General features: G+C 69.8%; 57 protein-coding genes and 1 pseudogene (1 of these 58 cut by a window edge). 28 read left to right on the forward strand and 30 right to left on the reverse strand.

What is annotated here, in order from left to right; translation table 11 throughout:
- Positions 1-195: 195 nt before the first annotated feature.
- The 5 genes from ACFLIT_RS10435 to ACFLIT_RS10455 are packed head-to-tail and all read right to left on the reverse strand — an operon-like array spanning position 196 to position 6,200.
- Positions 196-3,096, reverse strand: coding sequence for a tetratricopeptide repeat protein (locus ACFLIT_RS10435; RefSeq protein ID WP_479911169.1), 2,901 nt, complete (start codon positions 3,094-3,096; stop codon positions 196-198).
- Between the two features lie 3 nt (positions 3,097-3,099).
- On the reverse strand, positions 3,100-3,996 hold the full coding sequence (locus tag ACFLIT_RS10440) for a MotE family protein (RefSeq protein ID WP_479911170.1): 897 nt from the start codon (positions 3,994-3,996) through the stop codon (positions 3,100-3,102).
- Complete coding sequence (locus tag ACFLIT_RS10445) at positions 3,993-4,451, reverse strand: DUF6468 domain-containing protein (protein ID WP_479911171.1); 459 nt, start codon at positions 4,449-4,451, stop codon at positions 3,993-3,995. The genes ACFLIT_RS10440 and ACFLIT_RS10445 overlap by 4 nt, the downstream gene beginning before the upstream one ends.
- The gene (gene fliM / locus ACFLIT_RS10450; RefSeq protein ID WP_479911172.1) at positions 4,451-5,539 is read right to left on the reverse strand and encodes a flagellar motor switch protein FliM; all 1,089 of its coding nucleotides are present in this window, start codon (positions 5,537-5,539) and stop codon (positions 4,451-4,453) included. The genes ACFLIT_RS10445 and fliM overlap by 1 nt, the downstream gene beginning before the upstream one ends.
- A 1-nt stretch (position 5,540) precedes the next feature.
- Positions 5,541-6,200 carry a flagellar basal body-associated FliL family protein gene (locus ACFLIT_RS10455; RefSeq protein ID WP_479911173.1) on the reverse strand — a complete coding sequence of 220 codons (660 nt, stop codon included), beginning with the start codon at positions 6,198-6,200 and terminating at the stop codon, positions 5,541-5,543.
- 223 nt (positions 6,201-6,423) lie between these two features.
- On the opposite strand from ACFLIT_RS10455, the gene flgF reads away from it, so the two are divergent.
- From flgF to ACFLIT_RS10485, 6 genes are all read left to right on the forward strand, one after another.
- Positions 6,424-7,179 carry a flagellar basal-body rod protein FlgF gene (flgF, locus tag ACFLIT_RS10460; RefSeq protein WP_479911174.1) on the forward strand — a complete coding sequence of 252 codons (756 nt, stop codon included), beginning with the start codon at positions 6,424-6,426 and terminating at the stop codon, positions 7,177-7,179.
- A 12-nt stretch (positions 7,180-7,191) separates the two neighbouring features.
- Complete coding sequence (flgG, locus tag ACFLIT_RS10465) at positions 7,192-7,980, forward strand: flagellar basal-body rod protein FlgG (RefSeq protein ID WP_479911175.1); 789 nt, start codon at positions 7,192-7,194, stop codon at positions 7,978-7,980.
- A gap of 4 nt (positions 7,981-7,984) precedes the next feature.
- On the forward strand, positions 7,985-8,728 hold the full coding sequence (gene flgA, locus ACFLIT_RS10470; protein ID WP_479911176.1) for a flagellar basal body P-ring formation chaperone FlgA: 744 nt from the start codon (positions 7,985-7,987) through the stop codon (positions 8,726-8,728).
- Positions 8,729-8,740: 12 nt separating this feature from the next.
- Complete coding sequence (gene flgH, locus ACFLIT_RS10475; protein ID WP_479911177.1) at positions 8,741-9,475, forward strand: flagellar basal body L-ring protein FlgH; 735 nt, start codon at positions 8,741-8,743, stop codon at positions 9,473-9,475.
- Between the two features lie 68 nt (positions 9,476-9,543).
- A complete protein-coding gene (locus ACFLIT_RS10480) occupies positions 9,544-10,023 on the forward strand; it encodes a hypothetical protein (RefSeq protein ID WP_479911178.1) in 480 nt (159 codons plus the stop codon).
- 10 nt (positions 10,024-10,033) lie between these two features.
- Positions 10,034-11,152: an aldo/keto reductase gene (locus ACFLIT_RS10485; protein WP_479911179.1), complete on the forward strand. Its 1,119-nt coding sequence runs from the start codon at positions 10,034-10,036 to the stop codon at positions 11,150-11,152.
- A gap of 142 nt (positions 11,153-11,294) precedes the next feature.
- Here ACFLIT_RS10485 and dxs read toward each other — a convergent pair whose 3' ends face one another.
- From dxs to ACFLIT_RS10510, 5 genes are all read right to left on the reverse strand, one after another.
- On the reverse strand, positions 11,295-13,214 hold the full coding sequence (gene dxs / locus ACFLIT_RS10490) for a 1-deoxy-D-xylulose-5-phosphate synthase (RefSeq protein WP_479911180.1): 1,920 nt from the start codon (positions 13,212-13,214) through the stop codon (positions 11,295-11,297).
- 20 nt (positions 13,215-13,234) lie between these two features.
- The gene (locus ACFLIT_RS10495) at positions 13,235-14,128 is read right to left on the reverse strand and encodes a polyprenyl synthetase family protein (RefSeq protein ID WP_479911181.1); all 894 of its coding nucleotides are present in this window, start codon (positions 14,126-14,128) and stop codon (positions 13,235-13,237) included.
- The gene (locus tag ACFLIT_RS10500; RefSeq protein ID WP_479911182.1) at positions 14,128-14,370 is read right to left on the reverse strand and encodes an exodeoxyribonuclease VII small subunit; all 243 of its coding nucleotides are present in this window, start codon (positions 14,368-14,370) and stop codon (positions 14,128-14,130) included. The genes ACFLIT_RS10495 and ACFLIT_RS10500 overlap by 1 nt, the downstream gene beginning before the upstream one ends.
- A 154-nt stretch (positions 14,371-14,524) precedes the next feature.
- The gene (locus ACFLIT_RS10505; protein ID WP_479911183.1) at positions 14,525-15,142 is read right to left on the reverse strand and encodes a histidine phosphatase family protein; all 618 of its coding nucleotides are present in this window, start codon (positions 15,140-15,142) and stop codon (positions 14,525-14,527) included.
- Positions 15,142-16,062, reverse strand: coding sequence for a histone deacetylase family protein (locus ACFLIT_RS10510; protein ID WP_479911184.1), 921 nt, complete (start codon positions 16,060-16,062; stop codon positions 15,142-15,144). The genes ACFLIT_RS10505 and ACFLIT_RS10510 overlap by 1 nt, the downstream gene beginning before the upstream one ends.
- Between ACFLIT_RS10510 and ACFLIT_RS10515 the strand changes: the two genes are divergently transcribed.
- Entirely contained in the window at positions 16,061-16,621 is a 561-nt protein-coding gene (locus ACFLIT_RS10515; RefSeq protein ID WP_479911185.1) for an N-acetyltransferase family protein, read from the forward strand. The two genes, ACFLIT_RS10510 and ACFLIT_RS10515, sit on opposite strands and share 2 nt — an antisense overlap.
- A complete protein-coding gene (locus ACFLIT_RS10520) occupies positions 16,618-17,103 on the forward strand; it encodes a DUF4262 domain-containing protein (RefSeq protein WP_479911186.1) in 486 nt (161 codons plus the stop codon). Before ACFLIT_RS10515 ends, ACFLIT_RS10520 begins: the two co-directional genes overlap by 4 nt.
- Here ACFLIT_RS10520 and ACFLIT_RS10525 read toward each other — a convergent pair.
- The 3 genes from ACFLIT_RS10525 to ACFLIT_RS10535 all read right to left on the reverse strand — a co-directional run bounded on the left by ACFLIT_RS10525 (position 17,100) and on the right by ACFLIT_RS10535 (position 20,327).
- Entirely contained in the window at positions 17,100-18,617 is a 1,518-nt protein-coding gene (locus ACFLIT_RS10525) for a UdgX family uracil-DNA binding protein (RefSeq protein WP_479911187.1), read from the reverse strand. The genes ACFLIT_RS10520 and ACFLIT_RS10525 overlap by 4 nt on opposite strands.
- On the reverse strand, positions 18,617-19,852 hold the full coding sequence (locus ACFLIT_RS10530; RefSeq protein WP_479911188.1) for a putative DNA modification/repair radical SAM protein: 1,236 nt from the start codon (positions 19,850-19,852) through the stop codon (positions 18,617-18,619). The genes ACFLIT_RS10525 and ACFLIT_RS10530 overlap by 1 nt, the downstream gene beginning before the upstream one ends.
- A 109-nt stretch (positions 19,853-19,961) precedes the next feature.
- Complete coding sequence (locus ACFLIT_RS10535) at positions 19,962-20,327, reverse strand: DUF983 domain-containing protein (protein WP_479911189.1); 366 nt, start codon at positions 20,325-20,327, stop codon at positions 19,962-19,964.
- 287 nt (positions 20,328-20,614) lie between these two features.
- Here ACFLIT_RS10535 and ACFLIT_RS10540 point away from each other — a divergent pair, with 287 nt between their 5' ends.
- Positions 20,615-20,866: a helix-turn-helix domain-containing protein gene (locus tag ACFLIT_RS10540; RefSeq protein WP_479911190.1), complete on the forward strand. Its 252-nt coding sequence runs from the start codon at positions 20,615-20,617 to the stop codon at positions 20,864-20,866.
- Positions 20,867-20,892: 26 nt separating this feature from the next.
- On the opposite strand, the gene ACFLIT_RS10545 is transcribed toward ACFLIT_RS10540, so the two are convergent.
- Positions 20,893-22,119 carry a SulP family inorganic anion transporter gene (locus ACFLIT_RS10545; protein ID WP_479911191.1) on the reverse strand — a complete coding sequence of 409 codons (1,227 nt, stop codon included), beginning with the start codon at positions 22,117-22,119 and terminating at the stop codon, positions 20,893-20,895.
- Between the two features lie 240 nt (positions 22,120-22,359).
- Here ACFLIT_RS10545 and ACFLIT_RS10550 point away from each other — a divergent pair, with 240 nt between their 5' ends.
- The 3 genes from ACFLIT_RS10550 to ACFLIT_RS10560 are packed head-to-tail and all read left to right on the forward strand — an operon-like array spanning position 22,360 to position 23,833.
- Positions 22,360-22,698: a DUF167 domain-containing protein gene (locus ACFLIT_RS10550; RefSeq protein WP_479911192.1), complete on the forward strand. Its 339-nt coding sequence runs from the start codon at positions 22,360-22,362 to the stop codon at positions 22,696-22,698.
- Positions 22,699-22,757: 59 nt separating this feature from the next.
- On the forward strand, positions 22,758-23,654 hold the full coding sequence (locus ACFLIT_RS10555) for a transglutaminase family protein (RefSeq protein ID WP_479911193.1): 897 nt from the start codon (positions 22,758-22,760) through the stop codon (positions 23,652-23,654).
- A gap of 29 nt (positions 23,655-23,683) precedes the next feature.
- Positions 23,684-23,833 (forward strand): hypothetical protein, encoded by a 150-nt coding sequence (locus tag ACFLIT_RS10560; protein ID WP_479911194.1) that lies wholly within the window; start codon positions 23,684-23,686, stop codon positions 23,831-23,833.
- Positions 23,834-23,847: 14 nt separating this feature from the next.
- Here the strand turns inward: ACFLIT_RS10560 and ACFLIT_RS10565 are convergent, their stop codons facing one another.
- Positions 23,848-24,090, reverse strand: a complete 243-nt coding sequence (locus ACFLIT_RS10565) for a hypothetical protein (protein ID WP_479911195.1) — start codon at positions 24,088-24,090, stop codon at positions 23,848-23,850.
- 228 nt (positions 24,091-24,318) lie between these two features.
- Here ACFLIT_RS10565 and ACFLIT_RS10570 point away from each other — a divergent pair, with 228 nt between their 5' ends.
- The 3 genes from ACFLIT_RS10570 to ACFLIT_RS10580 all read left to right on the forward strand — a co-directional run bounded on the left by ACFLIT_RS10570 (position 24,319) and on the right by ACFLIT_RS10580 (position 28,050).
- Positions 24,319-24,867 carry a hemerythrin domain-containing protein gene (locus ACFLIT_RS10570; protein WP_479911196.1) on the forward strand — a complete coding sequence of 183 codons (549 nt, stop codon included), beginning with the start codon at positions 24,319-24,321 and terminating at the stop codon, positions 24,865-24,867.
- Between the two features lie 43 nt (positions 24,868-24,910).
- Positions 24,911-27,064, forward strand: coding sequence for a catalase (locus tag ACFLIT_RS10575; protein ID WP_479911197.1), 2,154 nt, complete (start codon positions 24,911-24,913; stop codon positions 27,062-27,064).
- Between the two features lie 65 nt (positions 27,065-27,129).
- A complete protein-coding gene (locus tag ACFLIT_RS10580) occupies positions 27,130-28,050 on the forward strand; it encodes a DMT family transporter (RefSeq protein ID WP_479911198.1) in 921 nt (306 codons plus the stop codon).
- An 84-nt stretch (positions 28,051-28,134) separates the two neighbouring features.
- Here ACFLIT_RS10580 and ACFLIT_RS10585 read toward each other — a convergent pair whose 3' ends face one another.
- Positions 28,135-28,806, reverse strand: a complete 672-nt coding sequence (locus ACFLIT_RS10585) for a carbonic anhydrase (protein ID WP_479911199.1) — start codon at positions 28,804-28,806, stop codon at positions 28,135-28,137.
- 152 nt (positions 28,807-28,958) lie between these two features.
- Positions 28,959-29,771, reverse strand: a complete 813-nt coding sequence (locus tag ACFLIT_RS10590; RefSeq protein ID WP_479911200.1) for a hypothetical protein — start codon at positions 29,769-29,771, stop codon at positions 28,959-28,961.
- A 93-nt stretch (positions 29,772-29,864) separates the two neighbouring features.
- Between ACFLIT_RS10590 and ACFLIT_RS10595 the strand changes: the two genes are divergently transcribed.
- Positions 29,865-31,202 (forward strand): SLC13 family permease, encoded by a 1,338-nt coding sequence (locus tag ACFLIT_RS10595; protein ID WP_479911201.1) that lies wholly within the window; start codon positions 29,865-29,867, stop codon positions 31,200-31,202.
- Between the two features lie 3 nt (positions 31,203-31,205).
- Here the strand turns inward: ACFLIT_RS10595 and ACFLIT_RS10600 are convergent, their stop codons facing one another.
- The 3 genes from ACFLIT_RS10600 to ACFLIT_RS10610 form a co-directional block, all read right to left on the reverse strand.
- Complete coding sequence (locus ACFLIT_RS10600) at positions 31,206-32,204, reverse strand: alpha/beta fold hydrolase (protein ID WP_479911202.1); 999 nt, start codon at positions 32,202-32,204, stop codon at positions 31,206-31,208.
- Positions 32,201-32,836 (reverse strand): uracil-DNA glycosylase family protein, encoded by a 636-nt coding sequence (locus tag ACFLIT_RS10605; RefSeq protein ID WP_479911203.1) that lies wholly within the window; start codon positions 32,834-32,836, stop codon positions 32,201-32,203. Before ACFLIT_RS10605 ends, ACFLIT_RS10600 begins: the two co-directional genes overlap by 4 nt.
- A 106-nt stretch (positions 32,837-32,942) precedes the next feature.
- Positions 32,943-33,233 carry a DUF3253 domain-containing protein gene (locus tag ACFLIT_RS10610; protein WP_479911204.1) on the reverse strand — a complete coding sequence of 97 codons (291 nt, stop codon included), beginning with the start codon at positions 33,231-33,233 and terminating at the stop codon, positions 32,943-32,945.
- Positions 33,234-33,318: 85 nt separating this feature from the next.
- On the opposite strand from ACFLIT_RS10610, the gene wrbA reads away from it, so the two are divergent.
- Positions 33,319-33,921, forward strand: a complete 603-nt coding sequence (gene wrbA / locus ACFLIT_RS10615) for an NAD(P)H:quinone oxidoreductase (protein WP_479911205.1) — start codon at positions 33,319-33,321, stop codon at positions 33,919-33,921.
- A 128-nt stretch (positions 33,922-34,049) separates the two neighbouring features.
- Here the strand turns inward: wrbA and arsC are convergent, their stop codons facing one another.
- The 5 genes and pseudogenes from arsC to ACFLIT_RS10640 all read right to left on the reverse strand — a co-directional run.
- On the reverse strand, positions 34,050-34,463 hold the full coding sequence (gene arsC, locus ACFLIT_RS10620; RefSeq protein ID WP_479911206.1) for an arsenate reductase (glutaredoxin): 414 nt from the start codon (positions 34,461-34,463) through the stop codon (positions 34,050-34,052).
- Positions 34,460-35,119: an aquaporin gene (locus ACFLIT_RS10625; protein WP_479911207.1), complete on the reverse strand. Its 660-nt coding sequence runs from the start codon at positions 35,117-35,119 to the stop codon at positions 34,460-34,462. Before ACFLIT_RS10625 ends, arsC begins: the two co-directional genes overlap by 4 nt.
- The gene (locus ACFLIT_RS10630; RefSeq protein ID WP_479911208.1) at positions 35,119-35,448 is read right to left on the reverse strand and encodes an ArsR/SmtB family transcription factor; all 330 of its coding nucleotides are present in this window, start codon (positions 35,446-35,448) and stop codon (positions 35,119-35,121) included. The genes ACFLIT_RS10625 and ACFLIT_RS10630 overlap by 1 nt, the downstream gene beginning before the upstream one ends.
- Positions 35,449-35,492: 44 nt before the next feature.
- Positions 35,493-35,984: an oxidoreductase gene (locus ACFLIT_RS10635; protein WP_479911516.1), complete on the reverse strand. Its 492-nt coding sequence runs from the start codon at positions 35,982-35,984 to the stop codon at positions 35,493-35,495.
- A 79-nt stretch (positions 35,985-36,063) separates the two neighbouring features.
- Positions 36,064-36,600 (reverse strand): annotated as a pseudogene (locus ACFLIT_RS10640) (SDR family NAD(P)-dependent oxidoreductase); the annotation flags it as partial.
- Positions 36,601-36,717: 117 nt separating this feature from the next.
- Between ACFLIT_RS10640 and ACFLIT_RS10645 the strand changes: the two are divergent.
- On the forward strand, positions 36,718-37,026 hold the full coding sequence (locus ACFLIT_RS10645; protein ID WP_479911209.1) for a winged helix-turn-helix transcriptional regulator: 309 nt from the start codon (positions 36,718-36,720) through the stop codon (positions 37,024-37,026).
- Positions 37,027-37,031: 5 nt separating this feature from the next.
- On the opposite strand, the gene ACFLIT_RS10650 is transcribed toward ACFLIT_RS10645, so the two are convergent.
- Positions 37,032-37,163, reverse strand: coding sequence for a hypothetical protein (locus tag ACFLIT_RS10650; RefSeq protein WP_479911210.1), 132 nt, complete (start codon positions 37,161-37,163; stop codon positions 37,032-37,034).
- Positions 37,164-37,342: 179 nt separating this feature from the next.
- Here ACFLIT_RS10650 and ACFLIT_RS10655 point away from each other — a divergent pair, with 179 nt between their 5' ends.
- From ACFLIT_RS10655 to ACFLIT_RS10670, 4 genes are all read left to right on the forward strand, one after another.
- Complete coding sequence (locus ACFLIT_RS10655) at positions 37,343-39,415, forward strand: TonB-dependent siderophore receptor (protein WP_479911211.1); 2,073 nt, start codon at positions 37,343-37,345, stop codon at positions 39,413-39,415.
- A 16-nt stretch (positions 39,416-39,431) separates the two neighbouring features.
- Positions 39,432-40,004: a hypothetical protein gene (locus ACFLIT_RS10660; protein WP_479911212.1), complete on the forward strand. Its 573-nt coding sequence runs from the start codon at positions 39,432-39,434 to the stop codon at positions 40,002-40,004.
- Positions 40,004-41,536, forward strand: coding sequence for a PepSY-associated TM helix domain-containing protein (locus ACFLIT_RS10665; RefSeq protein ID WP_479911213.1), 1,533 nt, complete (start codon positions 40,004-40,006; stop codon positions 41,534-41,536). Before ACFLIT_RS10660 ends, ACFLIT_RS10665 begins: the two co-directional genes overlap by 1 nt.
- A 151-nt stretch (positions 41,537-41,687) precedes the next feature.
- Positions 41,688-42,590 carry an orotidine 5'-phosphate decarboxylase / HUMPS family protein gene (locus tag ACFLIT_RS10670; RefSeq protein ID WP_479911214.1) on the forward strand — a complete coding sequence of 301 codons (903 nt, stop codon included), beginning with the start codon at positions 41,688-41,690 and terminating at the stop codon, positions 42,588-42,590.
- A 155-nt stretch (positions 42,591-42,745) separates the two neighbouring features.
- On the opposite strand, the gene ACFLIT_RS10675 is transcribed toward ACFLIT_RS10670, so the two are convergent.
- Together ACFLIT_RS10675 and ACFLIT_RS10680 are read right to left on the reverse strand one after the other, a co-directional pair.
- Entirely contained in the window at positions 42,746-43,513 is a 768-nt protein-coding gene (locus tag ACFLIT_RS10675; RefSeq protein WP_479911215.1) for an SDR family NAD(P)-dependent oxidoreductase, read from the reverse strand.
- Positions 43,510-44,241, reverse strand: coding sequence for a TetR/AcrR family transcriptional regulator (locus ACFLIT_RS10680; protein WP_479911216.1), 732 nt, complete (start codon positions 44,239-44,241; stop codon positions 43,510-43,512). The genes ACFLIT_RS10675 and ACFLIT_RS10680 overlap by 4 nt, the downstream gene beginning before the upstream one ends.
- Before the next feature lie 52 nt (positions 44,242-44,293).
- Between ACFLIT_RS10680 and ACFLIT_RS10685 the strand changes: the two genes are divergently transcribed.
- The 4 genes from ACFLIT_RS10685 to ACFLIT_RS10700 are packed head-to-tail and all read left to right on the forward strand — an operon-like array spanning position 44,294 to position 48,810.
- Positions 44,294-45,763: an efflux transporter outer membrane subunit gene (locus ACFLIT_RS10685; RefSeq protein ID WP_479911217.1), complete on the forward strand. Its 1,470-nt coding sequence runs from the start codon at positions 44,294-44,296 to the stop codon at positions 45,761-45,763.
- Entirely contained in the window at positions 45,747-46,754 is a 1,008-nt protein-coding gene (locus ACFLIT_RS10690) for an HlyD family secretion protein (RefSeq protein ID WP_479911218.1), read from the forward strand. Before ACFLIT_RS10685 ends, ACFLIT_RS10690 begins: the two co-directional genes overlap by 17 nt.
- Positions 46,751-47,674 (forward strand): ABC transporter ATP-binding protein, encoded by a 924-nt coding sequence (locus ACFLIT_RS10695; protein WP_479911219.1) that lies wholly within the window; start codon positions 46,751-46,753, stop codon positions 47,672-47,674. Before ACFLIT_RS10690 ends, ACFLIT_RS10695 begins: the two co-directional genes overlap by 4 nt.
- On the forward strand, positions 47,671-48,810 hold the full coding sequence (locus ACFLIT_RS10700; RefSeq protein ID WP_479911220.1) for an ABC transporter permease: 1,140 nt from the start codon (positions 47,671-47,673) through the stop codon (positions 48,808-48,810). The genes ACFLIT_RS10695 and ACFLIT_RS10700 overlap by 4 nt, the downstream gene beginning before the upstream one ends.
- Before the next feature lie 15 nt (positions 48,811-48,825).
- On the opposite strand, the gene ACFLIT_RS10705 is transcribed toward ACFLIT_RS10700, so the two are convergent.
- Positions 48,826-49,653, reverse strand: coding sequence for an IclR family transcriptional regulator (locus tag ACFLIT_RS10705; protein WP_479911221.1), 828 nt, complete (start codon positions 49,651-49,653; stop codon positions 48,826-48,828).
- Between the two features lie 219 nt (positions 49,654-49,872).
- Here ACFLIT_RS10705 and ACFLIT_RS10710 point away from each other — a divergent pair, with 219 nt between their 5' ends.
- Both ACFLIT_RS10710 and ACFLIT_RS10715 read left to right on the forward strand, forming a co-directional pair.
- The gene (locus ACFLIT_RS10710) at positions 49,873-50,796 is read left to right on the forward strand and encodes a cupin domain-containing protein (protein ID WP_479911222.1); all 924 of its coding nucleotides are present in this window, start codon (positions 49,873-49,875) and stop codon (positions 50,794-50,796) included.
- Positions 50,797-50,829: 33 nt separating this feature from the next.
- Positions 50,830-52,701, forward strand: coding sequence for an outer membrane protein assembly factor BamB family protein (locus tag ACFLIT_RS10715; protein ID WP_479911223.1), 1,872 nt, complete (start codon positions 50,830-50,832; stop codon positions 52,699-52,701).
- Between the two features lie 45 nt (positions 52,702-52,746).
- Here ACFLIT_RS10715 and ACFLIT_RS10720 read toward each other — a convergent pair whose 3' ends face one another.
- Positions 52,747-53,776 carry the 3' portion of an MFS transporter gene (locus ACFLIT_RS10720; protein ID WP_479911224.1) on the reverse strand. The gene runs 257 nt beyond the window's last position, so the window shows 1,030 of its 1,287 coding nt (coding positions 258-1,287); the start codon falls outside the window, past its right edge — the gene reads right to left on this strand; its stop codon occupies positions 52,747-52,749.

Below are 53,776 nucleotides of genomic sequence, written 5' to 3' on the forward strand. Positions count from 1 at the left end.
CACGGTCGCAAGACCCACCCATGATCGAGGGACCGCCAGCGTCACCCTCCTCTCGGAGGTCGGCTCAACATGCAACCCATGCGTGGTGAGTCGGCAGAGGCGCAAGCGCGCCCGCAAGAACGGTGTTCCTGGATGGCCGGCACAAGGCCGGCCATGACGAAGATAAAGTAGACGAGCGGGCTCGTCCCGGCGCCCCTACCCCCTGTTCGACCCGGCCGGGGCGTTGCTGGCCTGCTGCGCGCTGGAGGCGTTCTGGCGGAAGCGCTGCTTCATGCGGCCCACCCAGCCGGCGAAGGCTTCGTTGTCGGTGGTGATGCGGGTGAAGTCGCCGGCGGCGGCGACGCCGCTCAGGGCCACGCGCAGGCCTTCCGGATTGCGGGCCGCCTCGATGAAGCCGCTGTAGCGGCTGCGCAACCGGGCCAGCGCCGCGTCGTCGTCAGCCAGGCTGAAGGCGATGCCGGCCCGCATCAGCTTGGCCTCTTCGTCGGCCGTTAGCAGGGTCGGGGTCTTCCAGCGATCGCCGAGGGCGCCTTCGTAGAGCGCGCCCGCGCCCGCCCAGGCGCGGCCCTTCCAGGCGATCTCGGCCTTCACGTCCTGGGCTTCGCGCGTCTTGTCCTGCTCGACCATCTCCTCGGCGGCGTCGAGGCGGCCGAGGCCGATCAGGGCGCGGGCGGTGACCACCCGGCGCTCCGCGTTGAGCGAATTGGTCAGCAGCGTCGTGCGGCTCTGGTTGATGGCGTCCAGCGCGCTCTCGGGCTTGCGGTCCATCAGGTAGATCAGCGCCAGATCGGTCGCCACCTGCGCCTTGGCCGCCCCGTCCAGCCGGTTATCGACTTGATATTTCAGCAGCTCGGCCGCCTGCGGCAGCAGGTCCACGTCGACCAGCCGGCGCACGAGGTTGCGGACCATCTGGTCGCCGTCGGCCCCGATCGGGGTCAGCTCCTTGAAGTCGTAGAACAGCGCCAGGGCCTGGATCGGCTGCAGGCCGTCGGCCTGGCCTTCGAGGAACAGGGCGCGGAAGGCCGACGACAGGTCGTTCTGCAGGGCCACGGCCTGCGGCAGGTCGGGCAGCCGCTGGCCGGCCGAACGCATCGCCTCCAGCGCCTCGCGATAGCGGCCCTGACGCAGATAGAGGTCGCCCAGCGCCCGGATGGTGTCCAGTTCCACACCGTCGCCGCGCCAGCGATAGCGCAGGCTGTCGTAGGTCTCGGCCACCTGGGTGGGGCTCATCTGGCCGCGGTCGAGGCGGATCTGGGTGGCGTGCAGCAGCGCCGGCGCCGCCACCTCCTGCATGGCGGCGCGCGAAAGCGCGTCGAACACGTTCAGCGCCCGGCCCGTATCACCCATCGCCTGCATCAGGCGCGCCTGCACCAGGCGGGTCTGCAGCTGTTCTTCTGGAACGGTGTCCTGGTTCAGCGCCTCGGCGATCGCCGCCCCGGCGGCCGGGAAGTCGCCGAGTTCGAGCGCGGCCTCGGCGTCGGCGCGGGCGAACCGCGCGCGCCACACCGGCGTGTTCAGGGCCAGGGCCGAGTGACCCTGCGCGAACTTCTGGCGGGCGTCGGCCCACTGTCCGGCCTGGGCCGAGATGTAGCCGCGCCACAGCGCCGTCGACGGATCGTCGGCCAGGATCGCGGTCGAGAAATCGGTCTCGGCCTCCTTCACCCGCCCGGCTAGGGTGCGGGCGATGCCGCGCAGCGCCCGGAACTCGCCGTCGCCCTGCAGGCTCTCACGCGCCTTGGCCGCGCCGTTCAGCACGCCAATGGCCTCGTAGGCCAGGCCCTCGCCGATCAGGAAGCGGGCCAGGGCCATGCGGGCGGTCACCGTGCGCCCCTCGCCCTCGCCGCTCTCGACGGCGGCCGCGTCCATCAGGCCGTTGTAGCGTCGCAGGAAGCCGCCCGGCGCGGTCTTGCCCCAGTCGGGATCGATCAGGCCGGGCATGGCGGCCGGCTGCGGCGCGCCGAGTTCGGCCTCCAGCCGGGCGTTGGTCGCCGCCGCCGGCGACAGGGCCAGCCCCTTCGGCCGGCCGATATGCACGAGGTCGCCCGAGGCCTGGACGGTCAGGTCGTCGGCGTAGCTCTCCAGCGCCAGCCCCTGCAGGGTGCCGAGCATGGCCAGGTCGACGTAGTCGCGCCGCATCGGCATGCCCTTCGACGGGCCGAGCGCGGTCACCACCGCCAGCTTGTCGCCCACCGCCGGGTCCTGCACCCAGACGGTGCGGGTCGCGCCGGCCACCACGGCCGCCAGGCCCGCGGTCGGGGCCTCCATGTCGCGTTGCACGTTGATCAGGCTGGGGCCGGAGCCGGGCGCGGGCATGCCGCCCACCGTCAGGATCCAGTTCGAGCCCTCCGACCGGGCGTTCACCGCGACGCTGGCCGGCACTTGCATGCGCAGGGCGGAATAGTCGGCGCCGCGCAGCGCCTCGACCTTCGCATAGAGCGAACCGTCCTTCGGCATGGCGGAAGGATCGATGCGGGCCGGGGCGTCGAACACCAGCCACAGGGCGTCGCCGCGACGGAAGATGGCGGCCCCGGCCGGCGCGGCCCAGGGGAAGGTGAGCTGGACGCCCTTGCCGGCCTTGGCGACGGCGACGCGCACCACGCCGCCGCGCGGCGTCGGGTCGGGCCGGGTCGGCGCGGGCGAGGCCTCGGCGTGCGCCTCGACCGGCGCGGCCGCCTTGGCTTCGGTGGCCGCCTTGGCGAACAGGTTGACGAAGGTCGCCCCATCCGCCTGACCGATCTTGGCGTCGGCGTCGTCGGCCAGGGTCAGGGCGACTTCCAGCGCGCCGCCGACATGCTTGGTCGCCACGCCCTTCAGCCACTTGGGCGGCAGCACCTTCAGCTCGGCGAGGTTCGGCTGGGCGTCGCGGCTGAACCGCAGGGTCAGCACCTGGCCCTCGCGGCGGCTGGCGACGCGGGCGCCGCCCTGCCAGTGGAACTCGATGCGCGAGAAGTCGGGCCCCTGCCCGGTGCGCACCTCCAGGACCCCGCGCGCGGGCGCCTTCACCGGCGCGGGCGCGGCGGCCCAGCCGGCCGGCGCGGCGGTCGCCACGATGCAGGCGGCGGCGACCCCGGAGCGAAGGACGGTGCGCAGGCCCATGGATTACCCGGCGGGCGGCGGCGTGGCCGGAGCGGCGGGCGTCGTCGCCGGCGCGGCGGCGGGCTTGGCGGCGGGAGCCGCCGCCCTGCGGGCCGGAGCCGGCTTCGGCGTATTCTGGGCGGTCTTCACCGGCTTATCGGCGGCCGGCGCATCGATGGAGGCCGCCTTGGCTTCCGCCGCCGCCTTGGCCACGGCGAACCGCTGGGCCAGCTTCTCGGTCAGGGCCTTGGCCTCCACCGGCGACATGTTGGCCAGGATCATCGAGAGCGTGCGCTCCTTCAGCTTGGCCGCGATGGGCAGGCGCACGCTGTCGTCCAGCACGCTGAAGCGGGCGGCCGCGTCCTTGGCCTTCATCGCCGAATAGACGGTGACCATGCGGTCCACCTCGGCCTGCTGCTGCTGATCGACCTGGCCGAGCAGGCCCGAGATGTCGCCCTTCAGGCCGTTCAGGGTCTTCAGCTTGGCGTCGAGCTTGGCTTCGGCGGCGGCCAGCAGCTGCAGTTGCACGTCGGTGTCGCTGGCGCGCTGGTCGAGTTCGGTGCGGCGCGCCTGCAGGCTCTGCAGGATGCGCAGCTCGGCGGGCGAGAGGCCCGCCTGCTTGGCCAGATCGGCGGCCGAGGGCGCGCAGGCCAGCGGCGGCTTCGGCGCGGCGGCCTTGGCGAGCGCGCCGGCTTCCGGCGGCAGTTCGGCGGTTTCCTTCGGCGCGCCGTCGGGGCCGAGTTCGGCCTTCTCGGCCCCATTCGTCTTGCCCGGGGCGACCTTGGCGGCGGTTTCCTCGGCGAAGGCCTTGGCGCCGTTCATCATGTCCGGCAGCGACTTGGCGCCCGACAGGGCATTAACGGCAAGGACGCCGCCCACGGCGACGCCCACCAGCGGCAGGATGCGGGGGATAGTCTTCATCGGCGGCCTCCGGCCAGCGCCTTGAGGGTCACGCCCTCGAACAGATCGTCGTCGACGCTCGCGCGCGAGCGGGTGGTCTCCACCGGCGCCAGCCGGGCCACGGCCGCGCTGCGTTCGACCGGGGAATTGACGCGGGCCTCCAGGGCCGCGCGACGGGCGTCGAGTTCGGTGGGAACCGGGCGGGCCAGCCGCTCGTCCAGCTTGGACGCCAGGGCGCGGGCGCGATCGATCCGCTCGCCCAGCACCTCGGCCGCCTCGTCGGTGGCGGCGCGCAGGTCCGCCAGGCCCTGCTCGGCGCGCATCGCGGCGGCGTCGAGGTCGGCCACCGCCCGGGTGAAGCCCTCGTGGCTGTCGCGCAGCGTCTTCAGCCGCTTGTTCAGGCGGGCGCCCATCATCAGGGCCGCGACCAGCAGGCCGGCGAGAACAAGGTTCAGAGTAAGGGCGATCAGGCTCATCAGATCTTCTGCACGGCTTGTTTGGCTTGCGGGGTCAGCGGCGCTTCGCAGCGCACGGCGATGTGTTGGTTGCGGCGGCCCATGCGGCCGCGGGTCAGCGAGATCGGGCCGGCGCGCAGCTCGACCAGGCTTTCCGGCGTGGCGTTGAGCATCAGGGTGTCGCCCACCTTCAGCTCCAGCACCTTCTTCAGTCCCATCTGCTGCTCATCGAGCACGACGCGCACCTCGGTCTGGGTCGTCCAGAGCTCGGTGGCCAGGTGGCCTTCCCAGATGTTGTCGCGGCCGAACTTCTCGCCCATGAACTGCTGCAGCAGCATCTTTCGGATGGGCTCGAGCGTGGCGTAGGGCAGCAACAGCTCGATGCGGCCGCCGCGATCTTCCATGTCGATGCGCAGCTTCACCAGGATCGCCGCGTTGGCCGGGCGCGCGATGGCGGCGAAGCGCGGATTGGTCTCCAGCCGGTCGAGGGTGAAGTTCACCGGCGTCAGCGGCTCGAAGGCGGCGCGCGCGTCGGCCAGCACCACCTCGACCATCTTCTCCACCAGCACCCGCTCGATGGTGGTGTAGGGGCGGCCCTCGATGCGCATGGCCGCCGTGCCGCGACGGCCGCCCAGCAGCACGTCGACGATCGAATAGATCAGGTTGGAGTCGACCGTCAGCATGCCGAAGTTGTCGAGTTCTTCGGCGCGGAACACCGCCAGGATGGCCGGCAGCGGGATCGAGTTCAGGTAGTCGCCGAAGCGGATCGACGAGATATTGTCGAGGCTGACCTCGACGTTGTCGCTGGTGAAGTTCCGCAAGGACGTCGTCATCAGCCGCACCAGGCGGTCGAAGACGATCTCCAGCATCGGCAGGCGCTCGTAGGAGACCAGCGCCGAATTGATGATCGCGCGGATGCCCGTGCGGTCGGCGTCGCCGTCGCCCGAAAGGTCGAAACCCAGCAGGCTGTCGATCTCTTCCTGATTCAGAATCCGCTCGGAACCCGGCGCCGCGTCGTCGCCCCACGCGAGGGCCTCCCCGCCCTCCTCCGGGGGGTTCTCCGCGGCCCACTGGGCCATCGCCGATTGATCTTCGACTTCGTCGGCCATGTCAGTTGACCAGCATCTCCTCGATCAGCACCGCATTCACCTTCTGCGGCGCCGCCACGAGGTTCACGCGACGCAGAATCTCCTGGCGCAGCTGATAGCTGCCCTGGCTGCCGGCCAGGTCCTCGGGGCGCAGCTCGCGCAGGAAGGTCTGGAACATGTCCTGCAGCCTGGGCATGTTCGGGGTCAGGTTTTCGGCCACATCTTCTTCCGGCAGCTCCAGCGTCAGCTTCAGCTTCAGGAAGGTCGGCCGGCCCGTCGCCGTCTGCATGTTCACGATGATGTCGGGCATGGTGTAGAAGTAGACGCCGTCGGGCCCTTCCTTGATCGTCGGCGCGCCGGCTTCGGCCGTGGCCCCGCCTTCACCGCCGCCGTGGCCGCCCCCTTCCTTCTTGGCTTCCTTCTTCTTTTCCTTGCCGTGCTCGGCCGCCTTCTCGCCGTGCTCGCCGCCGGCTTCGGCGTGCTCCGCGGGCTTGGGCTTCAGGAACATGAAATAAGCCGCCGCGCCGCCGCCGCCGAGCACCACCAGGGCGCCGACGCCGGCCGCGATCAGGATCATCAGGGGCGGCTTCTTCTTGCCGGACGCGGCTTCGCCGTCGGCGCCTTCCGCGCCCTCGGCGACCTCCGCCTCGGCAGGCGGAGCCTTCTTCTCTTTCTTCGCCACGCGCGCTGCCCCGAGTCACCAGGGGACTCCTGGCCTCTTTTCTTCTCAGACCCTGGTTAACGATCGGTTTTAGAAGACTGCAGAACTTGCCCGGAAAGAACCGCCGAGCGGCGCGCGTTAACTTTCTTTCCCGCTGTTTTCATTGGTATTTCAGGTTGGCCCAGACCTTGCAGTCCATAGCGTGACGGATCGGCCGTCGAATTGTCGCACCCGGGACAGGTAAATGGACAACACGCTCTTCGTCGGCCTGTCCCGCCAGATGACGCTTCGGCGTGAACTGGACCTGATCGCCAACAACCTCGCCAACGCCGACACCCAGGGCTTCAAGGTCGAGTCGATGATGCTCGAGACCGACCCGGCGCGGCCGCCGGGCTCGATGAAGAGCAGCGACAATCGTCCGATCGCCTTCGTGCTCGACACCGGCGTCGCCCGCGACTTCAGCCAGGGCGCCATGACCCAGACCGGCGCGCCGTTCGACCTCGCCATCGACGGCCAGGCCTTCTTCAAGATCCGGACGCCGGGCGGCGAACGCTACACCCGCGACGGCCGCTTCACCCTCGACCCCACCGGCAAGCTGACCACCCAGGACGGCCACCCCGTGCTCGACGACGGCGGCGGCGAGATCACCGTCGACACGACCCAGGGCCCGGTGTCCATCGGCAAGGACGGGACCATGACCCAGAGCGTACAGGCCAACGTCACCCGCATCGGCAAGGTCGGCCTCGCCCGCTTCGACGACCTGGCCTCGCTCGCCAAGGACGGCGACAACGCCTACCGCAACACCTCCAACCAGACCGCCCAGGCCGCGCCCGATGCGACCATCATGCAGGGCATGCTGGAAGGCTCGAACGTCAAGCCGGTGCTCGAAATCACGCGGATGATCCAGGTCACCCGCGCCTACGAGAGCATCGCCCGCACCATGGACAACGCCGCGGACCTGTCGAAGCGCTCGATCGAGCGCCTCGGCCGGCTGAACTGAGGACAGTAACCGATGCAAGCGCTCCGCACCGCCGCCACGGGCATGGCCGCCCAGCAGCTGAACGTCGAGGTCATCTCGAACAACATCGCCAACATGAACACGGTGGGCTTCAAGAAGCAGCGCGCCGAGTTCCAGGACCTGCTCTACAACACCATCGAACGGGCCGGGGCCCAGTCCTCCGACCAGGGCACCATCGTGCCCACGGGCGTGCAGGTGGGCGGCGGCGTCAAGGCCGGGTCGGTCTACCGCATCACCGAGCAGGGCTCGATGACCCGCACCGACAACCAGTACGACCTGGGCATCCAGGGCCGGGGCTACTTCCAGGTGCTGATGCCCTCGGGCGAGCTGGCCTACACCCGCGCCGGCAATTTCGCGGTCAGCGACCAGGGCAACCTCGTCACCGAGGACGGCTATCTGGTTCAGCCGGCCGTCACCATCCCCATCGACGCCACCTCGGTGTCGGTCTCCAAGAGCGGCCAGGTGCAGGTCACCCAGGCGGGCGCCACCGCCCCCACGGTCGTCGGCCAACTGGAGCTGGCCACCTTCGTCAACGAAGCGGGCCTCGACGCCATCGGCGACAATCTGTTCCTCGAAAGCGCCGCCTCCGGCCCCGCCACCACCGGCATCCCCGGCGTGACCGGCGTCGGCACCCTGCTGCAAGGCTATACCGAAGCCTCCAACGTCGACGCGGTGAGCGAGATCACCGCCCTGATCGTCGCCCAGCGTTCCTACGAGATGAACTCCAAGGTCATCACCTCGGCGGACGACATGCTGCAGGCGACCGCCCAGTTGAAGGCGTAAGCTCATGCGTACTCTCGCCCTCGCCCTGGCGCTCGCCGCCATCGCCGCCCCGGCCATGGCCGCCACCGTCACCCTGCGCTCCGACACCACCGACGCCGACGGCCGCGTCACCCTCGGCGAGCTGTTCGACGGGGCCGGCGCCGCCGCCGACATCGTCATCGCCGCCCGCTCGGGGCCCACCGCGGTGCTGGACGCCGGCGCCGTGCAGGCCGCCGCCCGTCGCGCGGGCCTGGAGTGGACCAACGCCCAGGGCATCCGCCGCATCGTCGTGCGCGCCGGGGCCGAGACCGCGCCGGCGTCGGCCGTCAGAACCGCCGTCAGCGGCAATGTCGAGGTCCTCACCTGGACCCGCAGCCTTTCGACGGGCGAGATCGTCCAGCCCTCCGACCTGGTGTGGTCGAAGGCCGCCGCCGCCCCGGCCGACGCGCCGCGCGACGCCGACGCCGTCATCGGCCTGGCCGCCAAGCGCCCGCTGCGCGCCGGGGCCGTCGCCTCGGCCCGCGACGTCTCGGCCCCGCAGGTCATCAAGACCGGCGACATGATCACCGTCACCTACGCCGACGGCGGCATTACCCTGACGCTGCAGGCCAAGGCCCTCACGGCCGCCGCCGCCGGCGACCTGTTCAACGTCCAGAACCTCACCTCGAAGAAGACGATCCAGGCCGTCGCCACCGGCCCGGGCGCCGCGATGGTCGGCCCCGAAGCCCAGTCCCAGCGCGGCCCCGCCCGCGCCTACGCCGCCCGTTAGAGGTCCAGTCCGATGCGCACCCTCGCCGTTCTCGCCCTGATCGCCCCCCTCTGCGGACTGGCCGCCTGCGGCTCGGTGCGCGAGGTCGTGGCCGGCCCCTCGCTCACGCCGATGGGCTATCCCGCCGCCCTCACCCCGCAGACGCCGCAGGTTCTGAGCCAGGCCCGCGACATGCCCGCTCCCGCCAGCGCCAACTCGCTGTGGCGGGCCGGGGCGCGCACCTTCTTCAATGACCAGCGCGCCATGCGCGTCGGCGACATCCTCACCGTCCAGATCGCCATCGACGACCGGGCCGAGACCGCCAACACCTCGACCAGCAGCCGCACCAACACCATGAGCGGCGGCATCACCAACCTGCTCGGCCTGGAAAGCAGCCTGGGCCGCGCCTTGCCGGGCGGCTTCGATCCCGCCAACGCCATCAACACCAACGCCACGACCGACCACAGCGGCGCCGGCTCGATCAGCCGTTCGGAGCGCATCAACCTGACCGTGGCGGCCGTCGTCACGCAGATCCTGCCCAACGGCAACATGGTCATCCAGGGCAGCCAGGAAGTGCGCACCAACGCCGAGCTGCGCAGCCTGACGGTCAGCGGCATCGTCCGCCCCGAGGACATCTCCTCGACCAACACCATCCGCCACACCCAGATCGCCGAAGCCCGCATCAACTATGGCGGCCGCGGCGACATCACCCGCGTCCAAAAGACGCCGGCCGGCCAGGCCCTGGTGGAGAAGTTCAGCCCGTTCTAGCGGGCGTTCGTCCGACCGATCGGGCAACTCTTGCCGGGTCGGGGCGTTTGTCTGAGCGGAGGGTCGTCATGAAGCGCCGCGCCATCATCGGACTGGGTCTAGCCATCGGGGTCTGCGCCTGCGCGACCCAGATGACCCCTTTCGCGGCTTCGGCGAACATGGCCTGGGCCTTCAACCAGAGTCCCGCCGAGGGCGCCAAGCTCGCCTACGGGGCTCCGGCCAGCGACAACGTCGTGCTGATGATGACCTGCAGCCCCGGCTCCAGCCGGGTCGCCTTGTCGGCCATGACCACCGAGAAGGCTCCCATCGGCGTCACCCTGGCCAGCGGCGCGGCCAAGACCCAGTTCCGCGGCGCCGCCACCACCGGCTTCGAGGGCGCCGTCTCCCTCGTCGAGGCCTCCGCCCCCATGGCCGCCGCACCTCTGAAGGGGTTCCAGCGCACCGGCGACCTCGCCCTCATCGACGGCCGCCGCAAGGTCAAGATCGCCGCCGGCGCCAAGGACAAGCCCGCCGTCGACCGGTTCTTCAAGGCCTGCGCGACGGCCTGACGAAGTCCGCTTGACGCCTTCCGCCGCGCGCCGCTACCACCCCGGCGCGCGCGGTCCCGCGCGCACCTCCCACATCATGGATTTCGTCATGCGCTATTCCGAACTCGGCCGCACGGGCCAGAGCGTGTCCCGCGTCGGTCTCGGCACCATGATGTACGGCAGCCAGGTTGTGCCGGCCGATGCCTTCTCGCAGATGGATTTCGCGCTCGAACGCGGGATCAACCTGTTCGACACCGCCGAGGTCTACGCCGTGCCGCCGACGCGCGAGACGCAAGGCGCGACGGAAACGATCATCGGCGATTGGTTCAAGGCCACCGGCGCCCGCGACAAGGTCTTCCTGGCCAGCAAGGTCGTGGGCAACAGCGGCATGGACTGGATGCGCCCGAACGGCGGCCCCAACCGTATCGTCCGCGAGCAGGTCGACTATGCGGTCGAAAACTCCCTGCGCCGCCTGAAGACCGACGTCATCGACCTCTACCAGATCCACTGGCCGGACCGGGACGTCAACAAGTGGGGGACCCTGGTCCACCCCGACTATCCGGAAGACTACCAGTCCTTCGAGGCCCAGCTCGAAACCCTGGCCCGCCACGTCGAGGCCGGCCGCATCCGCTACGTCGGCGTCTCCAACGAGACCCCGTGGGGCGTCATGAAGTTCCTGGCCGCGGCCGACAGGTTCGGCCTGCCGCGCATCGCCTCGATCCAGAACGCCTACAGCCTGGTCAATCGCACCTTCGAACTCGGCCTGTCGGAAATCGCCCTGCAGGAAAACGTCGGCCTCTTGGCCTACTCCTCGCTGGGCCAGGGCTACCTGACCGGCAAGTACCAGGGCGGCGCCCTGCCCGCCGGCGCCCGCAAGACCCTGTTCCAGCGCCTCGGTCGCTACGAAAAGGTCCAAGCCGACGGGGCCATCCAGTCCTACCTCGACCTCGCCGCGTCCCTCGGCGTCGATCCGGCCGCCCTCGCCTACCGCTTCGTGGACTCCAAGCCCTTCGTCACCTCGACCCTGATCGGCGCCTCGACGATGGAGCAGCTGCAGGCGGACCTCGCCGCCTTCGATCTCGACTGGACGCCGGAAATGGACGCGGCGGTGGACGCCCTGCACAACAGGCAGCCGAACCCTTGTCCATAGGAAAATACATGATCCCTCTCCCTTGATGGGAGGGGGGCAGGGGTGAGGGTGACAGCGGCACCGCCGCTCGCGCCATGGCTTCAAACTCAGCAGTCACCCCCATCCCTACCCTTCCCCCATCAAGGGGGAAGGAACGAGGAGATCAGGCCCGCCGCCCCGCCACGCCCATGTTGTCCATGCCGAGCGCCCGCAGCGCCCCGCGCATGATGCCCTCGGCGTCGAGGCCGGCCTCGGCGTACATCACGTCCGGCTTGTCCTGGTCCTGGAACACGTCGGGCAGCACCAAGGTCCGGACCTTGAGACCGCGATCCAGCGCGCCGTGGTCGGCCAGGGCCTGCAGCACGAAGGCGCCGAAGCCGCCCATGGCGCCTTCCTCGACGGTGATCAGCGCCTCGTGCTCGCGCGCCAGCCGCAGGATCAGGTCGATGTCGAGCGGCTTGGCGAAGCGGGCGTCGGCGACGGTGGCGGAAAGCCCGCGCGCGGCCAGCAGGTCTGCGGCCTTCAGGCTCTCGCCCAGCCGCGTGCCGAACGACAGGATGGCGACGCTGGTCCCCTCGCGCACGATCCGGCCCTTGCCGACTTCCAGCGCTTCCAGCGTTTCCGGCATCTGCAGCCCCAGACCCTCCCCGCGCGGATAGCGGAAGGCGCTCGGGCGATCGTCGATCTGGGCGGCGGTGGCCACCATGCGGGCCAGTTCCACCTCGTCGGCGGCGGCCATCAGCACCATGTCGGGCAAGGCGCCCATGAAGCCGATGTCGAAGCTGCCGGCGTGGGTCGGGCCATCGGCGCCGACGAGCCCGGCGCGGTCCATGGCGAAGCGCACCGGCAGGCGCTGGATCGCCACGTCGTGCACCACCTGGTCGTAGCCGCGCTGCAGGAAGGTCGAGTAGAGGGCGCAGAACGGCTTCATGCCGTCGGCGGCCAGGCCCGCCGCGAAGGTCACTGCGTGCTGCTCGGCGATGCCCACGTCGAAGGTGCGCTCCGGGAAGCGCTGGCCAAAGATGTCGAGTCCGGTGCCCGACGGCATGGCCGCGGTGATGGCGAGGATGCGCGCGTCATTCTCGGCCTCCCGCACCAGGGCCTCGGCGAACACCTTGGTGTAGCTGGGCGGGCCGGCCGAGGCCTTGGCCTGCACCCCGGTCACCACGTCGAACTTGGCCACGCCGTGATATTTGTCGGCGGCGTTCTCGGCGGGGCCGTAGCCCTTGCCCTTCTGCGTGACCACGTGCACCAGCACCGGCCGGTCGACGTTGTCGCGCACGTTCTCCAGCAGCGGCACGAGCACGTCGAGGTCATGCCCGTCGACGGGACCGACGTAGTAGAAGCCCAGTTCTTCGAAGAAGGTGCCGCCGGTCAGCATGCCGCGGCCGTATTCCTCGGCCTTGCGGGCCATTTCCTTCAGCGGCTTGGGCAGCACCCGCGCCGCGCTCTTGCCCAGCTTGCGCAGCGACTGGTAGCCGCCGCCCGACACCAGCCGCGCCATGTAGGCGCTCATGCCGCCCACCGGCGGGGCGATCGACATGTCGTTGTCGTTGAGGATGACGATCAGCTGCTTGGTGGTCTCGCAGGCGTTGTTCATGGCCTCATAGGCCATGCCGGCGCTCATCGAGCCGTCGCCGATCACGGCGATCACCTTGTTGTCTTCCCCCTTGGCGTCGCGCGCGGCGCAGAAGCCCAGGGCGGCGCTGATCGAGGTGGCCGCGTGGGCCGCGCCGAACGGGTCGTATTCGCTCTCGGCCCGTTTGGTGAAGCCGGAAAGGCCGCCGCCCTGGCGCAGGGTGGTCATCCGGTCTCTGCGGCCGGTCAGGATCTTGTGCGGATAGGCCTGGTGGCCCACGTCCCAGATCAGGATGTCCTTCGGCGTCTCGAACACGTGGTGCAGGGCCACGGTCAGTTCGACCACGCCGAGGCCCGCGCCCAGGTGCCCGCCGGTGACGGAGACGGCGTCGATCATCGTGGTGCGCACGTCGTCCGCCAGCTGAGTCAGCTCGGGCAGCGAAAGGCCGCGCGTGTCGGCCGGGGACGCGACCTTGTCGAGGATGGGGGTGGGCTTTGAGGACATTACGCTTCGGAAAACGCGCTTCAACGTCTGCGGTCTAGCACGAAATCGACCGACGCCCGCAAAATGTCGGCCCTCGCGCCAAACGGGTCGAGGTGGGCCTTGGTCTGGGCGGCCAGCAGCGTCAGTCGCTCGCGCGCCGCCTGTGCGCCCAGCAGGGTGACGTAGTTGGCCTTGCCCTTGTCGGCGTCCTTGCCGGCCGCCTTGCCCAGCAGGTCGGCCTCGCCCTCGGCGTCGAGCAGGTCGTCGACGATCTGATAGGCCAGGCCCAGGTCCTGGGCGAAGGCGCACAGGGCGTGCCGCTCGCCCTCCCCCGCCCTGGCGAGGATCAGCGGAATCTCGAAGGCGAAGGCGATCAGCGCCCCGGTCTTCATCCGCTGCATGCGGGCCACGGCGCCGAGGTCGTCGCGCACGCCCAAGAGGTCGATCATCTGGCCGCCCGCCATGCCCCGCGCGCCCGACGCGACCGCCAGGCGGCGCACCAGCTCGGCCCGCATCGCCCCATCCTTGGCCGTCGCCTCGTCGGCCATGATCTCGAAGGCGATGGTCAAGAGGGCGTCGCCGGCCAGCACGGCGGTGGCCTCGTCATAGGCCCTGTGCACCGTCGGCCGCCCACGGCGCATGTCGTCGTCGTCCATGCACGGCAGGTCGTCGTGCACCAGGCTGTAGGCGTGCACGCACTCCAGGGCGCAGGCCGCCCGCAACACCGGCTGCTCGGGCAGGTCGAACATCTTGCCGGCCTCGAGCGCGAAATAGGGCCGCAGCCGCTTGCCGGGCGCCAGCACGGCGTAGCGCATGGCGTGCGTCAGCCGCTGCTCGGGCCCCTCGGCCTCGGCCACCAGCACGTCGAGCAGGTCGGACGTCAGCGTCGCCGCCTCGGCGAGGCGTCGTTCGACCTCGGCGAGGGAGGCGGCCATCAGGCGAACTCGGCGGGTTCGACTCCCGAAGCCCCGCCGGCGCCGAGCACGATCTTCTCCACCCGCAGCCGCGCCGCCTCCAGGCGCTGCTCGCACACCGCCTTCAGGGCCGCGCCGCGCTCATAGATCTCGATCGAGCGCTCCAGCGGCGCCTGGCCGCTCTCCAGCTCGGCGACGATCTTTTCCAGCTCGGCCAGGGCCTGCTCGAAGCTGAGGCCGGCGATGTCGGGGGACGTGGTCATGGGAGCTATTTAGGCCGGAGCCGTCGCAAAGGCTACTCGCTGGCGGGGTGAAATCCTCGTCCTTCGACAAGCTCAGGATGAGGATTTCATTGGGCGTCGGGTCTACAATCGCCTCATCCTGAGCCTGTCGAAGGACGAGGCGACGCACCGCGGATCACCCCCGCTCGAACCGGCGCATCGCCCAGTAGCCGTAGCCCTGGTTCTCGGTCAGGTTCCAGCCGCGCGACTGCAGGCTGCGGCCGATCATGGTGTTGAAGAAGCCGTGCGCCATCACCAGCACGTCCTGGCCCTCGGCGGCCAAGGCCTCCAGCACGTCGGCGGCCTGTTCGGCCCGCGCCTCGGCCGCCTTGCGGCTCTCCTGGCCGCGATGGTTGTTGAAGAACCACCACCAGAACCGCGAGAGAAAGCCCCAGACCTTCGGCGAGGCCTTCACCCATCCGGGAAACGGCGGCGGCGGCAGCGGCGCCTCGATGAACAGCGGATCGATGGCGAACACGCGCTCTCCGACCACGGCGCGGGCCGTCTCGATGGAGCGCGGACGGATCGAGGCGACCAGGGCGCCGGCCCCACGGCCGTAGTCGACCAGGTCCGCCGGCGGGCTCTGGCCGGGCCGCAGGCCCTTGGTTTCGTAGACGCCCCACCATTCGCCATAGGCCTTGGCGCTGAAGCGGACCTTGCGCGACAGGTCCGGCTCGCCGTGGCGCGCCAGCACGATCGCGCCGCTGCGCGTGACGGCGCCTGCCTGCGCAGGCGGAGTCGCGGCCGTCCCCATCAGCCCTCCTGCAGCGCCCTCACATGGGCCAGGGCCGAGCGGCCCAGAGCCTCAAGGTCGTAGCCGCCCTCCAGGGACGAGACAACCCGCCCGCCGCACCGCGCCCGCGCCACGGCCGCGATGGCGCGCGTCGCCCAGGCGAAGTCCTCGGCCTCCAGCGACTGCGCCGCCAGGGGATCGCGCGCATGGGCGTCGAACCCGGCCGAGATCAGGACGATGTCCGGCGCGAAGGCGTCCAGCGGCGCCATCAGGCTTTCGAACGCCGCCCGCCAGCGCTCGCGCGGCGCATGCGGCGGGGCGATGGCGTTGACGATGTTGCCCACCCCGCGCTCGGAGGGATCGCCCGTCCCCGGATACAGCGGCGACTGGTGCACCGAGGCGAGGAACAGGCTCGGGTCGCGCTCGAACGCCGCCTGGGTGCCGTTGCCGTGGTGGACGTCGAAATCCACCACCGCCACCCGCGCCAGCCCCGCGTCCTGCGCCGCCCGCGCGGCCACGGCGACATTGGAGAAGACGCAGAACCCCATGGAGGTCTCGGGCTCGGCGTGATGCCCCGGCGGCCGCACGGCGCAGAACGCCCGGTCGATGTCGCCCCTCGCCACGTCGCGCACCGCCTGCACCACGGCCCCGGCCGCCCGCCGCGCGGCGACGATGCTGCCGGGCGAAAGCATTGTGTCGGGATCGAGCGCCGCCCGTCCGGAATGCGGCGCGGCGGCCAGGGCGCGCTTCACGAAGGCGGCCGGATGCACCCTTTCCAGGTCGGCCGTGTCGACGACCGGCGCTTCGCGCGCCTCGAAGTCCAGGGTCGCGTCGTCCTGCAACGCATCGACCACCGCGCCCAGCCGCTCCGGGCGCTCGGGGTGCCCCTCGCCGGGACGATGGTCGAACATGTCCGGGTGGGTGTAGAGGGCGAAGGCCATGACCGACAGCCTACCCCAGACCGGTGAAATCGCCATCCGCCGCGCGACGGCCGACGACGCCGAACCCCTGGCCGCCCTCTCGGCCGAACTGTTCCTCGACACCTTCGTGCGCGGCTTCGGCATTCCCTATTCCGACGCCGACATCACAGCCTTCATCGCCAAGAGCCACTCGCCCGCCGCCTACGCCGAATGGCTGGTCGATCCCGAGCTGGCGATCTGGATGGCGGAGGACGCAGCGGGCCGGCCGGTCGGCTATTGCCTCGCCGGCCCCAGCGAGTTGCCTGTCGACGGACTTGAGCCCGACGCCGTCGAACTTCACCGCCTGTATGTCGCCCGGTCCGCCCAGGGCGCCGGCCTCGCCCCGCGCCTGATGCGAGAAGCCCTCGCCTGGCTCGCCGCCGACCGCCGCCCCGTCTGGCTCGGCGTCTGGTCCCTCAACCACCGGGCCCAACGCTTCTACGCCCGCTACGGCTTCGAGAAGATGGGCGAATTCGACTACCCGGTGGGCGAGACGATTGATCGGGAGTTCGCGATGCGGCGGGAAGCGGGAGCACTATGAGAACGGAACTCGACACGCCGGACCACCTACTCGACGACGGCGAACGCAGCTTCCTCGACAAGGTGCGCAAGTTCGGTTGGGCCGCCACTACGGTCGAGGATGACGACGAAGGGCCGGGGTTTGCCTACAGCACGGGGTTCTGGCTAAGGCACGGTCGTCCGGAGGTTTTCACCTTCCTACCTGGCAAGGTGGGACATCAGGTGTTGTGCAATATTGACCGCCTCCTATCGGAAAGCGGGTGGTTGCCCACCGACAGGATCATTTTGGACGTATTGGAAGGCTATCCGGTCATCCTGAAACCGATGGCCAAAAGCTACTACGGCGACTTCATCGGCTGGACCCAATGGTTCTACGGGTCGCTGGAAGTCCCCTGCCTCCAACTCTTCTGGCCGGACCGTCGGGGACGCTTCTCGTGGGAGCTTCCGCCGGACGATAGTTTTCATCTGACGCAACCTGACCTGACGGCGCGTCGAACTTCCTAACCCACCAACCCCGCCGCGAACCGCAGGTCCTCCACGAACGCCGCGTACGCCTTCTTCTTCGCAGCCTCGTCCGGCAGGCGCAGCAGGAAGCTCGGGTGGTAGGTCACCACACCCTTCGCCCCCTCGCTCAGCGGCAGCACCACTCCGCGATTGGCCGCGATCGGAGTCTGCTTGCCGGTCACCGCATAGGCCGCCGTTGCGCCCAGCATCACGATCACCCGCGGCCGCACGATCGCCCGTTCGGCGTTCAGCCACCAGCGACAGGCCTGCACCTCGCCCCGGTCCGGTGTCTTGTGAATGCGGCGCTTGCCGCGCAGCTCGTGCTTGAAGTGCTTCACCGCGTTGGTGACCAGCGCCCGCGCGCGGTCGACGCCGGCCTCGGCGCAGGCGCGGTCGAACACCTGCCCCGCCGGCCCCACGAACGGCCGCCCGGCCAGATCCTCCTGGTCCCCCGGCTGCTCGCCGACGAACATCAGCCGCGCCGACTTCGGCCCCTCCCCCGGCACGCCCTGGGTCGCGTCCTTGTACAGGGGGCAACGCTCGCAGAGCTGGACGCCCGCCGCCACGCCCTCCAGCGTGTCCGGCGACAGGTCGTCATAGGTCGCGTCGCGTTGGCGGCGCAGCTGCGCCTTCAGGGCGCGGGTCGAGGGTTGGACGTGCGGGGCGGCCACCATGAGGTCGGTTCGCCTTTCAGCCTGGGCGATCAGCTCCGGAATGAGTTTCGCTTCCGGAAGGTTGCTCCAGTACCGCTTGGGCATCTCCTTCTGCATCATCTTCGGCTTCAGCCGCGCCGGATTGAAGATCGAGGCGTAGTAGGTCGTCCACGCCGCCTCCAGCGCGTCCTCGCCCGGCGCGTCGGCTGGGTCGGCCCCCGGTGTGAAGGTCAGCAGCGTCTGGTCCCAGTGGGCGCAGGCGTCCGGCGTCAGGATCGACCAGGCCATGTTGGCGAACCGCCGCGCGAAAAACGGCGCGGTCAGTTCCACCACCCGGTGCGGCGGCTCGAACCAGGCGGCGTAGGCTTCCGGGTCCGTCCCCTCGATCAACCGGAAGCGCACGAACGCCTTCATCTTGTGGCTGGCCCGCGAGACGGCCCGCGCCATCTCGCCCAGCTTGGCGACCTCGGGATCGGACGCCACCTCCATCAGATGCGGCTCCCGCTGCAGCCGCCAGAGCAGGCTGTAGAGCCGCGCGAACCTGTCCGGCGAGCGGTGCAGGATGGCGAGGCCGGCGAGGTCGACGAAGGTGCGGGGCACGGAAAACGATTTCCCTCTCCCTTGATGGGAGAGGGGCAGGGGTGAGGGTGACTGCTGAGCTTCAGCCACACCCGAAAGTTCAAGCTGATCCGCCGAGGTCACCCCCACCCCTGCCCCTCCCCCATCAAGGGGGAGGGAGAACTGTGAGGCATCCACGCTCCACAGCACCTCCTCCGGCCCCACGCCCTCCTGGCGCAGCCCGCGCGCCGCCGCGCGCCAGCCGTCGAAGTCGATCTCGGACGCCAGCCGCACCAGCCGCATCAGAACAGACTCAGCTGCTCGGCCGGCTCCGCCCGCCGCACCGCCGCGTCCAGCCCGCCGCTGTCGGTCAGCGCGCGCGGCGACCAACCCTCGGCCACGACGAAGGCCTTCGAACGCGCGACGTTGCCGCAGATCCGCGCCACATCGTCCAGCGTCAGCCGCTTGTGCCGCCGCGCGGCCAGCAGCTTGTCGACGCCCCGGGTCCCCAGCCCCGGCGTGCGCAGCAGCCGCTCGCGGTCGGCGGTGTTCACGTCCACCGGAAAGTCGCCCCGGTTCTTCAGCGCCCAGGCGGTCTTCGGATCGACCGTCAGATCGAGGTTCTCGCCCGGATCGGCGATCTCGGCCCGGGTGAAGCCGTAGAACCGCATCAGCCAGTCGGCCTGGTACAGCCGATGCTCGCGCATCAGCGGCGGCCGCTTCAGCGGCAGGTTCGACGACGACTGCGGGATGGGGCTGAAGGCGGAATAATAGACCCGCCGCAGCTGATAGGCCCCGTACAGCGTCTCGCTGCGCGCCAGGATGTCGCCGTCGGCGGCGCTGTCGGCCCCCACGATCAGCTGCGTCGACTGCCCGGCTGGGGCGAACTTCGGCGGCTTGGCCCGCGTGGCTTTAGTCTCGGTCGTGTCCTCGATGGCCAGCCGCACCCGCCCCATCGCCCGCTTGATGTCGCCGGCCTGCTTCTCGGGCGCCAGCGCCTGCAGGCTCTCGTCCTTCGGCAGCTCGATGTTGATCGACACCCGGTCGGCGTAGAGCCCGGCCTCCAGGGCCAGAGCCGGCGAGGCTTCGGGGATCAGCTTCAGGTGGATGTAGCCGCGGAAGTCATGGTCCAGCCGCAGCGACTTCGCCACCCGGACTAGCGCCTCCATCGTATAGTCGGCGTTGCGGATGATGCCGGACGAGAGGAACAGCCCCTCGATGTAGTTCCGCTTGTAGAAGTTCAGCGTCAGGTCGACGACCTCCTGCACGCTGAACCGCGCCCGCGGCGTGTTCGAAGACACCCGGTTGATGCAATAGGCGCAGTCGTAGACGCAGAAGTTGGTCAGCAGGATTTTCAGCAGGCTGATGCACCGCCCGTCCGGCGCATAGGCGTGGCAGATGCCCATGCCCTCGGTCGAACCGATCCCCCGCCCGCCCATCGAGTCGCGCTTGGCCGCCCCCGACGAGGCGCAGGAGGCGTCGTACTTCGCGGCGTCGGAGAGGATGGCGAGCTTGCGCTTGAGGTCCAACAGGGCCATGACGGGACCCTATTGTTCTTCATTTGTTCCGTCGAGCGAAATCTCGCTAAGGCTAAGTTTCCATAGCCCTTTTGCGCCCGTCCGGTCTCACCGCCCCGACTTCGGAGTCTCAGGGCCGTTCATCGCCGCGACCGGCCTCCGACGCCCGGTTGTGAAACTGCAGAGCGATCAGCACGGCCTTGAACGGCCGTATCGCGGCCAGGGTCATCACGGCCATCACGGGTAGCCAGATCGCCAGTTCGATCCAGACCGGCAGGCGCAAGGCCACCTCGGTGAAAAGCAGCCCGAAACAGCCGATGCCGCCGACGATCAGCAAGATGAAGACCACCGGCCCGTCCCCGGAGTCGGCCTGCGTGAGGTCCGCCCCGCAGCTCACGCAGCGCTCGCGGACCTTGAGGAAGCCGCGAAACAGGGGCCCTTCTCCGCAATTCGGGCAGCGGCATCGCAGGCCGGCGACCAGCGGATGGACGGCCATGGGCGGATCTCCTTCGGCTCGGCGCCAAAGACCGGATCGACCCGGCAGGCGCGCCCCTCAAGCGCCGGTCGTGGCGGGATCGCCCGCGGATGACGCTTCGACGGGTCCTTGTCCGATCCGGCCTCCTGATGTGTCAACCATCAATACAACCGGCCTTGAAATCATTCTTGAGATGTAGCCCGGCGCTGGGCCGCCTCCCGGCGTTTGCGGCGCGCCCTCGGGCCATCGGGAAAGCCGCCGTCGGCAAGGGGCTTGTAGAGGCGCGGCGCATCACGATAGATCGGCGAATGATCACCGGCGCGCAGATGAAGGCGGCCCGAGCGCTGCTCGGCATCGACCAGAAGGAATTGGCCCGGCGCGCGGGGATTTCGCTCCCCACCGTCCAGCGCATGGAATCGTCGGAAGGATCGGTGCGCGCGGTGGTCGACAGCCTGGAGAAGGTGGTCGGCGCCCTTAACGCCGGCGGCGTCGAACTGATCGGCCCCGGCGCCCGCAGCGCCGGCGAGGGACGCGGCGTGCGGCTGATCGAAAAGGGCTGACATCGGGCGCGGCGACCGCCTGGGCGTCACGCCCCTTCTTCGGGAACCGGTCGGCGCAGCAAGGCCAGCAGCGCGGCCAGCACGCAGCCGGCGACGATCCCGCTGGTCAGGTCGTGCAGCAGGGTGACCGCAAAGGTCGTGAGCACCACCACGGCCGTTCGCCAGGACTTCAGCAGTCTGGCGAACTCCGCCTTCTCGGCCATGGTCCAGCAGACCACCAGCAACACTCCGGCCAGGGCCGATAACGGGATGTAGGCGGCCAGCGGCGCGGCGACCACCATGAAGGCCAGCAGGAAGAGCGCGTGCAGGATGCCCGACACCGGGCTGTGCGCCCCGGCCCGCACGTTGGTCGCCGTTCGCGCGATGGTGCCGGTGACGCAAATGCCGCCGAACACGGCCGAGCCGACGTTGGCCACGCCCTGAGCCACCAGCTCCATGTTCGAGCGATGCCGGCGTCCGGTCATGCTGTCGGCGACCTTGGCGGACAGCAGGCTCTCGACCGCGCCCAGGAGGGTGAAGGAAATCGCGGCGGGCAGAGCCCGCAGGACCGTGGCCGTGTCCAGGGGCGGAAGGGCCGGCGCGGTCAGGCCGCGCGGTATGCCGCCAAAACGACTGCCGATGGTTTCCACCGGCAGGCCCAAGGCCCAGGCGGCGGCCGACGCCGCGACGACGGCGATCAGCATACCCGGCCAGCCTGGCCTCAGCCTGCGCAGGCCGAGGATGATCGCCACGACGCCGAATCCCGATCCAAGAGCCCACGGGTTGATGCTCGACGCCGCCCTGGCCAGGGCTTCCAGCTTCGGGAAGAACTCCCCGGGCTCCGGCCCCGACAGGCGCAGGCCGCCGAAATCCTTCAGCTGGCTGGCGGCGATGACCGCGGCGATGGCGCAGGTGAAGCTCACCGTCACGGCGTGTGGCATATGCCGCACCAGCGAGCCGAGACGGAGAAACCCCAGCAGGGCCAGCATCGCTCCGGACAGGAGGACGGCGGTCAGCAGGCCGGGCAGACCCAGGCTCGCAGCCGTCGAGGCCACCAGCACGATGAACGCCCCGGCCGGCCCTCCGATCTGCACCCGGCTGCCGCCGAGCGCCGAGACCAGCGCCCCGCCGACGATGGCGGCGTAGAGTCCGCGCTCGGGCGTGACCCCCGAGGCGACCGCGATCGCCATAGATAGCGGCAAGGCGACGACGGCGACCGTGAGCCCGGCGGCGATGTCGGCGCGCAGGTCGCCGGCGCCGTATCCTTCGCGCAATATCGTCGCGAGTTTCGGCCGATAGAGGTGCGCGGTTGACGAGCCGTCAGGCATGGCCGAGCAGCGCCCAGGCGGCGCGCAACAGGGTGGATGGAAGCATCAAGGTGATGTACAAAACATCTATTTATAGGTCAATAAATTGCCTGTAGACATAAAAAGATGCTCCCCGCTTTGGGATCGGCTGCGTCGCCGGTGGAGGTTTTGCATGGTTCGGCGGCATCCCGGCGCGATGGAGGCGGCTTGACCGGGCGGAACGCCAAGGGCCGCTCGCCGACCGGCGCCGACGGCCCTTTCCATTGGTGGGAAGGCGACACGCTGGTGGTCAACATCCTCGGGACGCCGAGCGCCAGCCGCGACGCGATCGGCAAGCCCAAGGGCGCGCAGCTTAAGGTCAGCGTCACCGCGAGCCCCGAGATGGGACGCGCGACGGATCACATGGTCCGCTTCCTGGCACGGCAGTTCGATGTCTCTCCCTCGGCGATCGAGGTGGTTTTCGGCCGCACGAGCATCCACAAGCAGCTGAGGATCACCGCGCCCAAGACCTTGCCCGCCGTCTTCCGACAGACCTCGCTGCTTTAGTCGAACCGACGCTTCGCGCCTTCGGAACCCTCCTCGCCCCATGACGTTCGGCGGTCACTGTGACGCGCCTCTCCATCCTGCACGAAACCCGTTACGATTACGGGCGACCGGTCGGCTTTGGCCCGCACCGCCTATTGTTGCGCCCGCGCGACAGCCACGCCATCCGCATCGTCAGCGCCTCGCTGGAGCTTTCTCCAGGCGGTCAGACTCGCTGGGTCTACGACGCCCTCGGGAACTGCGTCTGCTGGCTGCAGCCCATGGGGCAGGCCTCCAGCCTGGTGGTGACGAGCCGCCTGCTGATCGAGCGCTTCCCCGCCCCGCTGGCCCCGCTCACCCTCGACGATCCGCGATCCGTCCTGCCCATCGTCTACGACCGCGCCGACCGCCTCGTCCTCGAGCCCTTCATGGCCCCGGCGGAGGATGACCCCCACGACGCCGTCCTGCGCTGGGCGCGCGGCAAGCTGCGCCCGGAAGACACCGCCCTCGACTTCGTCATGCGGCTGAACTCCGACATCCACGCCCAGTTCGGCTACAACGCCCGCACGGCCGAAGGCACGCAGTCGCCCGGCGACACGCTCGCCCAGCGCAGCGGAACCTGCCGCGATTTCGCCTGGCTGATGGTCGAGTCCCTGCGCCGCCTGGGCTTCGCCGCGCGCTTCGTCACCGGTTATCTCTACAGCGCCAGGCTCGACCCCGGCCGCGACGCCGAGACCGCCGCGCGCGGCGCCGGCGCCACCCACGCCTGGTGCGAGGTCTTCCTGCCCGACCTCGGCTGGACCGAATTCGACCCCACCAACGGCTTGGCGGAATCGCCGAATCTGATCCCCGTGGCCGTCACCCGCACCCCCGACCAGGCCGCCCCGATCAGCGGCGCCATCGTCGGCGACCCGGAAGGCTCGACCCTCACCGTCAAGGTGACCGTCCACGCCGAAAACGATTTGCAGGCGGCGGCATGACGACCGCCCCGAACCTAGGGAGAAGCGTGATGACCAGCGGGTTCCAACAGCAGCTTCCGATGCAGAACGCCTTCACGCGTTCCGCCCCCGAGCCGCAGAACGGCAAGAAAGCCGACCAGACGGCGCTGAAAGCCAAGGAAGTCCGCTCGTTCGCCGTCCCGAGACCGCCGGCGCACTGAACGGCCCGCGCCGCTCACAGGCGCCGGACCTCGTGCGCCCTCAGGAGTATCTGCTTCTGCTGCATCACGACTTCGAGCTGGGCTCGCAGGTCGCGCCACCAGGCGGCGTCGAGGTTCGGCGTCATCACCTCGATGATCAGGATGTCATCGTGCTCTTGGCGTTCGCCCTTCCTCCAGCGCCCCTTCGCCGGTGCGCGGGTGAAGGCCGTCACCCCGCCGAACCTGACCGTCAAACCGCGTTGCAGCAGGTCGAACATGGCGACGGGATAGGGTCGTCCTCGCGGGTTCGCGATTGGGAGGAATATTTCGACCAGCCAAGCCAACTCGGAGCGCCGCTCGTGTTGAGAAAATCCACGTCGATGCAAACCCCTGGGGCGCGGCCGGTTCCACTGGCGCCTCGAGAGAAAAAACTGTCGGAGAGATGACTCAGGAACGGCCTGCTCGCTGTCGGGTTGTGAAGCGCGACACAGCACAGCGAGGGGCTCATGGCCGTCACCAGCAAGACCAAAGCCACGCGCAAGGCCGCGCGCGCCGCAAAACCGAAATCCGCATCCAAGCCCGCCGCTGCGCCCGACGCGCTCGCCCTGCTCGAAGCCGACCACCGCGAAGTCGAAGCCTGGTTCGAGCAGTACGACGACCTGACCGAAGACGCGGACAAGAAGGCCTTGGCCGACAAGATCTGCCTGGCCCTGAAGGTGCACGCCCAGATCGAGGAAGAGCTGTTCTACCCGCCGGCTCGCGAGAAGACCGGCGACTTCGACCTGCTGGACGAAGCCACCGTCGAACACATGGGCGCGAAGAACCTGGTCGCCCAGATCGAGGCCATGGCTCCCGGCCAGCCGCTGTACGACGCCAAGGTCAAGGTGCTGGGCGAACAGGTCCGTCACCACGTCGAGGAGGAGGAGGGCGAACTCTTCCCGGAGGTGCGCGCCACCGATCTCGACCTCGTCGATCTCGGCCAGAAGCTCGCCGCCCGCAAGGCCGAGCTGATGGCGATGCTCGCTCCGCCGCCCGCGCTCGCCCCTCTCGCCTAACTCGCTTCCCTTCAGTCAGGCGCACAGCGCCGCGAGGATCATCATGGCCAAGACCACCAAGCCCCAGCCGGCCGACCCCAAGGCCGCGCGCCAAGCCACCGCCGGCGAGCCGCCCGCCACCACGCCCCCAACCGCTCTCGGCGCCGGGGCCGAACTGCATCAGCAGGCCGACGGCGTCGACACCTTGCTGACCACCAACCAGGGCGTCCCGATCAGCGACAATCAGAACTCGCTGAAGGCCGGCCCGCGCGGCCCGGTGCTGCTGCAGGACTTCATCCTGCGCGAAAAGATCATGCACTTCGACCACGAGCGTATTCCCGAGCGCGTGGTCCATGCCCGGGGCTCGGCGGCGCACGGCTTCTTCGAATGCCTGGACGACTGCTCGGACATCACCCGCGCCGCCTTCCTCGGCGAGGTCGGCAAGCGCACGCCGGTGTTCACCCGCTTCTCCACCGTCGCCGGCAACAAGGGCTCGTTCGATCTGGCGCGGGACGTTCGCGGCTTCGCGGTGAAGTTCTACACCGACGAGGGAAACTTCGATCTCGTCGGCAACAACATCCCGGTTTTCTTCATCCAGGACGCCATCAAGTTCCCCGACCTGGTCCACGCCGCCAAACAGGATCCCGACCGCGAGTTCCCCCAGGCCCAGACCGCGCACGACACCTTCTGGGACTACATCTCGCTGACCCCCGAAAGCATGCACATGATCATGTGGATCATGTCCGACCGGGCGATCCCGCGCAGCTACCGGATGATGGAAGGCTTCGGGGTCCACACCTTCCGCCTGGTCAACGCCGAGGGCGCCTCCACCTTCGTCAAGTTCCATTGGCGGCCCAAGCTCGGCGCCCAATCGGTGGTCTGGGATGAGGCGGTGAAGATCAACGGCGCCGATCCGGATTTCCACCGTCGCGATCTCTGGGAAGCCATCGAGGCCGGCGATTTCCCCGAATACGAATTCTGCCTGCAGACCTTCACCGCCGAACAGGCTGAGCAGTTCGGCTTCGACGTCCTCGACGCCACCAAGATCATCCCCGAGGAGGTCATTCCCCTGCGCGTCGTCGGCCGCATGGTGCTCGACCGCAACCCGGACAACTTCTTCGCCGAGACCGAGCAGGTCGCCTACTGCGCCAGCCACGTGGTGCCCGGCATCGACTTCACCAACGACCCGCTGCTGCAGGGCCGGCTGTTCTCCTATCAGGACACCCAGCTGAAGCGCCTGGGCTCGCCGAACTTCCACCAGATCCCGATCAACCAGCCGCGTTGCCCGTTCCACAACCTGCAGCGCGACGGCCATATGCAGATGGCCGTCCCCAGGGGACAGGTGAACTACGAGCCGTCCAGCCTCGGGCCGGACATCAAGCACGAGGACGCTCAGGGCGGCTATCGCACCTTCCCCAATCCCGAAGCCGGCGAACAACTGCGCGTGCGGTCGGAGACGTTCGCCGATCACTACACCCAGGCGCGCCTGTTCTTCCGCAGCCAGACTGCGCCCGAGCAGAACCACATCGTTTCGGCCCTGGTGTTCGAGCTTTCGAAGTGCGTCGTGCCCCGCGTTCGCCAGGCCATGCTGTCGCGCCTCGTCCACATCGACGAGACCCTGGCCCTGCGCGTGGCCGGCGGCCTCGGCATGCTGGAGCCGATCACCCCGGCGGAGGCGCCCGTGCCGGCGAGCGACATGGACCCCTCCCCCGCCCTCAGCATCGTCGCCAAGACGCCGCCGACCCTGGAAGGTCGCAAGATCGGCTGCCTGGTCAGCGACGGCGTGGACGACGCCCTGATCGGCGAACTCAGGGCCGCGGTCGGGGCGGCCGGCGCCAGGCTGCAGTTGATCGGTCCTAAGATCGGCGGCGTCGTCACCGCCGCGGGCGAGCAGATGCCGGTCGACCACAAGGTCGAGGGCGGCCCTTCGGTGCTGTTCGACGCCGTCGTCCTCGCCCCCTCCTTGGAGGGCGGCGCCAAGCTGGCGACGATGTCGGAGGCGGTGAACTTCGTGCGCGACGCCTTCGGCCACCTGAAGGTGATCGCCTACCTGCCGACCGCGACGCCGCTGTTCGTCAAGGGCGGCCTCGCCGAGGCCACGCCCGACGCCGACCCCGGCGTGATCTCGCTCGCCACGGCCTCGGTCGACGACTTCATCACCACCGCCGCGTCGGGCCGCATCTGGGCCCGCGAGCCCACGGTGCGCGACGTGCCCTAAACGCCGCCGCCCGGGCGGCGGCGCACGAGGTTGCGCGCCGTCGCCCGGTCTGCTTCACCGGGCGCATGCCGTCCAAGCCGTTCTCCGTCTGGCGCGCCGCGCCCCTGCTGCTGACGCTGAGCGTGCTGTTCTGGGCCGGCAACTCCATCGTCGGCCGGGCGCTGGCGAACTCGATCCCGCCGTTCAGCCTGTCGTTCTGGCGCTGGTTCGTCGCCCTGTTGCTGGTCACGCCCTTCGCCTGGCGCGGCCTCAAGGCCGACCTGCCGGAGCTTCGCCGCCGTTGGCTGATGATCTTCGCCCTGGCCCTCACCGGGGTCACCACCTTCGGCGCCCTGCTCTACTTCGGCCTGCACACCACCACGGCGCTGAACAGCATTCTGCTGCAGGCGGCCATCCCGGCCCTGGTCATGCTGCTCGGCTGGCTGGCCCTCGGCGAACGCACCGGTCGCGGCGAGGTCGCGGGCATCGCCCTTTCCATGCTCGGCGTCGTCGCGGTCATCACCCAGGGCCGCCCCTGGGACCTGCTGCACGTCGGGCTCAACATCGGCGACGGCCTGATCGCCATCGCCGTCGTGCTCTACGCCGCCTACTCCCTGCTGCTGAAGCGGCGGCCGGCCGTCTCGCCCCTCAGCCTGCTGTGGGCGATCAGCGCCGCCTCGACCCTGCTGCTGGCGCCCTTCTTCCTCGCCGACGTCGTCACCGGCCAGACGCAGCCGATCACCCCGGCGGTCATCGGCGGCGTCGCCTATGTCGCGGTCTTCCCGTCGTTCCTGGCCTATCTGTTCTACAATCGCGGCGTCGAGCTGATCGGCCCCGCCCGCGCCACCCAGTTCATGCACCTGCAGCCGGTGTTCGGCGCGGTCCTCGCCGTGCTGCTGCTCGGCGAACGCTTCCACGCCTTCCACGCCGCCGGCCTCGCCCTCATCGCCGCCGGCATCGGCCTCAGCACCTGGGCCGCGCGGCGGGCGGCGGCGCGAACGCCCTAGCTCCCGTCTCGCGGTCTTGGAAGCCTCGAAACGGAAAGGGCGGACCTGAGCCCGCCCCAAAACCGTCGTCCCGGTCCGCCGGCCTTAGTCATGATCGTGGGTGTGCAGCGCCAGGTGCTTGGCCACCTCGGCGGCGTAGACCTTGCTCACCGGCTCGAAGGTCTCGCCCTCTTCATTGTAGGCGTACACCTCGCCGTCGGCGATGTCGTAGACCCAGCCGTGCAGGCGCAGGTCGCCGCGCGCCAGGCGCACCGCCACGGCCGGGTGGGTGCGCAGGTGCGCCAGCTGCAGCATCACGTTCTGCTCCAGCAGCAGCAGGTCGCGGGCGTCGTCGTCCAGGTCCTTGCCCAGCTCGTTGGTGATGTCGACGGCCGCCTTTGAGTACGACAGCCACTCCTTCACGTGCGGCAGGGCGTCCAGCGCGTCCAGGTTCATGGCGCCCTTCATGGCGCCGCACTTGGTGTGACCGCAGACCACGATGTGCGGCACGCTCAAGGCCACGCAGGCGTATTCGATGGCCGCCGTGGTCGCGCCCGCGCCCTGGAAGTGCGGCGGCACGATGTTGCCGGCGTTGCGCACGATGAACAGGTCGCCCGGCTGGCTCTGGGTCAGCATGCCGGTTTCGATGCGCGAATCCGAGCAGGTGATGAACAGGGCTTCCGGCGACTGACCCTTGGCCAGCTTTTCGAATAGGGCCGTATTACCCGGGAACACTTCTTGCTGAAATTTGACAACACCGGCGGCGAACTTCGGCATGACTTGCGGCTCGTTCCTATGGATGACTTTGACCGCCGGGCGAAACAATCTCCCGTGGCCGCCACAATGAATATAAGAACCCGCGCTGCACTTGCAGTTTCAAATTGTTGCGCCGGACAACCTCGCGCGAGCATTGCGGCGCGCCTTCGGACTTAACCCCGTCGCCACTCGCGCAGCAGCTTGCCGGACGCGTCCTCCATCGCCACCCGATCGACGTCCGCGGCGGCGACGCAGACGGGCTCGACATCGGCGCTGGGCGATTGGCAGCGGATGGAACGGCCGTCCGGGAAGGCCACGAGGCGCCCTTCGATCAACAGGCGATAGCCGCCGACCGGCGGCTCGGGAACCGGATCGCCCCGCAGCGTGAGTTCATAGGCCCGCCCGTCGCGGCGGCCGACGCGGGATCCCCCGGTCTTGAACACCGCGGCGAGGCCCGAGACCGGGGCGGTGGCGATCGCGCCGGGCGCCGCCGGCTCCGTCGCCGGCCTGATCGTCGGGGTGGGGCAACCGTCGGCCAGCAGCCAGGGACGGCTCAGCCAGAAGCCTTCCACCGCCTCCCACGCCCCGCCGGCGCCGGCCAGCACGGGAGCGTTCGTCCAGTCCGCCGGCGTCAGGCGGATTTCGATGGTCCTGCGCTCCGGGTCGGGGTTCCATCTCGCCTCCCCTTCACGGCTCTGAGCGGCGGGCCCGGCGCAGCCGAACGGCTGGCGGATGGTGAACTGCCGCCCCGTGAGCGACTCGGCCGCGTCGGTCTGGCCGGCGGCGTAGGCCGAGCGGGCGGCGGCGATGGCGCTCAGCAGGTCGAGTCGCCCCAGGGTCGGGGGCGTCAGGGCCGGAGCCGGGGTCGGCGGCGGCGCCGCGACCGGCGGCGCGGAGGGCGTCTCGGCTTTACGGTCGCACCCCGCCAGGGCCAGCCCCAGCACGGCGCACGACACGCCGAAGCGCAGGTCGATCGCCTTGAACATGGCACGTCCCTACCACGCGACGGCGCCGAAGCTAGGGCGGCGGGCGAAATTTTCCGATTGACCTCGCCGCCGGGGCCACGCTGCAAAGGGGGCATGACCTTTGACCAGATCGTCGCGCTGGTCGTGCTTGTCGGCGTCGTGGGACTGATGATCCACGGGCGGATGCGGGCCGACGTCGTCGCCTTGATGGGCGCCGCCGTGCTGCTCGTGCTCGGCGTCGTGCGCCCGGTGGAGGTGCAGGGCGCCTTCGCCAGCCCCGCCGTGATCGCCTTGGCGGGGCTGTTCGTGATCGCCTACGCGATCGAGCTCTCCGGCCTGCTCGGCCTCCTGATCCGCCAGGCCACGCGCATGTCCTCGCGGATCGGCGCGCTGGGAATCTGGATCGTCATCGGCCTCTGCGGTTCGGTGGGCGGCTTTCTCAACAACACGCCGGTGGTGGTCCTCGCCGCCCCGGTGATCCGCGACGTCGCCCGCTCCCTCGGCCTGTCGCCCAAGCGGTTCCTGATGCCGCTCAGCCATGTCACCGTCATGGGCGGGCTCCTCACCCTCATCGGCACCTCCACCAATCTGCTGGTCAACGACATGGCCCGCAACGCCGGCCAGCCGGTCTTCAGCCTGTTCGAGATCACGCCCGTCGGCCTGGTCATCGCCTCCGTCGGCGGCCTCTGGCTGTACTTCGTCGGGGCCCGTCAGCTGCAGGGCGCCGCCGCGCGCGAGGAGTCCGACGCCCCGTCCCGACCGCGCCTGCGCCTGGGCGAGGCCCGCAACCTGCCCGACGGCTCGGGCGACGCCGCCCTCGGCGACGTCGCGCTGTACGGCGCAGCCGATCGCCCGTTCCGCCTGCGGCCGGCGCTGCTGTCCTTCCTGGTCTTCGCCGGGGTCATCGCCTCGGCGGCCTTCGGCTGGGCGCCCATCGCGGCGGCCGCCTTCGCCGGCGCCGTGGTCCTGATCCTCATCAAGGTCATCACGCCGGACGAGGCCTATGCCGGCCTGCGTCCCGAAATCCTGCTGCTGATCGCCGGCATGGTCGTGATCGGCACCGCCATGGAGATCACCGGCCTCGCCGCCTCCGCCGCCGGACGCCTGATCGACGTCATCCGCCCCCTGGGTCCCCTCGGCGCCCTGGCGGTGCTCTATGGGGTCACGCTGTTCGCCACCGAACTGCTGTCGAACGCCACCGTCGCCGTGCTGATGACCCCGATCGCCGTCGCCCTGGCCGAAAGCCTGGGGGTGGACCCCCGTCCGTTCCTGGTGGCGGTGATGATGGCGGCCTCGGCGGCCTTCGCGACCCCCTTCGGCTACCAGACCAACGTGCTCGTCTACAACATGGCCGGCTACAGCTACCTGGACTTCGTCCGCGTCGGCCTGCCGCTGAATCTCGCCACCTGGGCGGCCGCCATGATCGCCATCCCGATCTTCTTCCCCTTCTAGGCCTCACACCTTCCGTCTCGGCAGGTTGCGGATCGGCGGCGGGTTCGAGGGCAGCGGCGCGCTCGGGTCGCGGATGAACGCCGCCACGTCCTCCATCACCCGCTGACGCTGCCGGTCGATCAGCAGCAGGTGGTAGCCGTGCTCGTAATAGGCCGTCCGGTCGGTCGGCTTCAGCCGCCGCGCCGCCTGTTCGGTGGGCTCGCGCGGGATCACGTCGTCCAGCGCGCCGTAGAAATAGCCCACCGGCGGGTCGATCTTCCCGGCGCCCGACCAGGCGATATCCATCAGGCGGACCAGACCCCACATGGTGTCGAAGCGTGACCCCCAGATCATCAGCGGGTCGCGCCCCATGCGGATCAGCTCCTCGGTATTGTCCGAGGCCCGCACATTGCGCAGCACCCATTCGGGCGGATTGATCACCCGCGAGCCGATGGTGTGCGAGGTCAGCCACAGGGCCGTCTTGTTGGGCAGCGGCTGGACCGACCAGCCCCAGACCCCCGGCGCCAGCAGCACCACCCGGTCGGCGGCCGGCGGCCGGTCGGAGGCGAAGGCCGCGATGGTCACGGAGCCGCCCATGCTCACCCCGGCGACGACGATCCTCGCCCTGGGATGCCGCTGGCGCACCAGGTCGACGCAGACCCGCAGGTCCTCGGTCATCACCTCGGCCGGCGCCCACACCCCGCGCCCGGGCGAGCGGCCGAAGCCGCGCTGGTCGAAGGCGTAGGTGGCCATCCCCTGCTCGGCCCACCACGGGGCAGCCAGGTGGAAGGTGTTGGAATAGTCGTTGAAGCCGTGCAGCCCGACGATCACCGTCTCCGGCTCGACAACGGTCATCCAGCTCGTCAACCCCAGGCGCGCGCCGTCGTAGCTGACGAAGGCGTCGTCCTCGAGCCTCGGCCCCGAAAATCCCAGGCCCGGCGTCGCGATGGTCTGCACCGCCGGCGCACAGGCGGCGGCGGCCAGCGGCAGGCCCAGTCCAGCGAGGAACGTGCGGCGTCTCATCGGCCCAACATCATTGCGACACGTTGGCGAAGATAGGGCGTCACCTCGTCCTCGAACCAGGGATTGCGCCTCAGCCAGGCGGTGTTGCGCCAGGACGGATGGGGCATGACCAGCACATTGTCCGGCAGGTACTCGCGCCAGGCCGCGACCGTGTCGGTCATCGTGGCCTTCACCCGGTCGCCCAGCGCCCAGGCCTGGGCATAGCCGCCGACCAGCAGGGTCAGCTCCATCCGCGGCAGGGCCTGCATCAGCCGCCGCCGCCACAGATCGGCGCAGCGCGGGGGCGGCGGAAAGTCCCCGCCCTTGGGATTGGTTCCCGGAAAGCAGAAGGCCATGGCCGCCACCCCGATGGCCGGGCCGTAGAAGGTCTCGCGGTCGACGCCCATCCATTGCCGCAGCCGGTCGCCCGAGGGATCGTCGAACGGCAGGCCGCTCTCATGCACCCGCCGCCCCGGCGCCTGGCCGCAGATCAACAGCCGCGTCTCGGCCGTCACCCGCACCACCGGCCGCGGCTCGTGCGGCAACTCCGCCGCGCAGGCCCGGCAAGCGCGGATTTCGGCGAGGATCGCGCTCAAGCTCCCTTCTCCCTCGAAGGGGGAAGGGTCGGGGATGGGGGTGTCGGCAAAGCTCATCCAAACAAACTCAACAGGCGGCGCCCCCACAGACCCGAACCGAAACTCGGTGCGATCACCCCCGCCCCGCCCCCGCCCCTCCCCCTTCGAGGGAGAGGGGGAGGAGCTAGTCCTCATCGTCCTCAACCGCCGCCCCGCTGGGAATGACATCCCCCTCCAGCGGCAGCCGCAGCCGATAGACCCCGCGGAACCGTTCCGGGTCAGCCGGCTTGTTATGGCGCAGGATCACGATCTGACCGGTCTTGGCCAGGTTCACCGCCTCGACCCGCACATGGCCCAGCCGATGCCGCCAGCTGTCCGGATCGACGCGCTTGGCCACGTTCATGGGGTCGATGCTCTTGCCGGCCGGAACCTCGGCCAGCAGGGCGAGGATGGCGTCTTCAATCGGTGAGGTCATGATTATTTCGCAACAGTGATAGTGACAGATCGCCGAAACGGCCCTATCCATGTCGTGCAGTTAGTCACCCAAGCCGGAGGCCGCCATGCCTAAAGTTCTCGTTCTCTACTATTCGTCCTACGGTCACATCGAGGCCATGGCGAAGGCCGTCGCCGAAGGCGCCCGCGAAGTCGAAGGCGCCGTGGTCGACATCAAGCGCGTGCCCGAGACCGCGCCGCCGGAAGTGGCCAAGAACGCCGGCTTCAAGCTCGACCAGGAAGCCCCCGTCGCCACGGTCGACGATCTGGTGAACTACGACGCCATCCTGGTCGGCGTCGGCACCCGCTACGGCCGCCTCGCCTCGCAGATGGCGGCGTTCTGGGATCAGACCGGCCCGCTGTGGGCCAAGGGCGCCCTGGTCGGCAAGGTCGGCGGGTCCTTCACCTCCACCGCCACCCAGCACGGCGGCCAGGAGCTGACCCAGTTCTCCATCCTGACTAACCTCTTCCACCACGGCCTGCGCATCGTCGGCCTGCCCTACGCCTTCGCCGGCCAGATGGGCGTCGACAAGATCCGCGGCGGCAGCCCCTACGGCGCCTCCACCATCACCGGCGGCGACGGCCTGCGCATGCCCGACGAAGACGAACTGGCCGGCGCCCGCTGGCAGGGCCGCTACGCCGCCGAAACCGCGAAAGCGATCTTCGGCTAAAAGCCCGCTTGTCCCTGAAATCCTCATCCTGAGCTTGTCGAAGGACGAGGATTTCACTCACCGCCCTGCGTCGCCTCGTCCTTCGACAAGCTCAGGATGAGGCGATTGCAGACGCGGAGCCGCGACCGCTATTTCACCTTCACCACCTCGCCGTCCTCCTTGGTGAAGCTCTCCGGCCGCCGCTCGAGCAGCTCCAGCACCACCTCCGACGGCCGGCACACCTTCACGCCCAGCGGCGTGCGCACGATGGGCCGCTGCACCAGGATCGGGTGCTCCACCATCGCGGCCAGGATCTCCTCGTCCGTCGCCTCCGGCGCCAGCAGCCCCAGCGCCTCGGCGGGCGTCCCCTTCTCCCGCAACAGCTCGCGCGGCGTCATCCGCAAGCCGGCCAGCAGGTCCTTCAGCTGCGGCTCGGTCCAGCCCGCGATCAGATACTCGACCACGGTCGGCGCGTAGCCCGCCGCCTGGATCATCGCCAGCGTGTTGCGCGAGGTGCCGCACTTCGGATTGTGGAAGATGGTGATCGGAAACGCGTCGCTCATGCGGTTGCGGGCTCCTTGAACAGCCAGCCGAACACGCCGGCGGCAATGGCGGCGCCCATCGCCTGGGCGGCGATGAAGGCGGGGGCGGACGCCGGCGCGATGCCGGCGAAGGTGTCGCTCAACGTCCGCGCCAGGGTCACGGCCGGATTGGCGAAGGCGGTCGAGCCGGTGAACCAATAGGCGGCGGTGATGTAGAGGCCAACGTTCATCGGCGTCGTCGCCGGGGCGAAACGCAGGCTGCCGAGGATCACCCCGACCAGGCCGAAGGCGGCGACCGTTTCCGACAGCGCCTGAGCCGGCCCGTCCCGCAGATGGGTCGAGACCTGCCACAGCGGCTCGGCGAACATGGCGTGGGCCAGCACGACGCCCGCGACGGCGCCCGCCGTCTGCACCGCGACATAGCCGGCGGCCGTCGCCGGATTCAGCGCGCGCCGCGCGACGAACACCAGCGTCACCGCCGGATTGAAATGCGCCCCCGACACCGGCCCGAACACGGAAATGAGCACCACTAGCGCCGCGCCGGTCGCCAGGGTGTTGCCCAGCAACGCCAAGGCCGCGTTCCCACCGGCCAGGCGTTCGCCCATGATCCCCGAGCCGATGACCACGGCCAGCAAAAGCGCCGTCCCCAGCCCCTCCGCGACCAGCCGTCGAACCATCAGCGGCACGCCACGGCGGTCGTCACCGGCGCGCAGGCCTCCAGCCTGCCCTGGCAGCAGTCTTCCATCAGGAACTGCACCAGATCGCGCACCTGGTCGAACTCGACAGCGTAGACGATCGAGCGGCCGTCGCGCCGCGCGGCGATCAGCCCGGCCCGCGCCAGGATCGCCAGCTGCGCCGACATGGTGTTGGCCGGCGTCTCCAGCCGCCGGGCGATCTCGCCGGCCGCCGCGCCCTCCGCCCCCGCCTGGATCAACAGGCGAAACACCGCCAGGCGCCCCGGGTGCGCCAGGGCGGCCAAAGTCTCTATGGCGCCGTTAGATTCCATATTTCGTGTAATATGGAATTATCTCGCGCGATGCAAGCGACCTCTCAGACGGTCGGCGTCGTGCCCCCGTCGATCACGAATTCCGCGCCGTGCAGCGTCGCCGCGCGGTCGCCCGCGACGAAGGCGATCAGGTCGGCGACCTCCTCCGGCGTGTTCGGCCGCCCCACCGGAACGCCGCCGAGGGCGCGCATCAGCCCCTCGCGGGCGCTGGCGACATCGCCGCCCTCCGCCGCCGCCAGCCGCTCGATCATGCGGGCCGCGGCGTCGGTCTCGGTGAAGCCCGGCGCGACGCTGAGCACGCGTACTCCCTGCGGCCCCACCTCGTTCGACAGCGCCTTGCTGTAGTTGCTCAGCGCCGCCTTGGCGGCCGCGTAGGCCAGCGTCGACTCATACAGCGGCAGGGTCCGCTGGATCGAACTCACATGCACGACGACGCCGTAGCCCTGCGCGATCATCGCGGGCAGCAGCGCCCGGTCGAGGCGTACGGCGGCCAGCAGGTTCTGGTTGAGCGCGTCGGCCCAATGGCCGTCGTTCAGCGCCGCGAACCCGCCGCCCGGCGCCGGAGCCGCCGACGTTGTGGATCACCAGGTCCACGCCGCCGAACTGGGCGAGCACCGCTTCGGCGACCTCGGCGGCGCCCTCGGCCGTGGCGAGGTCGGCCGCCTTGAAGAGCTCGGGCCGCCCCAGCCCCTCCGGCCTCGTCCGCGCGGTGCGGAATACGCTCGCCCCCGCGTCCGCCAGCCGGCGCGCCACGGCCGCGCCGATCCCTTGCGTGCCCCCTGTCACCAGCACCCGGCGCCCCAGGAACTCGGCGTTCGCCGGCCGGGGAACGATCTCCAGCTCGGCGATCGCTCCGGCGTCCAGCCTGAAGCGGTAGCGCAGGTCCGCGCGCCGTCCGGGGAAGTCGCCCGTCACATGCGCCGTCACCGTCCCGCCGTCCGGCGTCGCCTCGAAGCTGCGCGGCTCGGCGTGGAAGCTGTAGCGCCGCCGCGTCTCCTCGGCCCAGGCCTTCACGGCTTCGCGTCCGCGATGATCCTGCTTTTCGTCGCGCACCAGCGCCGCTTCGCTGAAACCGGCCGCTACGGCGGCCGGGTCGTCGCCGTTCGCGGCCCGGAAGTAGTCGACGATGGGTTGGGGCAGTTTCACGGTCATGGCGCGGGTCCTCGCTGGTGGGGACCGTCGAATTGGGTCTATACTGCGCACATGGCAAGAACTGACAAAATTGTAGGGTACTCACCCACAGGTAAGCTGGACGACGTCACCCCCGACATGGCGGCGACCGGCGTCGAAGCCGCCTTCCGCATGCTGGAGGGGCGCTGGAAGATGGTCATCGTCTTCCATCTCTTCGCCAAGGCGGTGCTGCGCTTCTCCGAGCTGGAGCGCGCGATCCCCGGCGTCTCGCAGAAGATGCTGATCCAGCAGCTGCGCGATCTCGAAGCCGACGGCATCGTCGAGCGGACGGTCTACCCGCAGGTGCCGCCCCGGGTGGAATACCGCCTCACCGAATGGGGCCAGGCCATGTGCCCCGCCCTCGACGCCCTGCTCGAATGGGCCGCTCAGCGTCCGCCGGCGGATTAGCGCGCCTACTTCGGCGCCAGTTCGAACACGCCGTTGGCGCTCGCCCGCACCACGATTTCGCCGGCCTCCATCGGGGCCATGCCCGCCGGGATCGGCGACGGCGCCTCGCCCGCCATGGCCGGACGCACCCGCACCATGCGCAACAGATTCAGGATCGCGCAAAGCGCTTGCTTGTGCGAAGCAATATCGACTGCTATTGCGAGGAATTCGCATTTGCAGGACGGTGCGGTCGGTCGCGCCCGCCTTATTTCAGGGGATAAACTTGCGCTTTAGACTGAGCTTGCTGGCGGGCGTCGCCCTCATGGGCGCCGCGAACATGGCCCACGCGCAAGAGACCGCGACCGTCGACGAGGTGGTCGTCACCGGCCTCTACACCGTCGACAAGAAGATCGACACCGCCACCGGCCTCGGGCTGTCGGTGCGCGAAACGCCGCAGTCGGTGACGGTCATCACCCAACAGCGCATCAAGGACCAGAACCTCTCCACCATCTCCGACGTCGTGCGCAACACGGCCGGCGTCTCGATGATCGAGGTCGACGATGTGCGCAACGTGTTCAACGCCCGCGGCTTCGAGATCAAGAACTACCAGATCGACGGCGTGCCGACCTCATGGTCGCTGGCCGGCGATTCCGGCGAAACCGTCGCCGACGTCTCGATCTACGAGCGCATCGAGATCGTCCGCGGCGCCACCGGCCTGCTGACCGGCGCGGGCGATCCCTCGGGCTCCATCAACCTCGTGCGCAAGCACGCCGACAGCCGCGAGTTCAAGGGCTCGGTCACCGGGACCCTGGCCAGTTGGAACAAGGCCCGCGTCGAGACCGACCTCTCGGGCGCGCTGAACGACGGGCGGATCCGGGGCCGCCTCGTCGCCAAGTACGAACAGGGCGACACCTATTTCGACCGCCAGAGCACCGAGAAGCACGTGCTCTACGGCGTCGTGGAAGCCGATCTCACCGACTCCACCCTGCTACGCGCCGGCGCCAGCTCGCAGGTCACCGCGCCGAACGCCGCCTTCTGGGGCGCCCTGCCCACCTTCTACACCGACGGCGGCCTGACCAGGCTGCCCGTCTCCACCAATACGGCCGCCAACTGGGCGTACTGGGACACCGAGAACACCAACGTCTTCGCCAACCTGCAGCACACCTTCGCCAACAACTGGCGGCTGAGCGTCAACTACAACCGGCTGCTCAACGAGCAGAACTCGCAGCTGTTCTACGTCTTCGGCAGCCTCGACCGCGCCACCGGCCTCGGCCTGGCGACCTACCCCTACAAGGCCAACGGCCAGACCACCCAGGACAGCCTGGATGTCCAGCTGCACGGCGACTACGCGCTGTTCGGCCGCGAGCATGAGCTGACCGTCGGCGCCCTGGCCAGCAAGCAGGTGTCGGACGTCTCCTACTTCGTGGCCGGCGGCCCCAACGCCTTCGCGCCGATGACCGACCTCTTCACCTTCAACGGCGACTTCCCGAAGCCGGATTTCGCCGCCGCCCCGACCCAGTACACCGACAACGAGACCAAGCAGTCGGGCGTCTTCGTGGCCACCCGCCTCAACATCTCCGACCAACTGAAGGTGATCGGCGGCGCCCGCCTTTCCCAGTGGGAGCGCAACGGCATCAACGGCGGCGCGGCCGAGAGCTACAAGTCGGACGACGTCGTCATCCCCTACGTCGGCGTGCTCTACGACCTGACGGCGAACCACCGCCTCTACGGCAGCTACACGGAAATCTTCCAGCCTCAGAACCTGCGCGACATCGACGCCAAGGTGCTCGATCCCATCAAGGGCAAGGCCTACGAGATCGGCCTCAAGAGCGCGTTCCTGAACGACAACCTGCAGTCGTCGCTCTCGGTCTTCAAGATCGAGCAGGATGGCCTCGGCCAGCCGACGGGTCAGACGGTTCCGGGATCGTCTCCGCCGGAACAGGCCTACCGGGCCTCCCAAGGCGCCGAGAGCCAGGGCTTCGAATACGAACTGCTCGGCCGCGTGCAGCCGAACTGGGACGTCAGCGCCGCCTACGCCCAGTTCGAGGTCGAAGACGCCAACGGCGCCAAGGTCAACACCGACCAGCCGCGCAAGAGCTTCGCGGTGTTCACCACCTATCGCTTCGAAGGCCCGCTGGAAGGCCTGAGCATCGGCGGCGGCGTAAACTGGCGCAGCACCATCTATTCCCTGGCCGCCAACCCGGTCAGCGGCGCCCCCACGCGGATCGAACAGAAATCGTTCGCCCTGGTGAATCTGATGGCGCGCTACAGGTTCACCGACGACCTGTCGGTGCAGGTCAATGTCGACAACCTCTTCGACGAGACCTACCGCAGCCAGATCAGTTACTTCAGCCAATATCGCTACGGCGCGCCGCGTAACTACACAGTGTCGCTGACCAAGGCCTTCTAGGACGGACGCCGCCGGCATGCTGCTGCAAGCGTTGGGCATCCTCGTTCAGGCGGCGGGGCTCGCGGTTCTCTTCCTGCATTGGCGGGCGAAGGGCGGCCTCGGCGGCCCCGCGCTCGCCGGCGCCTGGGCGCTGATCGTGCTCGGCGCCGCGCCCTGGCTGCTCACCGCCTCGCCGGAAAAGGCCGTCGCCCTCGGCAGCCTGGCGCCGATGCTGTTCGGCCTGGCCCTGCTGGCGCCGGACGCCCTGCCCCGCGTCGCCAACGGCAAGGTCCGCCGCCAGCGCCCGGCTCGCGAACCGGCGGAGGACAGCGGGATCGCCGCCGCCGGCCGCGCCTCGCGCAACGCCGCCCGCTGGTTCGGCGCCCTGGTCGCCGCCCCCGCCGTCTCCGTCGCCGCCACGGCGGCGTGGCTGGCCTACGCCCCCTGGAACCCGGTCGACAGCATGGTGCTCGCCGCCTTCCTGCTGATGGCGGTGGTCACGGCCGCGTGGCTGTGGCTGCTGGCCTCGCCGCGCCCCTGGCGCCCCGTCCTCACCTGCTGCGGCGCGGCCCTGCTGCTGGCCGCCCTCGCCGCCGCGGGAGCGCACTGATGCCGAGCGACACGCAAGCCGCCGCCAAGCCGAAACGCACGATCTGGCCGCGCATCCCGGCCGGCTTCGTCAAGGGCCAGCTCCTGGCCCACAAGCTGCTCGGCCTCGCCCTGGCCGCGGTCATGTACCTGGTCTGCATCACCGGCACGGTCGCGGTCTTCTACGGCGAATTCCAACGCTGGGAGACGCCCGGCGTCCCCGAAGCCGCCCAGGCCTCTCCGGAGGCCATCGGCCGCGCCGTCGCCGACGCCCGCCGGCACATCGCCCGCAGCGGCCACAAGCCGCTCGACGTCTACGTCATCACCCCCAGCCCCGAGATGCCCCGCATCATCGTCGACTACGAGCCGGACGCCCTGTCCTACGACGCCGAGGGCGCGCCCGCCGGCCCCGGGGCCCACGACCTCACCCATTTCCTCACCGAGCTGCACTACGAGCTCAACCTGCCGGGCACGATCGGCTTCGTGCTGATCGGCGTGCTCGGCGTCCTGCTCACCGCCCTGATCGTCGGCGGCGCCCTGGCCCTGCCGCGCATGTTCCGCGACGCCTTCACCTTCCGCATCGACGGCGGCCCCCGCCTGTCGCGGGTCGACACCCACAACCGCATCGCTGTCTGGGGCCTGCCGTTCCACTTCATCGTCGCCGTCTCCGGCGCGATCATGGGCCTGGCGCTGGTGATCATGGCCATCGCCGCCCCCGTGAAGTTCGGCGGCGACAGCCTCAAGGCCATGGCCGCCCTCTATGGCGATCCGCAGGCCATCGTCGCCCAGGCCAAGAAGGCCGGCCCGCCGCCGGCGACGGCCACGCCCGAGCCTCGCCTCGTCACCGCTCTGCGCAACTTCGAGCGCGCCCACCCCGACAAGCCGACGATCTACCTCACGCTCAGCCAGTTCGGCACGCCGAACGAGCAGCTGATCATCGGCGCCGGCCACGGCGACAAGCTCATCTACACCGAGGGCTACCGCGTCGATTCCGCCGGCGGCCTGATGGGCAAGGACGGCTATTCGGACGGCGAGATCGGCCGCCAGGTCTACGCCTCGATGTTCCGCCTCCACGCCGGCGCCTTCGGCGGCATGGCCGTGAAGCTGGTCTACGTCCTGCTCGGCCTCGGCCTCAGCCTGCTCTGCACCACCGGCGTCGACATCTGGCTGGCCAAGTCGGCCGAGCGCGGCCACCCCTATCCCCGCATCCAATCGGCCTGGACGGCCTTCGTCTGGGGAACGCCTGCCCTGGTCGCCCTCGGCTGCACGCTCTCGCTGCTGGCGTCGGCTCCCCCCGTCCCCGTCTTCTGGATCGGCCTCCTCTTGGTCGGCCTGGCCGCCGTCTGGGTCCAGCAGCGCCTGCTGCACTGGCTCGCGCCCCTGATGACGGCCGCCCTGGTCCTCACCGTGCCCCTGGCCCACCTGGCGAAGCACGGCGCGGCGGCCTTCTCGCCCATTGGCCTCGGCGTGAACCTCGGCCTCGCCCTCACCGCCGCGGTGATCCTGGTCCTGGCCCTCCGCAACCGTCACAAGCAGCGGCGACGGGCGGCCTGAACCCCGGGGCGCAAGAGCGCAGTTTACAAAACAATCTCACCCGATGAATTCTGCCGCTCGAGGGCGCGCGGCGGGACCGACGTCGGCCGCCCGTCAGTACCCGGTTTTCCCAGAACAATCAGACTTCAGAAGGAGCGCGACCGTGGAGGAAATGAAAACGTTTAATGAGGGCGAGGGCGTAAGCCGCCGCGCCGCCCTCGCCGCCGGACTCGCCGTCGTCGCCGCCGCCCAGGCCGTTCCCGCCTTCGCCCAGAACGCCTCCGCCAGAAACGCCTCGCTTGCGGCTCACCCCGCCTCGGCCCGCGTCGTCGAGCGGCTGATGGCCCGCCCGTCGTACCAGATTTCGGTCGACGTCCCGACCATCGCGCAGGGCCTGTCCATCGCCACGGCGGCCCTCGCCGCGGGCGTCGACATCGTCGAGATGGGCACGCCGCTCTGCAAGACCTCCGGCGTCGCCAACGTCGTCCCGGCCTTCCGCAAGGCCTTCCCCAACGCCCTGCTGCTGGCCGACATGAAGACCATGGACGGCGGCGGCGGCGAGGCCCGCAGCGTCTACTCCGGCGGCGGCAACGTCATCGACTTCCTCGCCCTAGCCGGCGTCGACTCGGCCCGCGCCATCTGCGCGGTGCGCGACGAGTTCCGCCGCAACGATCCGGCCACGCCGCGCCTGGTGTTCTCCGACATCATCCTGCCGAACTCGGGGCCCGTCTCGGGCGTGGGCGACATCGCCGCCCGCATGGTCGAGGCCGGCGTCGACGCCGTCGGCGTCCACCTGCAGGTCGACGCCCGCCGCGCCGACCCCAAGTTGATCGAGAACGACTACCTCGGCGAGGTGGCCCTCAAGGTCTTCGAGCGCATCGGCGGAACCGTGCCGGTCCAAGTGGTCGGCGGCCTCAGCATCCCCCAGGCCCAGCGCCTGGCCAGGGCCGGCCTCAAGGGCTTCGTGATCAGCGGCAACATGGGCGTCGCCGACAGCGAGACCCGCTACAACCTGCCTCCCGCCGAGATCCAGACCCTGATCGCCAAGTTCATCGCCGACGTGGGGAAGGCCTGAGGCGGCGGCGGCGAAATCCCCGCCCTTCGAGGCTCGCAAGCTCGCACCTCAGGGTGAGGATTCCGACTGAAGCTCTGCGTCAAGAGTAGCCCTCATCCTGAGGCGCCCGCGCGAGCGGGCCTCCAAGGACGAGGGCGGGCCCGCCACACGCCCCCCTACTCCGCCGTCCACCCGCCATCCACCAGCAGCGACGTCCCCGTCACCATAGCACTCGCATCACTCGCCAAAAACAGCGCCGCCCCCATCAGGTCCTCCACCTGCCCGATCCGGCCCAGCTTGATGCGGTCGACCACGCTCTGCTTGAAGGCCGCGTCCTCGAAATAGGGCCGCGTCAGCGCCGTCTCGATGAAGGTGGGGGCGATCACGTTCGAGCGGATCCCATGCGGCGCCAGGTCCAGGGCGAAGGCCTTGCTCATGCCCTCCAGCGCGAACTTCGAGGCGCAGTAGAGCGCCCGCCCGGGGATGGCCACATGCCCCAGTTGACTGCCCAGGTGCACCAGGCTGCCGCCCTTCACCCCCTCGGCCAGCATCCGCTTCACGCAGCCCTGAGCCACGAAGAAGGCGCTCTTCACGTTCAGCCCGATCACCGCGTCGAAGTCGTCCTCGGTCCCCTCCCACATCGGCTTCGGCCGATTGGTCCCGGCGTTGTTGACCAGCACATGGAACGCCGGCCGGCTCTCGAAGAACGCCGCCACGGCCGCCAGGTCCCCGACGTCCAGCACCGCCGCCTCCGCCACACCGCCCGCCGCCCGGATCGCCTCGACCCCCGCCTCGATCTCGGCGGCCGTCCGCGCCGCCAGCGTCACCGCCGCGCCGGCCTCGGCCAGCCCGGCCGCCAAAGCCAGCCCGATCCCCCGCCCCGCGCCGGTCACCAGGGCGCGACGGCCGTCGAGGCGGAAGGAAGGCGTGCGGGGCAGGGTCATGAGGGGCTCGCGTCTAAGGCGTCTTGTCTCTTCACGCCGCGCATTATGACCTCGCTGTGCTGGTCGGCGAGGGCTCGGAGGTCGGGCATCGGGGCGCCGGCCGCGCCGAAGACGTCGCGGAACAGCAGGCCCATCATCATCGGGCCGATGATCGACAGGGCGTAGAGTTGCGGATCGCCCGGCCGGATCTCACCACGCGCCTGGGCCCGGGAAATCGCCGCGACCACCAGGCCGAGAACCTTGGAGACCACCTCGTCGTACCAAAGCCGCGCGAGGTCGGGGAAGGTGCGGGATTCGGCGATCATCAGCCTGGCGATCGAAACGGCGCGGGTGTCGCCGATCTGCGCGGCCAGGGCCATGATCCTGCTTAGGAGCTCCGGGAAAGACAGTTCCGGCGCCGGCGCGGCCTGGTCCAGCCGCGCCAGGTGAGCCTCCACCAGGCTGCGCGCGACGGCCCGGAAAAGGTCCTGCTTGGTCGGGAAATACAGAAACACCGTCCCCTTCGCGACGCCGGCGCGGCGGGCCACCTCTTCCAGCTTGGCGGCGCCGAAGCCCTGCTCGCAGAACACCTCCGTCGCCGCCTCGATGATTTCGCCGGGTCGGGCGTCCTTTCGCCTCCGTCGCGCGGGCTTCTTCGCGGCCGCGTCCCCGAGGGGAAAAGCCTCGCGGGCGGGGGGTGGGTTCGAACTCATCACCGCACGATAAATCGCCACGGCGGGATGCGCCATCGGGTGGCGCTTTTTTGTTGACCCGAAAGTCATTAGGCGCGAGGCTGACGCCATGGCGCGCTCTCGGGCATCTCTTGTCGCGGCGATCTTCCTGCTTGCGGGCTGCGCCGTGGGCCCGGCCTATCAAGCGCCCGACTTCGCCCTGCCCGCGGGCTATGGTGCGCCTGACGCCTCGGGGCCGGCGGCTCCGGCGACCCGCTGGTGGTCGGCGTTCGGCGATGCGACCCTCGACGATCTCGTCGCGCGGGCGCTCTCGGGCAATCTCGACCTGCAGCAGGCGGCGTCCCGCGTTCGCCAAGCCCGGGCCAGCGAAGCGGCGACGCGCGCCGCCGGCGGTCCGGCCGTGAACGCCGCGGCCCAGGCCGGCTACACCCGCCTCAGCGAAAACGCCCTCCCCTCGGCCCTGGCCAACCTGGGCTCCGGATCGGGCCTCGGCCTGCCGGGCGAGGGCTTTCCCACCTACCAGCTGGGCTTCGACGCCTCGTGGGAACTCGACCTGTTCGGAGGGCGCCGGCGCGCGAACGAAGCGGCGGGCGCGAGGACGCAAGGCGCGGTGTGGTCCGAGCGCGACGCCCAGGTGCTGCTCACCGCCGAAGTCGCCAACACCTATCTGCAATACCGGGCGCTGCAGCGCCGGCTGGCGGTCGCCGACGCGACCCTGGCCTCACAACGAGAACTGCTCGACTTCATCGATGTCCGGGGCGCCAACGGCCTGACCTCCAGTCTCGACGCCCGCCGCCAACAGCAGGCGATCGAGCAACTCGCCGCCCAGCGGCGGGACCTGGCCGCCCAGGCCGAGGCCCGGCTGCACGCCCTCGGGCTGCTGTTGGGCGCGGCCCCGACCGCCCTGCCCGCCGAACTGGCCCAGGCGCCGGACGCCGCCCCCACCATCGTCGCCGTCCCCGCCGGCCTGCCGTCGGACCTGCTGCGGCGGCGGCCGGATATTCGCGCCGCCGAGCGGCGCCTGGCGGCGGCGACCGCCAACGTCGGCGCAGCGACGGCCGAGCTCTATCCGAAGCTCTCGCTCACGGGCGCCGCCCAGCTGGCGTCGCGCTCCCTCTCCAACCTGCTGCAGACCGACAGCCTGCAGGCTAATGGCGCGGGGCGGCTCTCGCTGCCCCTGCTGGCCGGCGGCCGGCGCGCCGCCGTCAGCCTGCGCGAGGCCCAGGCCGACGAGGCCCGGCTCGCCTACCGGGCTGAGGTGCTGGGCGCCCTGCGCGAGGTCGAGGATGGCCTGAGCCGGCTGGCCGCCGACCGTCAGCGTGTGGAGCGCCTTCAGGCGGCGGCCCTGGCGGCCCGCGACGCCGCCGACACCACCGCCGTGCGCTATCGCAACGGTCTCATCCCTTATCTCGAGGTGCTGCAGGCCCGGCAGACGGCCCTCTCGGCCGACGACGGCCTCGCCCAGGCGCAGGCGGCCGCCGCGCAGGATGTCGTCGCCCTCTACAAGGCGCTGGGCGGCGGCTGGGACGAGCGCCGCAACCCGATCGAAGAGGAGCCGTCCGGTGCCGCAGACCGCTGAAAAGAGCCCGGGCGGGCGGCGTCGCCCGCCCCGCGCGGCGATCGTCGCGGCCGTCGCCGTCGTCGCGATCGCCGCCCTGCTGTGGTGGGTCCTGCGGCCGCCGGGGCGCCGGAGCGACGACGCCTTCACCGGCTATGTGGTCAGCGAGAACCTCTACATGGCCTCGCCGGCGGCCGGCACGCTGACGGCCGTCGCCGTGCGGCGCGGCGACCGCGTCGAGGCCGGCGCCCCGCTGTTCCGCGTCGATCCCACGGTCCGCGCCGCGGAAGCCGAACAGGCGCGCGCCCAGATCGGCGTCAGCGAGGCCCAGGCGGCGCAGCAGCAGGCGGCCTTGGCTCGGGCTCGCGACGACCTGGCCGCCGCCCAGGCCGAGGTCGACCGCCTGGGCGTGCAACTCACGCGCCTGACCGCCGCCCAGCGCGAGAAGGCCGGATCGGTGGCCCAGCTGGATATCGACCAGGCGCGAGCCTCCCACCAGGGCGCCCTGGGCCGGCGCGACGCCGCGCGCAGCCAGTTGAACGCAGCCGCCGCCGCGATCCGGGCCGCCGACGCCCAGGTGCGGCTCTCGCGCGCCGGCCTGACGTCGGCGGAGCAGCGCCTCACCGACCTGTCGCCCAGCGCGCCCAGCGCCGGCCGCGTCGAGGAGGTCATGTTCAAGGCCGGCGAAAGCGTCGCGGCGAACGCGCCGGTGGTGTCCATCGTCCCCGACGGCGAGGTGAAGGTGCGGTTCTACGTGCCGCAGGCGGTGGTCGCCGCCTTCAAGCCCGGCCGCGCCGTGGCCCTGGCCTGCGGCGGCTGCAAGGCGGGCATGACCGCCGTCGTCGATTTCGTGGCCGCCCGCCCTGAGTACACGCCGCCCGTCATCTACAGCCTGGACGCCCGCCAGAAGCTGGTTTTCCTGGTCGAGGCGCGGCCCTCCGATCCCACCGCGCTCGTTCCCGGCCAGCCGATGGACGTCGCCGGGCAGGCCTCGGACCTGCCGCGCCGATGACCGCCGCCATCGACGTTCGCGGCCTGAACAAGAGCTTCGGCGACAAGCACGTCGTCCGCGACGTCTCGATCCGCGTCGAGGAAGGGCGGATCACCGGCTTTCTCGGGCCCAACGGGGCGGGCAAGACCACCACCCTGCGCCTGCTTTGCGGCCTGCTGACGCCCGACAGCGGCGAAGGCCGGGTCCTCGGCCTCGACTTCCGGACCGAGACCGACGCCATCAAGCGGCGAACCGGCTACATGACCCAGCGCTTCTCGCTCTACGAGGACATGACCATCGAGGAGAACCTGGCCTTCGTCGCCCGGGTCTACGGCCTCGACGACCGGCGCGGGCGCGTGAACGCGGCGCTCGGGCGACTGGGCCTGCAGGATCGTCGCGGCCAGCTCGCCGGCGCCCTGTCCGGCGGCTGGAAGCAACGGCTGGCCCTGGCCGCCGCGACCCTGCACGAGCCGAAGCTGCTGCTGCTGGACGAGCCGACCGCCGGGGTCGATCCCAAGGCGCGGCGGGAGTTCTGGGATGAGATCCACGCCCTGGCCGACGACGGCCTGACCGTGCTGGTCTCCACCCACTACATGGACGAGGCCGAGCGCTGCCATGACATCGGCTACATCCTCCATGGCCGCCTGATCGCCCGCGGCACGGCCCAGGAGATCATCGGCCGGTCGGGCCTAGTGACCTACAACGGCGAGGGGCCGGACATCGGCGGCGTCGCCCACGCGCTGGAGGGCCAACCCGGCGTGCTCAGCGCCTCGGCCTTCGGCGCCGCCGTTCACGTCAGCGGCGTGGAGAAGGCCGCGCTCGAAAGCGCCATCGCCCCCTATCGCCACGCCCCCTTCGCCTGGACCGAGGTCAGCCCTTCCCTGGAGGACGTCTTCATCCAGCTGATGGGCCGCAACGCCGACGATCGGTACGCGTCATGAAGGCGCTGTCGCTCGACCGCATCCTGGCGGTGATGATCAAGGAGTTCACCCAGCTCCGCCGCGACCGCATCACCTACGCCATGATCCTGGTGATGCCGCTGATGCAGCTCTTGATGTTCGGCTACGCGATCAACACCGACCCGCGTCACCTGCCCGCGGCGGTGATGTCCTACGATCATGGACGGCTGGCCGCCTCGGTGGTCTCGACGCTGGAGCGGACGACCTACGTCGACGTCAGGCATCTGCCGGCCTCGGAGGCGGAGATGGACCGGCTGATGCGCCGGGGCGAGATCTCCCTCGCCCTCACCATTCCGCCGGACTTCACCCAGCGTGTGCTCAAGGGCGACAAGGCGCAGATGCTCGCCGAGGTCGACGCCACCGATCCGACGGCGGCGGGAGGGGTGTCGGCGGCGGTCGCCGCCCTGCCGGCCCAGGCCCTGGTCCACGACCTGAAGGGCCCGGCGGCGCGCCCCGCCGGCCAGGCTCCGTTCGAGGTGGTGATCCACCGGCTCTACAACCCGGAAACCATCACCTCCTACAACATCGTGCCGGGCCTGCTGGCGCTGATCCTCTCGATGACCCTGGTGATGATGACCGCCATGGCGGTCACCCGCGAGGTCGAACGCGGCACCATGGAGAGCCTGCTCTCGACGCCGGCCACGCCCTTCGAGGTGATGATCGGCAAGCTGGCGCCCTATGTCGTGGTCGGCGTCCTCCAGACCCTCATCATCCTGATCCTGGCCCGGGTGCTGTTTTCGGTGCCGATGGCCCAGACCGCCGCCGGCTGGTCCGCGCTCGGCGTCGGCATCGTGCTGTTCATCGTCAGCAACCTCGCGCTCGGCTACCTGATCTCGACCCTGGTCCGCAGTCAGCTGCAGGCGATGCAGGTCTCGATGTTCTACATCATGCCGTCGATGTTCTTCTCGGGCTTCATGTTCCCCTTCCGCGGGCTTCCCGCCTGGGCCCAGGTCCTCGGCGAGGCGATCCCGATCACCCACTTCCTCCGCGTCGTTCGCGGCGCGCTGCTGAAGGGCCAGGTGCTGTCCGACATGGGCCCCGACCTCCTGGCCCTCGCCGCCTTCCTCGTCGCCGTCTCCGCCCTCACCATCGCCCGCTCCCGCACCACCCTGGACTGAGGACGCCGCACGAATTCAGCCCAGTCGTTTCTTTCGGGCAGCCCTGGGATTTTGGGCGGGCTCGGGCGAATAGCCCAATTCACGGCTGATCGCCTCGGCGACGGCCTTCACCTCGACCGCCAGGCTATGGACGCGTTCATCGTCCATGTATTGCGCCGCCGTCGCCACGCTGATCGCGGCGCAGATGGCTCCCGTCACATCGCGGATGGGCGCGGCGACGCAACGGATGTGGTCGCCGTTCTCCTCCAGGTCCAGCGCGCAGCCTGAGGCGGAATAGTCGCGCATCTGCTCAAGCCAGGTGTCCAGCGCGATGCCGTAGCCATGGCCCTGACGCGCTTCATAGTCGTAGTGCTGCCTCAGCACCGCTTCATCGGCGTCCAGGATCAAGGCTTTTCCCAGGCCGGTGGACCGCAGCGGCAGGCGTTCACCGATGCCCGCGCTGACCTCGACGCGGCGACTTCCCGGAATCTTGTCCAGATACAACGCTCGGGAGCCATCCAGGACTCCCAGATAGACCGTGTCCAGCGTGCTGGCGGCGAGTTGCTCCAGGTGGTCGCGGGCGACGCGGGGAATACTCGCTTGCCGCCCGGCCAGGTATCCAAGCTCCAGCAGCCGCGGCCCGAGGGAATATCCCGCCCCACGGCTGAGCTTCAGGTAGCGATGCTCCACCAGGGCGCTGGCGAGGCGGTGCACCGTGCTTCGCGTCAGGCCGACCTGTTCGGCCAGTTCGGCCAGGCTCAAGGGACGCAGGGCCACCGCCGCGACCAGTTCCAGGCCCCGCGTGAGGGTCTGGCTGCCGGGCAGGCTCCGCCCTTCTCCCTTGGCGTCCGCGTCATCGCTCAACGGCGCGTGTCCATAGGCGGGCCGATCTCATGGTTCAACGACGGCCGTCCTCGGCCGCCATGCCCTTCCCACTATTCAAACGTGGAGGGCCCAGCAAGCGGGCGACCGGGATGCCGGGCGAGAATGTCCCACATATAGACCGATGACGCCAAATGCGGGATTATCTTCTCAAAGAGCTGAACTCGGCTTGGGGGAATGATGCAAACGCCAGCGAAAGCCTTGCTCGTCGCGATGGCCGTCATGTTCCAGGCCGCGCCCTCGTCGCCCGCCGGGGCTCAAACCTCGCCCCCGCCCCCGCCCCCGCCCCTCGCGCAGCGCATCGTCCACTACGACGCGAGCAAGGTTCGGGAATGCTCGCCCTGCCACCTCGGCCAGGGCGCGGCGATGTTCTTCGGGCTTCTGTCTCCAGCCTCCATCGACGCCCCGCTGAACTTCCTCCACCGCGGCTATGTCGCGCCACGAAGCAGCATCGGCCACCATTTCCACAATCGCGCCGAGGAGATGTTCTTCATCTTCGACGGCGAGGCCCAGTTCACGGTCGACGGCCGCACCTCGACGATCAAGGGGCCCGCGGCGGTTCCCGTGCGGATGGGCCACGCCCATGCGATCTACAACGCCACCGACAAGCCAGTGTCGTGGATGAACGTGCAGGTGGTCTACGGCCCCGGCTCCAGCGCCTTCGATCTCGGCGATACGCGGGTGGGCGCCGCCCTCGACCCGACGCCGGTGTTTATGAGCACCCGGTTCGATCGCAGCCTTCTGCGGCCGGTGGAGGCCATGCGTGGCGGCAAGGGCGTGGCCCAGTATCGACGCGCCTTCGACGGCGCCGTGTTCAGCACCGCCTGGTCGTACGTGGATCAAGTCGTCCTGCCGCCGGGGGCGTCCCTCGGACCGCAATCGACCGGCGACATCGCCGAGATCGTCTATGTGATGGCCGGCGCGGGCGCGGCGACGGTGGGCGGGGAGACGGCTCCTATCCGGGCGATGGACGTCGCGCCGATCCGTAGCGGCGAGGTGCACGGCATTGAAAACACCGGCGATCAGCCGCTGGAGATGATCGTCATCGGCATCGCCAAGGACCTCGCCGCCAAGGAAGCGTTTCTCGCTACTCCCAGGCCCACAAGGCCGGCAGTCCGGCCCTAAGGCGGTCGTCGAACCATCCCCCGAGGAGACGCAATGAAGCGGATTTTATTCGCCCCTCTGATGGTGGCCGCCTGTCTGCCCTGGGTCGCCTTCGCGGCGGAGCCGGCGGCCGGCGATTGGCCCTCCTATGGCTACGACGTCGCGGCGACGCGCTATTCGCCACTGACCCAGATCAACGCCGCCAATGTTTCGAGACTTGCTCTGGCATGGCGACACCACATGCGCCCCGCGGCGCAAAGCGGGTCCGCGACGGTCAATCTCGTTTCGGAGACGACGCCCCTGGCCATCGACGGGGTCGTCTATATCTCCTCGCCGCTCGGGGCCGTGACGGCGCTCGATGGCGACAGCGGCCGACAAATCTGGTCGATCCAGCTTCCGGACGGCGACGCGGCGGCTTCGCGGGGCTTTCAGTATTGGGCCGGCGATCGCGCGAACGCCGCCCGCTTGATCATCGCCACGCGGATGGGGCGGATTCTGGCGGTGTCGCCGCGGTCCGGTGCCTTGATCCCGTCGTTCGGGAGGGCCGGTGTCGTCGACATGAAGACGCCCGACGTGCTGAACGGCGTCACCGGCGCCAGCTACGGCTTTTCGTCCCCGCCGGCGATGGACGGCGCGGTCATCATCACCGGCTCCAGGGTGCAGGAGTCGCCGGCCAAGGGCGCGGCGGGCGACATCCGGGGCGTCGACGCCCGCACAGGCAAGATTCTCTGGTCCTTCCGAACCATACCGCGGGCCGGCGAACCCGGGTTCGAGACCTGGGAGCCTGGAAGCTCGGACCAGCGGTCGGGCGTCAACGTGTGGGGCCAGATCAGCGTCGATACCCGCCGGCACATCGCCTACCTGCCGGTCGGCGCGCCCACCTACGACCGCTACGGAGGCGACCGGAAGGGCGAGAACCTGTTCAGCGACTCCCTGGTCGCCGTGGATTCCAGGACAGGGAAATACCTCTGGCACTTCCAACTCACCCACCACGACATCTGGGACCTGGACGTCACCGCGACGCCGACGCTCGTCGATGTGCGAAAGGGCGGTCGGAGGATTCCCGCCGTCATCGCGATCAACAAGGCGGCGCTGGTCTTCATTCTCGACCGGGTGACGGGAAAGCCGCTCTACGACGTCGAGGAGCGCCCGGTTCCGCCGAGCCCGATCAAGGAGGAGCAGGCCTGGCCGACCCAGCCCTTCCCCGTGAAACCACCGCAGCTGACCCGCTCGAGCTTCGAGATGGCGGACTTGGCCGCCATCACGCCGGAGGCGACGAGGGCCTGTCGGGCGATGATCGATTCCGTCGGCGCGCGAGGCTCGCAAACCTACGGCCCCCTCGCCATCGACTATCCGACCATTCACTTCCCGGGATCCGGCGGCGGCGTCGAATGGGGCAGCGGCGCCTACGATCCGAAGAGCGGCTATTACGTCATCAACACCAACAACCTCGGCACCATCGAGCAGTTGGCGCAGCGCGCGAACGGAGCCTGGGGGACGGTCGTGCCCGGGGACAACTGGTTCATGGATCGCGGCAGCCGGCTGCTCTGTCAGAAGCCGCCCTGGGGCAACCTTACCGCCATCGACGTCAACACCGGCGAAATCGCGTGGCGGCGCAATTTGGGCGTCACCGAGTCCCTGCCCGTCGGCCAGCAGGAAACCGGCCGTCCCAACGTGGGCGGGCCGATCCTCACGGCCAGCGGCCTGACCTTCATCGGCGCAACCGACGACGCTCGCTTTCGCGCCTTCGAGACCAGGACCGGAAAAGAGTTGTGGGCCTACAAGCTCGATCACTCCGCGCATGCGACGCCGATCACCTACCGAGGCAAGAGCGGGAAGCAGTACGTGGCGGTCGTCGCCACGGGCGGGACCTTGCTGCGCAGCCCCGGCGGCGGCGATAGCCTGATGGTGTTCGCGCTGCCCTAGCGCGCCAAGGCTATGTGTGCGGCGATCCTGCTGGAGTGAGCCTCTTCACGAGCCGGCGGCGGCCGTGTCGGGGATGGGATCCTTGACCACGAAAAGATAGATCAGCGCCCCTCCGGCCGAGACGGCGGCGCTGATCAGCAGGGCGTTGACGAACGATCCCGTGGTGTCGACCACGAGGCCGGTGATGATAGGGGCCGCCGAGCCCGCGAGATAACCGCCGAAGTTCTGCAGGCCGCCGAGCGAGGCGACCAGCCGCCGGGGGGCCGAGACGCTCACCAACGCCCAGGCGCCGCCGCTCGACATGTTCAGGAAGAACATCGCCAGGGCGATATAGGTCACCGCGTGGGTGGTGCTCGGCGTGAAGGCGGCTGGGACGGTGAACAGCGCCGCGAAGGCGAGGCCCACGAAGATCGGGTATTTGCGGCTGGCGATGGGCTTCAGGCCGCGCGCAAGCAGCCAGTCGGCGACGACGCCGCTCGCCAGCATGCCGCAGGTCCCCGCCAGGTACGGAATGGCCAGCACCCAACCGGCCTTGGCGATCGTCAGCCCCCGCTCGCTCGACAGATAGGCGGGCAGCCAGGTGAGGTAGAGCCAGACCATGTAGATCACGCCCATGAAACCGAAGATCACCCCCCAGGACGTCCGCGCGGTCAGCAAGGCGCGATAGTCGGCGGCGGTGACCTTCCGTTCGATCGCGGAGGCCGCGTCGTCCTGGCAGAGATAGGCGACCTCATCGGCCTCCAGCGCCACGTTTCTGCGGTCGCGGTAGAGCATGTACCAGGCGATGGCGGCGATCACCCCGGCCACGCCCATGACGACGAACATGCCGCGCCAGCCCAGGGCCAGCATCAATCCCGTCAGCAAAGGCGGGGCCAGCGCCGGGGCGACGGTGCTGGAGGCGGTGAAAATTCCGGTCGGCTTGCCGCGCGCCTTGATCGGAAACCATTCGCTGAAGACCTTCGCGCCGGCCGGAAACTGCGGCGCCTCGCCGATGCCGAGCACCACCCGGGCGACGACGAACTGCTGTAGCGAGGTCACAAAGCCCCCGGCGATCTGCGCCAGAGACCAGAAGAAC

Source organism: Caulobacter sp. HJHS_5 (genome assembly GCF_056683955.1).

What these genes read in the sequence shown, in the direction of transcription:
- ACFLIT_RS10435 (WP_479911169.1), bottom strand. Translation starts at nt 3,096, where the DNA reads ATGGGCCTGCGCACCGTCCTTCGCTCCGGGGTCGCCGCCGCCTGCATC.
- ACFLIT_RS10440 (WP_479911170.1), bottom strand. Translation starts at nt 3,996, where the DNA reads ATGAAGACTATCCCCCGCATCCTGCCGCTGGTGGGCGTCGCCGTGGGC.
- ACFLIT_RS10445 (WP_479911171.1), bottom strand. Translation starts at nt 4,451, where the DNA reads ATGAGCCTGATCGCCCTTACTCTGAACCTTGTTCTCGCCGGCCTGCTG.
- fliM (WP_479911172.1), bottom strand. Translation starts at nt 5,539, where the DNA reads ATGGCCGACGAAGTCGAAGATCAATCGGCGATGGCCCAGTGGGCCGCG.
- flgF (WP_479911174.1), top strand. Translation starts at nt 6,424, where the DNA reads ATGGACAACACGCTCTTCGTCGGCCTGTCCCGCCAGATGACGCTTCGG.
- flgG (WP_479911175.1), top strand. Translation starts at nt 7,192, where the DNA reads ATGCAAGCGCTCCGCACCGCCGCCACGGGCATGGCCGCCCAGCAGCTG.
- flgA (WP_479911176.1), top strand. Translation starts at nt 7,985, where the DNA reads ATGCGTACTCTCGCCCTCGCCCTGGCGCTCGCCGCCATCGCCGCCCCG.
- flgH (WP_479911177.1), top strand. Translation starts at nt 8,741, where the DNA reads ATGCGCACCCTCGCCGTTCTCGCCCTGATCGCCCCCCTCTGCGGACTG.
- ACFLIT_RS10480 (WP_479911178.1), top strand. Translation starts at nt 9,544, where the DNA reads ATGAAGCGCCGCGCCATCATCGGACTGGGTCTAGCCATCGGGGTCTGC.
- dxs (WP_479911180.1), bottom strand. Translation starts at nt 13,214, where the DNA reads ATGTCCTCAAAGCCCACCCCCATCCTCGACAAGGTCGCGTCCCCGGCC.
- ACFLIT_RS10495 (WP_479911181.1), bottom strand. Translation starts at nt 14,128, where the DNA reads ATGGCCGCCTCCCTCGCCGAGGTCGAACGACGCCTCGCCGAGGCGGCG.
- ACFLIT_RS10500 (WP_479911182.1), bottom strand. Translation starts at nt 14,370, where the DNA reads ATGACCACGTCCCCCGACATCGCCGGCCTCAGCTTCGAGCAGGCCCTG.
- ACFLIT_RS10505 (WP_479911183.1), bottom strand. Translation starts at nt 15,142, where the DNA reads ATGGGGACGGCCGCGACTCCGCCTGCGCAGGCAGGCGCCGTCACGCGC.
- ACFLIT_RS10515 (WP_479911185.1), top strand. Translation starts at nt 16,061, where the DNA reads ATGACCGACAGCCTACCCCAGACCGGTGAAATCGCCATCCGCCGCGCG.
- ACFLIT_RS10510 (WP_479911184.1), bottom strand. Translation starts at nt 16,062, where the DNA reads ATGGCCTTCGCCCTCTACACCCACCCGGACATGTTCGACCATCGTCCC.
- ACFLIT_RS10520 (WP_479911186.1), top strand. Translation starts at nt 16,618, where the DNA reads ATGAGAACGGAACTCGACACGCCGGACCACCTACTCGACGACGGCGAA.
- ACFLIT_RS10525 (WP_479911187.1), bottom strand. Translation starts at nt 18,617, where the DNA reads ATGCGGCTGGTGCGGCTGGCGTCCGAGATCGACTTCGACGGCTGGCGC.
- ACFLIT_RS10530 (WP_479911188.1), bottom strand. Translation starts at nt 19,852, where the DNA reads ATGGCCCTGTTGGACCTCAAGCGCAAGCTCGCCATCCTCTCCGACGCC.
- ACFLIT_RS10535 (WP_479911189.1), bottom strand. Translation starts at nt 20,327, where the DNA reads ATGGCCGTCCATCCGCTGGTCGCCGGCCTGCGATGCCGCTGCCCGAAT.
- ACFLIT_RS10540 (WP_479911190.1), top strand. Translation starts at nt 20,615, where the DNA reads ATGATCACCGGCGCGCAGATGAAGGCGGCCCGAGCGCTGCTCGGCATC.
- ACFLIT_RS10560 (WP_479911194.1), top strand. Translation starts at nt 23,684, where the DNA reads ATGACCAGCGGGTTCCAACAGCAGCTTCCGATGCAGAACGCCTTCACG.
- ACFLIT_RS10565 (WP_479911195.1), bottom strand. Translation starts at nt 24,090, where the DNA reads ATGTTCGACCTGCTGCAACGCGGTTTGACGGTCAGGTTCGGCGGGGTG.
- ACFLIT_RS10570 (WP_479911196.1), top strand. Translation starts at nt 24,319, where the DNA reads ATGGCCGTCACCAGCAAGACCAAAGCCACGCGCAAGGCCGCGCGCGCC.
- ACFLIT_RS10575 (WP_479911197.1), top strand. Translation starts at nt 24,911, where the DNA reads ATGGCCAAGACCACCAAGCCCCAGCCGGCCGACCCCAAGGCCGCGCGC.
- ACFLIT_RS10580 (WP_479911198.1), top strand. Translation starts at nt 27,130, where the DNA reads ATGCCGTCCAAGCCGTTCTCCGTCTGGCGCGCCGCGCCCCTGCTGCTG.
- ACFLIT_RS10585 (WP_479911199.1), bottom strand. Translation starts at nt 28,806, where the DNA reads ATGCCGAAGTTCGCCGCCGGTGTTGTCAAATTTCAGCAAGAAGTGTTC.
- ACFLIT_RS10590 (WP_479911200.1), bottom strand. Translation starts at nt 29,771, where the DNA reads ATGTTCAAGGCGATCGACCTGCGCTTCGGCGTGTCGTGCGCCGTGCTG.
- ACFLIT_RS10595 (WP_479911201.1), top strand. Translation starts at nt 29,865, where the DNA reads ATGACCTTTGACCAGATCGTCGCGCTGGTCGTGCTTGTCGGCGTCGTG.
- ACFLIT_RS10600 (WP_479911202.1), bottom strand. Translation starts at nt 32,204, where the DNA reads ATGAGACGCCGCACGTTCCTCGCTGGACTGGGCCTGCCGCTGGCCGCC.
- ACFLIT_RS10605 (WP_479911203.1), bottom strand. Translation starts at nt 32,836, where the DNA reads ATGAGCTTTGCCGACACCCCCATCCCCGACCCTTCCCCCTTCGAGGGA.
- ACFLIT_RS10610 (WP_479911204.1), bottom strand. Translation starts at nt 33,233, where the DNA reads ATGACCTCACCGATTGAAGACGCCATCCTCGCCCTGCTGGCCGAGGTT.
- wrbA (WP_479911205.1), top strand. Translation starts at nt 33,319, where the DNA reads ATGCCTAAAGTTCTCGTTCTCTACTATTCGTCCTACGGTCACATCGAG.
- arsC (WP_479911206.1), bottom strand. Translation starts at nt 34,463, where the DNA reads ATGAGCGACGCGTTTCCGATCACCATCTTCCACAATCCGAAGTGCGGC.
- ACFLIT_RS10625 (WP_479911207.1), bottom strand. Translation starts at nt 35,119, where the DNA reads ATGGTTCGACGGCTGGTCGCGGAGGGGCTGGGGACGGCGCTTTTGCTG.
- ACFLIT_RS10630 (WP_479911208.1), bottom strand. Translation starts at nt 35,448, where the DNA reads ATGGAATCTAACGGCGCCATAGAGACTTTGGCCGCCCTGGCGCACCCG.
- ACFLIT_RS10645 (WP_479911209.1), top strand. Translation starts at nt 36,718, where the DNA reads ATGGCGGCGACCGGCGTCGAAGCCGCCTTCCGCATGCTGGAGGGGCGC.
- ACFLIT_RS10650 (WP_479911210.1), bottom strand. Translation starts at nt 37,163, where the DNA reads ATGGTGCGGGTGCGTCCGGCCATGGCGGGCGAGGCGCCGTCGCCGATC.
- ACFLIT_RS10655 (WP_479911211.1), top strand. Translation starts at nt 37,343, where the DNA reads ATGGCCCACGCGCAAGAGACCGCGACCGTCGACGAGGTGGTCGTCACC.
- ACFLIT_RS10660 (WP_479911212.1), top strand. Translation starts at nt 39,432, where the DNA reads ATGCTGCTGCAAGCGTTGGGCATCCTCGTTCAGGCGGCGGGGCTCGCG.
- ACFLIT_RS10665 (WP_479911213.1), top strand. Translation starts at nt 40,004, where the DNA reads ATGCCGAGCGACACGCAAGCCGCCGCCAAGCCGAAACGCACGATCTGG.
- ACFLIT_RS10670 (WP_479911214.1), top strand. Translation starts at nt 41,688, where the DNA reads ATGAAAACGTTTAATGAGGGCGAGGGCGTAAGCCGCCGCGCCGCCCTC.
- ACFLIT_RS10675 (WP_479911215.1), bottom strand. Translation starts at nt 43,513, where the DNA reads ATGACCCTGCCCCGCACGCCTTCCTTCCGCCTCGACGGCCGTCGCGCC.
- ACFLIT_RS10680 (WP_479911216.1), bottom strand. Translation starts at nt 44,241, where the DNA reads ATGGCGCATCCCGCCGTGGCGATTTATCGTGCGGTGATGAGTTCGAAC.
- ACFLIT_RS10685 (WP_479911217.1), top strand. Translation starts at nt 44,294, where the DNA reads ATGGCGCGCTCTCGGGCATCTCTTGTCGCGGCGATCTTCCTGCTTGCG.
- ACFLIT_RS10695 (WP_479911219.1), top strand. Translation starts at nt 46,751, where the DNA reads ATGACCGCCGCCATCGACGTTCGCGGCCTGAACAAGAGCTTCGGCGAC.
- ACFLIT_RS10700 (WP_479911220.1), top strand. Translation starts at nt 47,671, where the DNA reads ATGAAGGCGCTGTCGCTCGACCGCATCCTGGCGGTGATGATCAAGGAG.
- ACFLIT_RS10715 (WP_479911223.1), top strand. Translation starts at nt 50,830, where the DNA reads ATGAAGCGGATTTTATTCGCCCCTCTGATGGTGGCCGCCTGTCTGCCC.